The organism is Providencia sp. PROV116 (assembly GCF_028482485.1).
In the GTDB taxonomy this organism is placed as follows: domain Bacteria; phylum Pseudomonadota; class Gammaproteobacteria; order Enterobacterales; family Enterobacteriaceae; genus Providencia; species Providencia rettgeri.
On the sequence record NZ_JAMPQO010000036.1, the window covers coordinates 1 to 52,917 of the forward strand.

The 52,917-nt window shown below is 39.4% G+C and carries 40 protein-coding genes; 19 read left to right on the top strand and 21 right to left on the bottom strand.

Going from position 1 to position 52,917, the window contains the following annotated elements; genetic code table 11:
* Positions 1 to 930 precede the first annotated feature (930 nt).
* The 4 genes from metA to aceK all read left to right on the top strand — a co-directional run bounded on the left by metA (position 931) and on the right by aceK (position 7,049).
* Positions 931 to 1,860, top strand: coding sequence for a homoserine O-acetyltransferase MetA (gene metA / locus PSE72_RS19240; protein WP_115166460.1), 930 nt, complete (start codon positions 931 to 933; stop codon positions 1,858 to 1,860).
* A 365-nt stretch (positions 1,861 to 2,225) separates the two neighbouring features.
* Entirely contained in the window at positions 2,226 to 3,824 is a 1,599-nt protein-coding gene (gene aceB / locus PSE72_RS19245) for a malate synthase A (RefSeq protein WP_115166461.1), read from the top strand.
* Positions 3,825 to 3,880: 56 nt separating this feature from the next.
* Positions 3,881 to 5,188 carry an isocitrate lyase gene (aceA, locus tag PSE72_RS19250; protein WP_115166462.1) on the top strand — a complete coding sequence of 436 codons (1,308 nt, stop codon included), beginning with the start codon at positions 3,881 to 3,883 and terminating at the stop codon, positions 5,186 to 5,188.
* Positions 5,189 to 5,315: 127 nt separating this feature from the next.
* Positions 5,316 to 7,049, top strand: coding sequence for a bifunctional isocitrate dehydrogenase kinase/phosphatase (aceK, locus tag PSE72_RS19255; RefSeq protein WP_198641963.1), 1,734 nt, complete (start codon positions 5,316 to 5,318; stop codon positions 7,047 to 7,049).
* A gap of 67 nt (positions 7,050 to 7,116) precedes the next feature.
* On the opposite strand, the gene PSE72_RS19260 is transcribed toward aceK, so the two are convergent.
* The gene (locus tag PSE72_RS19260) at positions 7,117 to 7,758 is read right to left on the bottom strand and encodes a bifunctional 4-hydroxy-2-oxoglutarate aldolase/2-dehydro-3-deoxy-phosphogluconate aldolase (protein ID WP_115166463.1); all 642 of its coding nucleotides are present in this window, start codon (positions 7,756 to 7,758) and stop codon (positions 7,117 to 7,119) included.
* 27 nt (positions 7,759 to 7,785) lie between these two features.
* A complete protein-coding gene (gene edd / locus PSE72_RS19265; protein WP_232801065.1) occupies positions 7,786 to 9,636 on the bottom strand; it encodes a phosphogluconate dehydratase in 1,851 nt (616 codons plus the stop codon).
* Positions 9,637 to 9,949: 313 nt separating this feature from the next.
* On the opposite strand from edd, the gene PSE72_RS19270 reads away from it, so the two are divergent.
* The 3 genes from PSE72_RS19270 (at position 9,950) to PSE72_RS19280 (ending at position 12,880) form a co-directional block, all read left to right on the top strand.
* Positions 9,950 to 10,741 (top strand): N-acetylmuramoyl-L-alanine amidase-like domain-containing protein, encoded by a 792-nt coding sequence (locus tag PSE72_RS19270; protein WP_115166464.1) that lies wholly within the window; start codon positions 9,950 to 9,952, stop codon positions 10,739 to 10,741.
* 445 nt (positions 10,742 to 11,186) lie between these two features.
* On the top strand, positions 11,187 to 11,444 hold the full coding sequence (locus tag PSE72_RS19275) for a helix-turn-helix domain-containing protein (protein WP_238563030.1): 258 nt from the start codon (positions 11,187 to 11,189) through the stop codon (positions 11,442 to 11,444).
* 548 nt (positions 11,445 to 11,992) lie between these two features.
* Entirely contained in the window at positions 11,993 to 12,880 is an 888-nt protein-coding gene (locus PSE72_RS19280) for an N-acetylmuramoyl-L-alanine amidase (RefSeq protein WP_115166465.1), read from the top strand.
* A 76-nt stretch (positions 12,881 to 12,956) separates the two neighbouring features.
* On the opposite strand, the gene iclR is transcribed toward PSE72_RS19280, so the two are convergent.
* The gene (gene iclR / locus PSE72_RS19285) at positions 12,957 to 13,787 is read right to left on the bottom strand and encodes a glyoxylate bypass operon transcriptional repressor IclR (protein WP_004915246.1); all 831 of its coding nucleotides are present in this window, start codon (positions 13,785 to 13,787) and stop codon (positions 12,957 to 12,959) included.
* Between the two features lie 203 nt (positions 13,788 to 13,990).
* On the opposite strand from iclR, the gene metH reads away from it, so the two are divergent.
* The 3 genes from metH (at position 13,991) to PSE72_RS19300 (ending at position 19,973) form a co-directional block, all read left to right on the top strand.
* Positions 13,991 to 17,674 carry a methionine synthase gene (gene metH / locus PSE72_RS19290; RefSeq protein WP_115166466.1) on the top strand — a complete coding sequence of 1,228 codons (3,684 nt, stop codon included), beginning with the start codon at positions 13,991 to 13,993 and terminating at the stop codon, positions 17,672 to 17,674.
* A gap of 69 nt (positions 17,675 to 17,743) precedes the next feature.
* The gene (locus tag PSE72_RS19295; protein ID WP_181937095.1) at positions 17,744 to 18,334 is read left to right on the top strand and encodes a hypothetical protein; all 591 of its coding nucleotides are present in this window, start codon (positions 17,744 to 17,746) and stop codon (positions 18,332 to 18,334) included.
* A 163-nt stretch (positions 18,335 to 18,497) separates the two neighbouring features.
* Positions 18,498 to 19,973: a tetratricopeptide repeat protein gene (locus tag PSE72_RS19300; RefSeq protein ID WP_254178896.1), complete on the top strand. Its 1,476-nt coding sequence runs from the start codon at positions 18,498 to 18,500 to the stop codon at positions 19,971 to 19,973.
* 61 nt (positions 19,974 to 20,034) lie between these two features.
* On the opposite strand, the gene lysC is transcribed toward PSE72_RS19300, so the two are convergent.
* Complete coding sequence (lysC, locus tag PSE72_RS19305) at positions 20,035 to 21,411, bottom strand: lysine-sensitive aspartokinase 3 (RefSeq protein ID WP_115166467.1); 1,377 nt, start codon at positions 21,409 to 21,411, stop codon at positions 20,035 to 20,037.
* A 370-nt stretch (positions 21,412 to 21,781) separates the two neighbouring features.
* On the opposite strand from lysC, the gene pgi reads away from it, so the two are divergent.
* The 3 genes from pgi to ubiA all read left to right on the top strand — a co-directional run bounded on the left by pgi (position 21,782) and on the right by ubiA (position 25,273).
* Complete coding sequence (gene pgi, locus PSE72_RS19310; protein ID WP_115166468.1) at positions 21,782 to 23,428, top strand: glucose-6-phosphate isomerase; 1,647 nt, start codon at positions 21,782 to 21,784, stop codon at positions 23,426 to 23,428.
* Positions 23,429 to 23,763: 335 nt separating this feature from the next.
* A complete protein-coding gene (ubiC, locus tag PSE72_RS19315; RefSeq protein ID WP_115166469.1) occupies positions 23,764 to 24,267 on the top strand; it encodes a chorismate lyase in 504 nt (167 codons plus the stop codon).
* A 151-nt stretch (positions 24,268 to 24,418) separates the two neighbouring features.
* Positions 24,419 to 25,273, top strand: a complete 855-nt coding sequence (ubiA, locus tag PSE72_RS19320) for a 4-hydroxybenzoate octaprenyltransferase (RefSeq protein ID WP_115166470.1) — start codon at positions 24,419 to 24,421, stop codon at positions 25,271 to 25,273.
* Between the two features lie 97 nt (positions 25,274 to 25,370).
* Here the strand turns inward: ubiA and PSE72_RS19325 are convergent, their stop codons facing one another.
* The 4 genes from PSE72_RS19325 to plsB all read right to left on the bottom strand — a co-directional run bounded on the left by PSE72_RS19325 (position 25,371) and on the right by plsB (position 32,733).
* Positions 25,371 to 26,438 carry a hypothetical protein gene (locus tag PSE72_RS19325; RefSeq protein ID WP_115166471.1) on the bottom strand — a complete coding sequence of 356 codons (1,068 nt, stop codon included), beginning with the start codon at positions 26,436 to 26,438 and terminating at the stop codon, positions 25,371 to 25,373.
* A 92-nt stretch (positions 26,439 to 26,530) separates the two neighbouring features.
* Positions 26,531 to 27,301 carry a ZirU family protein gene (locus PSE72_RS19330; RefSeq protein WP_115166472.1) on the bottom strand — a complete coding sequence of 257 codons (771 nt, stop codon included), beginning with the start codon at positions 27,299 to 27,301 and terminating at the stop codon, positions 26,531 to 26,533.
* A 50-nt stretch (positions 27,302 to 27,351) separates the two neighbouring features.
* A complete protein-coding gene (locus PSE72_RS19335; RefSeq protein ID WP_198641970.1) occupies positions 27,352 to 29,319 on the bottom strand; it encodes an inverse autotransporter beta domain-containing protein in 1,968 nt (655 codons plus the stop codon).
* A gap of 930 nt (positions 29,320 to 30,249) precedes the next feature.
* Positions 30,250 to 32,733, bottom strand: coding sequence for a glycerol-3-phosphate 1-O-acyltransferase PlsB (gene plsB / locus PSE72_RS19340; protein WP_115166474.1), 2,484 nt, complete (start codon positions 32,731 to 32,733; stop codon positions 30,250 to 30,252).
* 126 nt (positions 32,734 to 32,859) lie between these two features.
* Here plsB and PSE72_RS19345 point away from each other — a divergent pair, with 126 nt between their 5' ends.
* Entirely contained in the window at positions 32,860 to 33,234 is a 375-nt protein-coding gene (locus PSE72_RS19345; RefSeq protein ID WP_004915220.1) for a diacylglycerol kinase, read from the top strand.
* A 136-nt stretch (positions 33,235 to 33,370) separates the two neighbouring features.
* Entirely contained in the window at positions 33,371 to 33,988 is a 618-nt protein-coding gene (gene lexA, locus PSE72_RS19350; RefSeq protein ID WP_004915217.1) for a transcriptional repressor LexA, read from the top strand.
* A 158-nt stretch (positions 33,989 to 34,146) separates the two neighbouring features.
* Here lexA and zur read toward each other — a convergent pair whose 3' ends face one another.
* From zur to PSE72_RS19385, 7 genes are all read right to left on the bottom strand, one after another.
* On the bottom strand, positions 34,147 to 34,662 hold the full coding sequence (gene zur, locus PSE72_RS19355) for a zinc uptake transcriptional repressor Zur (protein ID WP_004915213.1): 516 nt from the start codon (positions 34,660 to 34,662) through the stop codon (positions 34,147 to 34,149).
* 463 nt (positions 34,663 to 35,125) lie between these two features.
* Positions 35,126 to 37,120, bottom strand: a complete 1,995-nt coding sequence (locus PSE72_RS19360) for a TonB-dependent receptor plug domain-containing protein (RefSeq protein ID WP_004915208.1) — start codon at positions 37,118 to 37,120, stop codon at positions 35,126 to 35,128.
* A 132-nt stretch (positions 37,121 to 37,252) separates the two neighbouring features.
* Entirely contained in the window at positions 37,253 to 38,098 is an 846-nt protein-coding gene (modD, locus tag PSE72_RS19365) for a ModD protein (protein ID WP_115166475.1), read from the bottom strand.
* Complete coding sequence (locus PSE72_RS19370; protein WP_115166476.1) at positions 38,095 to 38,913, bottom strand: class I SAM-dependent methyltransferase; 819 nt, start codon at positions 38,911 to 38,913, stop codon at positions 38,095 to 38,097. The genes modD and PSE72_RS19370 overlap by 4 nt, the downstream gene beginning before the upstream one ends.
* An 11-nt stretch (positions 38,914 to 38,924) precedes the next feature.
* Positions 38,925 to 39,692 (bottom strand): ABC transporter ATP-binding protein, encoded by a 768-nt coding sequence (locus tag PSE72_RS19375; RefSeq protein WP_115166477.1) that lies wholly within the window; start codon positions 39,690 to 39,692, stop codon positions 38,925 to 38,927.
* Positions 39,689 to 40,705, bottom strand: coding sequence for a FecCD family ABC transporter permease (locus PSE72_RS19380; protein ID WP_115166478.1), 1,017 nt, complete (start codon positions 40,703 to 40,705; stop codon positions 39,689 to 39,691). The genes PSE72_RS19375 and PSE72_RS19380 overlap by 4 nt, the downstream gene beginning before the upstream one ends.
* Entirely contained in the window at positions 40,702 to 41,739 is a 1,038-nt protein-coding gene (locus PSE72_RS19385; protein ID WP_115166479.1) for an ABC transporter substrate-binding protein, read from the bottom strand. Before PSE72_RS19385 ends, PSE72_RS19380 begins: the two co-directional genes overlap by 4 nt.
* 200 nt (positions 41,740 to 41,939) lie before the next feature.
* On the opposite strand from PSE72_RS19385, the gene gntR reads away from it, so the two are divergent.
* The 3 genes from gntR to gntU all read left to right on the top strand — a co-directional run bounded on the left by gntR (position 41,940) and on the right by gntU (position 45,087).
* On the top strand, positions 41,940 to 42,935 hold the full coding sequence (gene gntR, locus PSE72_RS19390; protein WP_109913062.1) for a gluconate operon transcriptional repressor GntR: 996 nt from the start codon (positions 41,940 to 41,942) through the stop codon (positions 42,933 to 42,935).
* 257 nt (positions 42,936 to 43,192) lie between these two features.
* Positions 43,193 to 43,732 carry a gluconokinase gene (gene gntK, locus PSE72_RS19395; RefSeq protein WP_115166480.1) on the top strand — a complete coding sequence of 180 codons (540 nt, stop codon included), beginning with the start codon at positions 43,193 to 43,195 and terminating at the stop codon, positions 43,730 to 43,732.
* Positions 43,732 to 45,087 (top strand): gluconate transporter, encoded by a 1,356-nt coding sequence (gntU, locus tag PSE72_RS19400; RefSeq protein ID WP_004915184.1) that lies wholly within the window; start codon positions 43,732 to 43,734, stop codon positions 45,085 to 45,087. The genes gntK and gntU overlap by 1 nt, the downstream gene beginning before the upstream one ends.
* An 85-nt stretch (positions 45,088 to 45,172) precedes the next feature.
* Here the strand turns inward: gntU and PSE72_RS19405 are convergent, their stop codons facing one another.
* Genes PSE72_RS19405 through PSE72_RS19430 form a run of 6 tightly spaced genes read right to left on the bottom strand, consistent with a single transcriptional unit; the run spans position 45,173 to position 51,466 of the window.
* A complete protein-coding gene (locus PSE72_RS19405; RefSeq protein ID WP_115166481.1) occupies positions 45,173 to 47,158 on the bottom strand; it encodes an ATP-binding cassette domain-containing protein in 1,986 nt (661 codons plus the stop codon).
* Complete coding sequence (locus tag PSE72_RS19410; RefSeq protein ID WP_217007871.1) at positions 47,145 to 47,579, bottom strand: hypothetical protein; 435 nt, start codon at positions 47,577 to 47,579, stop codon at positions 47,145 to 47,147. Before PSE72_RS19410 ends, PSE72_RS19405 begins: the two co-directional genes overlap by 14 nt.
* Before the next feature lie 4 nt (positions 47,580 to 47,583).
* Positions 47,584 to 48,918: an HlyD family efflux transporter periplasmic adaptor subunit gene (locus tag PSE72_RS19415; RefSeq protein WP_238562827.1), complete on the bottom strand. Its 1,335-nt coding sequence runs from the start codon at positions 48,916 to 48,918 to the stop codon at positions 47,584 to 47,586.
* Positions 48,899 to 50,131: a TolC family protein gene (locus tag PSE72_RS19420; protein ID WP_272691109.1), complete on the bottom strand. Its 1,233-nt coding sequence runs from the start codon at positions 50,129 to 50,131 to the stop codon at positions 48,899 to 48,901. Before PSE72_RS19420 ends, PSE72_RS19415 begins: the two co-directional genes overlap by 20 nt.
* Positions 50,132 to 50,134: 3 nt before the next feature.
* Positions 50,135 to 51,004 carry a hypothetical protein gene (locus PSE72_RS19425; protein ID WP_217007872.1) on the bottom strand — a complete coding sequence of 290 codons (870 nt, stop codon included), beginning with the start codon at positions 51,002 to 51,004 and terminating at the stop codon, positions 50,135 to 50,137.
* A complete protein-coding gene (locus PSE72_RS19430) occupies positions 51,005 to 51,466 on the bottom strand; it encodes a hypothetical protein (RefSeq protein WP_115166483.1) in 462 nt (153 codons plus the stop codon).
* Between the two features lie 215 nt (positions 51,467 to 51,681).
* Here PSE72_RS19430 and PSE72_RS19435 point away from each other — a divergent pair.
* Positions 51,682 to 52,917, top strand: a 1,236-nt coding sequence (locus tag PSE72_RS19435; RefSeq protein WP_272691110.1) for an Ig-like domain-containing protein, incomplete at its 3' end; no start/stop codon positions are given.

A 52,917-nucleotide genomic window follows, 5' to 3' on the forward strand; every position in this document is an offset into this window, starting at 1 on the left:
AAGTTATTTGGTGGGTGGCCAACTTCTCAATCTCCTAATTCTTTTAGGCTCAATTCCCTTTCTTACTTCATGAACCGATGAGATTTCTTTTCGACTTTCTTAACTTGCTTCAGTTTCATCCCTATTTGCAGGGCCATTAATCATGAATATAACCACCGTCAATGGAAGCTCACGAGATAAAGTAGTGAGTAACAGCTCACAAATTGTTTGGTGTGGAGCGAAGCTTTAGTAAAACCCATGGATATCGTGGGTTAGTTATTTACCTATCCCCGCGATGAATGGAATTGCTTGAGCCAAAGTAGTAAGTAACAGCTCACCTCTATTTGGTTAGAAAAGGAGTATGGGGTGATAAAGAACCTAGATATAAAGCGATGGAGAAATAAGAAGTGTAGTTGTAGTTGGGAAAAATTAAATTGTATCTTCAATGTATTTAGAGGGTGAATGCTAATTAGAGATACAAAGTAGTGAGTAACAGCTCACATATTGTTGATGTGGCTGGAATTTTTAAATAAAATCAAATGGATATGATGATTTTGATGTTTTCCTATTGCCACGATGAATTGGATTGCTTGAGCAAAAGTAGTGAGTAACAACTCCGATTTCATATTTGTAATGGAAATTAAATCATCACCATAACTTGGTCGGTGGTATAGAAGCTAACCTGATAGGCTAATCAAATAACGGTATCTTAGATATAATTTATCGAAAAATTTAAATAGCTTATGGTAAATAAAAATAGTAGTCACTAATACAATATATTGAAAATAAAAAGATTAATGGTTGTATATAATCATTAGAAATAAGCTATAAGTTACAGTGCTTGAAATTATTTCATTTAACCTTGAAACGCTCGACAAGATGAAAAACATTGGTTAGATTATTTAGCATTCTAGAAGTCTAAACGTATAAACAGATAAAAGGGGATGAATGATGCCTATTCGTTTACCAGATGAATTACCGGCAGTTAATTTCTTGAGAGAAGAAAATGTTTTTGTTATGACAACAACAAGAGCAAGTCATCAGGAGATCCGTCCCTTGAAAGTATTAATACTCAATTTGATGCCAAAAAAAATAGAAACTGAAAATCAGTTTCTCCGTTTATTGTCAAACACACCATTACAGGTTGATATTCAACTATTACGAATTGATCAACGAGAATCAAAAAATACTCCAACAAAGCACTTGGATACTTTTTATTGTGATTTTGAAGAGATACAGGATCAAAATTTTGATGGGTTAATTGTAACGGGAGCTCCGTTAGGCCTAGTTGAGTTTAATGACGTATTATACTGGCAGCAAATAGAAAAGGTGATAGCTTGGGCGAAGCAACATGTGACATCAACCCTTTTTGTGTGTTGGGCTGTACAAGCGGCTTTAAAGGTATTGTATGACTTACCAAAATGGACAAGAGAAGAAAAATTATCAGGTATTTATCAGCATGATACGTTAGAGCCGTACGCTTTATTAACTAGAGGGTTTGATGGCTCATTTTATGCGCCTCACTCTCGATACGCTGATTTTCCTGAAGATCTTATCCGACAGCATACTGACTTGGAAATTTTAGCGAGCTCACAGGAGGCTGGTGCTTATTTGTTTGGGTCAAAAGACAAACGCTTAGCATTTGTGACAGGCCATCCTGAATATGATGGAGATACTCTTGCACAAGAATATTGGCGTGATCTAGATGCTGGTATTTCTCCTCAGATCCCATGCAATTATTTCAAAAATGATGATCCCAGCAACCCTCCGATTGTAAGTTGGCGTAGTCATGGGCACTTGTTGTTCTCAAATTGGCTGAATTATTATGTGTACCAGATCACACCTTTTGATCTTACGAATATGGAACCAACGTTAGATTAAAAAAAGAAATATAAATTTAAGAATTACAATAAAATAAGCTTTTTAACTGGTTATACCAGTTTAAATCAAGCTTATATAGTAAAAAGTTGAGCCACAGTTAGTCTGAAAGCAGCTATTTTTAGCTGCTTTTTTTTGTTTCCAAAGAAAAATTTTAAAAATACAGTTTTCTATAATTAGTTGATTTAATGACTATTTAACATTTTAATCTAGTTAAAGGAATGGGTAATCAATTTATAAGTTTATTAAAAATTCATATTTATCAATACACTAAAGTTCTATTTAAATAAAATGGAAATCGTTTTTGATTTATTACTATTTTGATCTTATGCTTAATTCATAGTCAACGATGAATGAGGGGTTGGTCGATGGAGCAGCAATTATCTATATCGGAATTAACATTCACAAAGAATATTAAACAGCTTGATGATCAAGTGTTACGTATTGATTCTATTGAATTTCTTTCTAGATTGGTTGAAAAGTTTCTTCCTCATAGAGAAAAACTATTAAAAGATAGAGTACTTAGACAGCAAAAGATAGATGCAGGTTCTTTACCTGATTTTATTTCGGAATTTGATTCCATAAAAAAATCAGATTGGAAAATACAAGGTATTCCTGAGGATTTACAAGATCGCCGTGTCGAAATTACGGGGCCGGTTGAACGTAAAATGGTTATTAATGCTTTGAATGCCAATGTAAAAGTATTTATGGCAGATTTTGAAGATTCCCTCTCACCTTCATGGGAAAAATTGATCGATGGACAAGTCAATTTAAGGGATGCAGTTCGCGGTGACATTTCTTATACCAATGAAAATGGAAAAGTCTACCAATTAAAATCAAACCCTGCTGTTTTGATTGCGCGTGTTCGTGGTCTTCATTTAGATGAAAAACACGTTTTATCAGGAGATAAACCGATTCCTGGTGGGCTATTTGATTTCGCTATTTACTTTTTTAATAACTACCAAGCGTTATTAGAAAAAGGAAGTGGCCCTTATTTTTACATCCCAAAACTTGAGTCTTGGCAAGAAGCTAAATGGTGGAGCGATGTCTTTAGTATGGCAGAGGATCTAGTGGGTATACCTCGGGGAACGATTAAAGCCACCGTGCTGATTGAAACATTACCCGCAGTGTTCCAAATGGATGAAATCTTGTATCACATGCGTCACCACATCGTGGGGCTGAATTGTGGGCGCTGGGACTACATATTCAGTTATATCAAAACACTGAAAGAGCATACAGACCGAGTATTGCCTGACCGCCAAGTTGTCACAATGACACAATCATTTTTAAGTGCTTATTCGCGCTTATTAATTAAAACGTGCCATCGCCGTGGCGCATTTGCGATGGGAGGAATGTCTGCTTTTATACCGAGCAAAGATCCTCAAGAAAATGAAACTATTTTAGCGAAAGTAAAAGCGGACAAAGAATTAGAAGCGAAAAATGGGCACGATGGCTCTTGGGTTGCACATCCGGGTTTAGCGGATACCGTTATGAATGTGTTTGATCAAGCACTTGGTCGGCACCAAAACCAGCTACATGTATCTCGTGATTTCGATGAAGAAATTACGGCTGACCAGCTATTAGAGCCTTGTGAGGGCGAACGAACCGAGGCGGGGATGCGGGCTAACATTCGTGTTGCAGTGCAATATATTGAATCATGGATTTCAGGGAATGGCTGTGTACCTATCTATGGTTTGATGGAAGATGCTGCGACAGCAGAAATTTCACGTACTTCAATTTGGCAATGGATCCGCCACGGTAAAACATTGTCTACCGGTGAAAAAGTCACTAAGGCATTATTTGAAGAAATGCTGGATGAAGAGTTACAGGTTATCCAAAAAGAACTTGGTGATAAGCGCTTTCAAAGCGGCCGCTTTCGTGAGGCTGCGGAATTAATGAGGCGCATTACAACGCAGGATGAGCTGATAGAATTCCTAACTATCCCCGGATACCAATTATTAGATTAAGCATAGTAAATAGAAAATTCGATAAACCCTACATATTCTTATAAAGGAAGTGGATCATGACTACATCGCGCTTAGAACAAATTGCCCAATTAGAAAGTGAATGGAAAAAACCACGTTGGAAAGGTATTACTCGCCCATATACTGCGGAAGAAGTAGTGAAATTACGTGGTTCTGTGAATATCGAACACTCTTTAGCACGCAAAGGTGCAGAACGCTTTTGGGAGCAATTACATGGTGGTTCAAAGAAAGGTTATGTAAATGCACTGGGAGCTTTAACCGGTGGGCAAGCATTACAACAAGCGAAAGCAGGTATTGAAGCTATTTATTTGTCAGGTTGGCAGGTAGCCGCGGATGCAAATACTTCATCAAGTATGTATCCAGACCAATCACTTTACCCTGTTGATTCAGTACCATCGGTCGTTAAGAAAATTAATAATACTTTCCGTCGTGCAGACCAAATTCAGTGGGCGAATGGTATTGGCCCTGACAACAAAGAGTATATTGATTATTTTTTACCTATTATCGCGGATGCGGAAGCTGGGTTTGGTGGCGTATTAAATGCCTTCGAGCTTATGAAAAATATGATAGAGGCAGGGGCTGCGGCTGTCCATTTCGAAGACCAATTAGCCGCGGTTAAGAAGTGTGGTCATATGGGCGGGAAAGTCCTTGTACCTACTCAAGAAGCGATTCAGAAACTGGTTGCTGCTCGTTTAGCGGCGGATGTTTCAGGTGTACCAACTATTTTGATTGCTAGGACTGATGCCGATGCAGCCGATCTTCTAACATCAGACTGCGATGCTTATGATGCGGCTTTTGTTACTGGAGAACGCACCTCTGAAGGTTTTTTCCGTACCAAAGCAGGAATTGAGCAAGCGATTAGCCGCGGGCTAGCTTATGCACCATATGCAGATCTTGTTTGGTGTGAAACGTCAAAACCTGACCTTGAAGCAGCAAGGCAGTTCGCTGAGGCTATTCATGCTAAATTTCCTGGTAAATTATTAGCTTATAACTGCTCTCCATCATTTAATTGGAAAAAGAATTTAGATGACAGCACGATCGCGCGTTTCCAAGATGAACTTTCAGCAATGGGCTATCGCTTCCAATTTATTACGCTAGCAGGTATTCACAGTATGTGGTTCAACATGTTTGATTTAGCCCACTCCTATGCACAAGGTGAAGGCATGAAGCATTATGTTGAAAAAGTTCAAGAATGTGAATTTGCCGCAATGAATAAGGGCTACACCTTCTCTTCGCATCAACAAGAGGTGGGAACAGGTTATTTTGATAAAGTAACAACCGTTATTCAAGGTGGTGCTTCATCAGTGACGGCTTTAACTGGGTCGACTGAAGAAGAGCAATTCTAGTTAGATTATTTTCCTTTTGATCGGTGTTTCTGGTGTCTTTGTTGGTTAGCTATATCTGTTAATTTTTCAGGCACGTTTAGTGCCTGTTTTTTATTCAAAATGAGTCTGTATTCTAATAGGAGTGGTTATGATATTGACGACAGAACAGATAATAGCGCAGACCATTTTACAAGGGTTTGATGCTCAATATGGTCGTTTTCTTGAAATAACCTCAGGTGCACAAGAACGGTTTGAACAAGCAGATTGGCATGCAATTCAGCATGCGATGAAAAGACGAATTCAACTGTATGACCACCATGTTGGCTTAGTTGTCGCTCAGCTACAGTTTATGGGGTTAGTTCAATCTTTAACACCAGATAAACTGGCACAGATAAAAAATATTTATAAAACCTTATTACCGGATTACCCAAGGTTTGAAATAGCGGAAAGCTTTTTTAATTCTGTTTACTGTCGGTTATTTCAGCATCGGGAGCTGACACAAGATAATTTATTTATTTTTACGTCTCAGCCTGCGAGACGCTTTTCTATTGCTCCTAGGCCTCTAGCTCGCGAATACTTTGTTAATAATAATTTAGATGAGTTATTGTTTACTATATTAAGTGGGTTACCGCTAAGGTTAAAATGGCGGAATTTAAATTTAGATATTCATTGTATTATCAATGTATTAAAAACAAAATTTTCCGATATTGAAAGCCAGAAAGTCAGCTTTCATATCGCAAATGAGCTATTTTATCGTAATAAGGCAGCTTGGCTGATTGGTAAAATTTATATTAATGATGAGGTCTATCCATTCTTACTTCCTATTCATCATGATGATTGTCAGCACATTTATATTGATACGTGTTTAACCGAGTTTGATGAAGCCAGTATTGTGTTTGGTTTCGCTCGTTCCTATTTTATGGTGTATGCTCCTTTTCCTGCAGCACTGGTTTTTTGGTTGAGGGAGATCTTACCCAGTAAGTCAATTGCTGAATTATATATGGCAATTGGTTGTCAAAAGCATGGAAAAACAGAGTACTACAGAGAGTATCTCGCCTATATTAATTTTTCACGAGAGCAATTTACGGTTGCACCAGGTGTGAAAGGAATGGTGATGCTGGTTTTTACATCGCCTTCTTTCGATCGGGTTTTTAAAATTATTAAGGACCGATTTGCACCACAAAAACAGGTAACACGAGAACGGGTCTTAGAATGCTATCGTTTGGTTAAAGAGCACGATAGAGTTGGCCGTATGGCGGATACCCAAGAATTTGAAAATTTTGTGATTAGCAAATCCTCCATCAGTGATGAATTAATGGCGGAGTTATTGAAAGAGGCTCCATCTCAAATTGAAGATTTAGGTGATAACATATTGATTCGTCATCTGTATATGGAAAGAAAGATGATCCCATTGAATATTTATATGGATAATGCCTCTGATACACAATTGCATAATGCATTAAATGAATATGGCTGGGCGATTAAGCAATTAGCGGCTGCAAATATTTTTCCTGGAGATATGTTATTTAAAAACTTTGGAGTAACGCGTCATGGCCGTGTTGTTTTCTATGATTATGATGAAATCTGTTATATGACTGAAGTGAATTTTCGTAAAATTCCTGAGCCATTATACCCTGAGCAAGAGTTATCTGGTGAGCCATGGTATAGCATAGGGGAGCAAGATGTTTTCCCTGAAGAGTTTGCTTCTTTTATTTGCCAAAATGAGAAAATTCGTCATTACTTGCAACAATATCACGCAGATTTATTTTCAGCAGATTATTGGCAAAAGTTACAAAATAGGATTTTAGCGGGGCATGTAGAAGATGTTTATGCTTACCGTGAAGAATTACGTTTTTGTCATAATCTCAATGAGGTTGCATAATTATAATAGTATTCATTAAAGGCAGTTAAAAACGACCCAGCAAGGGACTGAGTCGTTTTTCGTGTCGTTATTTTTTTGCGCCTTGTACAGCCTCTTGTGCAAGTTGGGTGATTTTTTCGTAATTACCTGAATTCAAAGCCTCTTCAGGAACTAACCAAGAGCCGCCAATGCACAGAACACTATCTAGCTCTAAATAACTAAGGTAATTAGCGAGTGATATTCCACCCGTTGGGCAAAATTTGATTTGTGAGAAAGGGCCGGCAATAGCTTTTAGCGCCTTAACGCCACCGTTGGCTTCCGCTGGGAAAAATTTAAACTCTTTTAAGCCATATTGCATACCAAGCATAAGCTCAGAAACAGTTGAAATACCAGGGATTAAAGGAATATTTCCTTTGGTAGCGGCATTGAGTAATTCATCCGTTAAGCCAGGGCTAATTGCAAATTGTGCTCCCGCTTCAGTGACTTCAGCGAGTTGTTTTGCATTGATAACAGTACCCGCGCCAATAATCGCCTCAGGTACTTCTTTGGCAATGAGGCGAATAGCATCAATAGCACATTCAGTACGTAAAGTGACTTCTAAAACTTTAATGCCACCTTTGACTAGTGCTTTTGCAAGAGGAACCGCTTGTTCTAATTTTTTTATAACAATAACAGGGACGACAGGGCCTTGTTTTAATACGCTTTCAGCGGTTATTTTCCAATTATTCATTTTCTATTCCTATTCAATGAAAATAGATTAAAAATCAATGCTACAAGCGCCTTCTTCGGCACCTGATAAGTGTCTTCTTAACGCACCGAAAAGTTCCCTTCCACAACCACTACGTTCTGCAGTTAAATCAGCTTCAAAGGGTTGGCGCTTATTGAGTTCTTCTTCATCAACCAGTAATTGTAATTCCCCAGTCAATGCATTTACCCTAATGATATCGCCATTTTTTACTTTTGCTAATAGTCCGCCATTATAAGCTTCAGGTGTGACATGAATTGCGGATGGTACTTTGCCGGATGCACCGGATAAGCGACCATCAGTGACTAGCGCGACCTTGTAGCCTTTATCCATAAGGACACCAAGAAGTGGCATTAGCTTATGAAGCTCAGGCATACCATTTGCAGATGGTCCTTGGAAGCGGACAACGATGATACAATCTTTATTGAGTTCGCCAGCTTCAAAGTGCGCTGCGATCTCATTTTGGTTGTTAAATACGACTGCTGGAGCTTCAATGATTTGATTTTCTTCAGGAACTGCTGATGTTTTCATCACAGCGCGTCCTAAATTCCCTGAGAGTAATTTTGTACCGCCATGAGGTGAGAAAGGACGGTCTATTTCAGCAATAACTTCAGGATTGAATGAGGTTTTAGGGCCTTCTCGCCATCCTAGTTGACCATTATTTAGCCATGGTTCCATAGTATAACGTGCCAGCCCAAATCCTGAGACGGTATGGACATCATTATGCAATAAACCTTTTTGCAATAGCTGGTGGATAAGCAAAGCGACGCCACCTGCGGCTTGGAATTGGTTTATATCCGCTTGGCCATTAGGATAGATACGGCAAATAAGTGGAACAATGGCAGAAATATCGGAGAAATCATCCCAATTGATAATGATCCCCGCTGCTCTAGCTATCGCCACAAGATGCATAGTTAAGTTAGTTGAGCCGCCCGTTGCAAGTAATGCGACGATACCGTTGACAATCACTTTTTCGTTAACCAGTTGACCGATAGGTAAGTACTGACCTGATTGTTCAGTTAAACGCGTAATTTGTCGTGCGGCAGCTTCTGTTAATGCATCTCGTAGTGGAGAATCAGGTGGTACAAATGATGCGCCGGGGAGATGTAATCCCATCACTTCCATCATCATTTGATTTGAGTTGGCAGTACCATAAAAAGTACAAGTGCCGATACCATGATAAGACGCAGCTTCCGCTTCTAATAAGGCGAGTCTATCAACTTTGCCTTCAGCATACAGCTGGCGAATGCGAACCTTTTCTTTATTTGGTAAGCCTGTTGCCATTGGGCCTGCTGGGACAAATATCGCAGGAAGGTGGCCAAATGAAAGTGCGCCAAGCATTAAACCTGGAACAATTTTGTCGCAAATACCTAAATAGAGCGCACCATCAAACATATTATGGGATAAGCCAATGGCAGTTGACATTGCAATGACATCTCGACTTAGCATCGATAGCTCCATCCCATCTTGACCTTGTGTTACACCATCGCACATTGCGGGAACACCTGCAGCGACTTGGCCAATTGAGCCTGCTTCTAATAATGCTTTTTTGAGTTGTTCTGGGTACTTGTCATAGGGGCGATGCGCTGAAAGCATATCATTGTAGGAGTTGATGATAGCAATATCAGAGCGAGTCATGCTTTTAAGAATTTGTTTTTCTTCACTTTGGCATGCTGCAAAGCCATGGGCAAGGTTACCACAAGCGAGTGATGCTCGATGGACGGTCATACTACGAGCCTGCTCTATTTTTTTGAGATAAGCAGCTCGAGTCTTCACTGAACGAGAGATGATACGTTGAGTGATGCGATCAAGTTCTTTATTGATCACCGAAGGATTTGTCTCTTTAGAGGTGGTCACGCTCATGATAATTGCTCCATAGTGCAGTAAAAAGATGAATCAAACTGCAAGTCAATTTGGGTTGTGCCTATCGTTATTTACTCTAGTACTATAGCATCAATGTTACCGGTAACATTGTTCAATGAAAGCGAAGGCGTTGCAATATAGAAAATGAATATTCGAAGCTATCTGTGATCTGAATCAAATTTGTAATATGGTATGGATAGGGTAGGAAATAGGCAAATAAGCATGCTATAGTGGCTTTTTTGGTTATTTTATCATCAAAATTCAATTAGATAATTGTCGAAGATTAGGCTGTATTAATGAGAAGAATGGCAGAATGTTAAGGCTAGCTATAGCTGCATTTATATTGTTGTTGGCAAATTTTGTTAAGGCTGAGGTTGTTTTAGCTTCCGGGTCATATAACATTTTAACTGAAGTTTTTAATAAGCAAACTGAAATGCAATTACACAATGCCTCACAGGCAGAAAAAATTGATGTATTGACTCAACACTTTTTAGCCACACCTTACAATAAACAAACATTGAATATGAGCCCACTCTTAGCCGAAGAATTAGTGATTAATTTGAAAGAGATGGACTGTATGACATTCATAGAGTACATCGAGGCTTTTAAGCGTTCGAAAAACTATGAACAGTTTGTGTTAAATTTAACCAATATTAGATATATCAATCAAAATATCACCTTTAAACATCGTCGGCATTTTTTTTCTGATTGGGCGCAAGAACCTGAAGCTATTGTGGTAGATATTACCAGTGAAATAAGTTCACATGCTGTTAAGGTAAATAAACAACTTAATTTAAAATATCATGATCAGATATATATATCGGGATTGCCTATCAAGAATAGGTCAATTAACTATATTCCAGCTAAGTATGTGGATGATGATTTATTATTAAGATTAAAAACGGGGGATTACATTGGTATTTATTCAGGAAATAATGGGTTAGATGTGAGCCATGTTGGGGTTGTAATACGTAAAGGGAAGAAAACAATATTTAGAAATGCGTCCTCATTGCGTAGAAATTTTCAGGTCATTGATATTGAACTGAATAATTATTTAAAAGGGAAGGTCGGGATTGTTATTTTTAGACCTAAATCAGATTATTAGTCTGATTTTTGTGAATAGATTAATAATAAAATAAATTATAAATCTATTTTTTTGATATAAAAAATGAGTAAATCCAGTTTTTATGTATGTATAAATTTAACATATAAAGTGGAAATAATTTAATAATAAAAAACATATAATTATTTTTATTAGTTACTAATTATTACTAGTAACATTTAAAATGTAAAAATATATTAAATTATCGATTTGATAAAAATAAACATATAGGAATATAATTTTATTAAAAAAATGGAAAAACTTTTATAAAGCAATAGATTACTTTATAAATATTACTTGGTTCTTTTTCTTTTGTATATAAAAATGATGTTTGCCTATCAATCCTGTGCTTTTCGATTGCTTATAACTATTTTAAATAGTTATGATTAATTTTATAATGAATAATACTAGCTAAATTATTTTTCTTACTTAAATTTAGGAGATGGTTATGCATATAGCTAAAAAGAAAAATGTTTATGCATTATTAGGTAATCATTTACGTAAGGCTAGAGTGAGTAAGGGATTGTCAGGAAATGAGTTAGGCTCAATTATTCATTTGAGTCAACAGCAGGTATCACGGTATGAATTAGGTGTTAATAAATTGAGCTTAGATAAACTAATTGAAATTGTCATTTTTTTAGATATTGATATTAATGAAGTTACTAAAATAATTGCTAAGCAGGTTGAGTATGAAAAAATGAGCTAGCAGTAACCTAAGTAAGATTATTTTTTATTTTTCTTTATAAAATTTTATGAATTACCTTATTCTTTTTAGAAAACTCCAGTATTAGAAAATAGTTTATAACTTATACGTTTACGTTACAGAGAACTAAACGATTAGTTTTGCATAGTCGATGGAAAATCATTTTTTATGATCAGTACTTAAAATTGAAAATAATTTAAAATCAGCTTCTAGAAATAAAAATAATAAATTCAATGTATCTTTATTTTAATGGTTGATGAATTGTTGGTACTCATAATGATAATTTTCCTAGTACTTACTTCTGTTTTTGTGATATCCCCTACTTTTTAATGCAAGAGGCACTTTCTACTGAATAATGAAACCTTTTTTGTTTCTAATAGAAGCTAAAAAGGTTTTAACACTATGTATTCGAACAGTTATTTCACCATTTTATCTATATTCTTATACATAATAAGCATCTTTTTGTCGTTGATGTATGAAAGTTGATAGTATTGCTGACCGCAGAATGCTTAAATAAAGTTTAATCAACAATAGAGTAAGGTTATGGTTAGATGTTCAAATATATAGGGATATTATTTGCCTTTTTACTATTAGGCTGTTCGGCCTCGAACAAGGGGTACTATCTCGATAACCGTTATCCATCAAAAAATAGTAGTCAACGTATTCAATATGTCATTATTCACTACACCGTTTCTGATGATGTGCGTTCTATAGCCACACTAACACAAGGTCAAGTGAGTTCTCACTATCTCATTCCAAGTGTACCTGAAACTAAAAATGGCCGGCCTGTTGTATTACAACTCGTTCCTGAGTCGTTAAAATCATGGCATGCAGGTGAAAGTTATTGGTTACACCATAATGGTTTGAATGATACTTCTATTGGGATTGAAATCGTCAATGCTGGATTACAAAAAGATGTAAAAGGAAAACGATATTGGGCTCCTTATAATGAAGCACAAATTGTTGCGTTGATCCCTCTCCTCCAAGATATTATGCAGCGTTATAACATTCCTCCAGAAAATATTATTGGTCACAGTGATATCGCACCACTGCGCAAGCAAGATCCAGGTAAGGCATTTCCATGGCAGCGTCTTGCTCAACATGGTATAGGGGCTTGGCCAGATCCTAAAACCGTGACTAAATTTCTGGCGGGACGTAATGCCAATGAGCCTGCAAACGTGTTACGCATTCAAAAAGCCCTTCATTTTTACGGCTATTCAACAATTCCTCTATCGGGTCAGTTAGATTCACAGACGAAAGAAACATTACGTGCTTTCCAACTGCATTTCCGGCCGAGAGATATTGAAGGACAAGCGGATGCTGAAACAGAGGCTATCGCGTTGGCACTTATTGAAAAGTACCGTGATATGCAAAAATTTAAGTTATTTGAAAAGACCTCGCAGTTGCCTAATGTATCAACAAACCAACAAGGTGATTAGAGGGCAGTAAAAAACTTTGTGAGGTTAAGCTAAAGTGAAATACAGGTTGCTTTGTATTTCACTCTTTACTATTGAGTTAGCGGTTTGCACCATATTCATGGCTTATTTCTTTTGCGGCCTTGATAACCATAGCGCCTAATTCAGTAATACGGTCATCAGTGATACGTGATAATGGGCCTGAAATAGAAATAGCTGCAAACGCTTCTTTGTGCTCATCATAAATACAAGCTCCAATACAACGTAACCCTAAAGCATGCTCTTCATCATCATAAGAAAAACCTTGCTTTTTAGCCTGTTGTAAATTCTCTTTTAAGGCGGATGGGTTAGTTAGTGTATAAGGCGTATAAGCATGTAAACCTTTACGGCTTAAAAGTGGAACCAGTTTGTCTTCTGTTAAATTAGCAATGAACGCTTTGCCTGCACCCGAAGCGTGTAATGGCAGTTTTCCACCGATTGGTGCTGACATTCTCATTAGCGCATTGCATTGTACTTGGTCAACAATGACGGCATCGTACTCTGTATGGTCTAGGATAGCTAAATTGACGGTTTCCCCAGATTCATCCATTAAGCGGCGCAGTATCGGGTGAACGAGGGCTAACAAATTACGACTCTCTAAGAAGCTACTACCAATGATAAAAGCATGGGAAGCAATAACCCATAGGCCTAAATCGCCAGTTTGCCGAACAAATCCATGCTGTTCCAACGTCATTAATAGGCGATGTGTTGTTGAGTTGGGTAAGCCAGCTTGCATCGCAAGGTCAGTGAGGGCGATTCCCCCTGTTGATTCGGAAATATATTCCAACAGTGTTAATCCACGACTTAATGATTGAACTTGTCCTGCTGCAGCTGCGCCACTCGCCGGCCCTTTTGCTTTTTTAAGTTTCTTAGTAATTGGTGCCGTTGCCATTAAGTCTCTCCTGACTGTCATTTAGCTTCTATTATGAACTATTTCACTTGAAAATACTCATCGGATCAGTGAAAAGTGTGCTCTTGTGCAACCTTGAAAAACTCTCATCATAACAGCGAATTTTCACGAGAGAAGTTGTGATAGGATGTTAAAAGTAAAAATTTGACTTATTTCTCAGTGTTCCATTTCAGGAGGGCAGTGCAGTGTCCGCAAAAGTTAATCAATTAGAACAAGAATTAAAAAAACGTATATTGGTATTAGATGGTGCAATGGGAACAATGATCCAACAACATAAGTTGTCGGAAGCCCAGTTTCGCGGAGAGCGATTTGCGGATTGGCCGAGTGATTTAAAGGGAAATAATGATCTATTAGTCTTAACTCAGCCAGATATCATTCGAGATATCCATTCTCAATACTTTGAAGCTGGCGCGGATATTGTTGAAACCAATACTTTTAACTCAACATCCATTGCGATGGCTGATTATAAAATGGAATCCCTTTCCGCTGAAATTAACGAAGTTGCCGCACGCCTAGCCCGTGAGTGTGCTGACGAATGGACACGTAAAACGCCAGAGCAACCGCGTTATGTTGCTGGAGTCTTAGGCCCGACAAACCGCACCGCTTCTATTTCTCCGGATGTTAATGATTCCGCTTATCGCAATATCACCTTTGATCAACTCGTTGAAGCTTATCGAGAATCTACCCGATCTTTAGTAAAAGGTGGGGTCGATCTGATCATGATCGAAACCATTTTTGATACATTAAATGCGAAGGCCGCGATCTTTGCGGTAGAAACCGAATTGGAAGCTTTGGGCGTTTCTTTACCGATTATGATCTCGGGGACGATCACGGATGCCTCAGGTCGAACATTATCAGGGCAAACAACAGAAGCATTTTATAACTCATTGCGTCATGCTCAGCCGATATCATTTGGCTTGAATTGTGCATTAGGTCCTGATGAGTTACGCCAGTATGTTGCTGAATTATCAAGAATTGCTGAATGTTATGTCAGTGCGCACCCCAATGCAGGGCTACCCAATGCGTTTGGTGAGTATGACCTTGATGCGCAAAATATGGCCGAACAAATTCATGAATGGGCAACCGCAGGGTTCTTAAATATTGTTGGTGGATGTTGTGGAACGACGCCATTACATATCAAAAAAATGGCAGATGCAGTAAAAGGCATCACCCCACGCCAATTACCGTCACTGCCTGTTGAATGCCGTTTATCTGGTTTAGAACCACTAAATATTGGCAAAAAATCATTGTTTGTGAACGTTGGGGAAAGAACCAACGTGACAGGTTCAGCAAAATTTAAGCGGTTGATTAAAGAAGAAAATTACCAAGAAGCCTTAGATGTGGCTCGTCAGCAAGTTGAAAATGGCGCACAAATCATCGACATCAATATGGATGAAGGGATGTTGGACTCCCATGCGGCGATGGTACGTTTCTTGAATCTCATTGCTGGCGAACCAGATATTGCGCGCGTGCCGATTATGATTGACTCCTCAAAGTGGGAGGTCATCGAGGCGGGGCTTAAGTGCATACAAGGTAAGGGGATCGTCAATTCAATCTCAATGAAAGAGGGGGTTGAGGCATTTATTGAGCACGCTAAACTATTGCGCAAATATGGTGCTGCCGTGGTCGTCATGGCATTTGATGAAGTTGGCCAAGCAGATACACGTGAGCGAAAAATTGAAATTTGTCGCCGTGCTTATCAGATCCTGACCGAAGAGGTGGGCTTCCCTCCTGAAGATATTATTTTTGACCCAAATATTTTTGCCGTAGCCACAGGAATTGAAGAGCATAATAACTATGCAGTTGATTTTATTGAGGTCTGTAAGGATATCAAGGCTCAATTACCTCATGCGATGATTTCTGGCGGAGTTTCCAACGTCTCTTTTTCATTTAGAGGGAACGACCCTGTACGCGAAGCGATTCATGCTGTTTTCTTGTACTACGCCATTCGTAATGGAATGGATATGGGGATCGTTAATGCGGGGCAGCTCGCTATCTATGATGACTTACCTTCTGAATTAAAAGACGCTGTTGAAGATGTGATTTTAAATCGTCGTGATGACAGTACGGAACGCTTACTTGAACTGGCAGAAAAATACCGTGGAGCCGGGGCAGGAGAGCAGCAAGTTCAACAAGCGGAATGGCGTAGTTGGGAAGTTGAAAAGCGCCTTGAATATGCACTAGTGAAAGGTATTACCGAATTTATTATTGAAGATACTGAAGAAACTCGTCAACGTGCTTCTAGCCCAATCGAAGTGATTGAAGGCCCCTTGATGAACGGTATGAATGTGGTTGGAGACCTGTTTGGGGAAGGCAAAATGTTCTTACCTCAAGTGGTGAAATCCGCCCGTGTAATGAAACAAGCAGTCGCCTATTTAGAGCCTTATATTCAAGAGCTTAAACAATCAGGTAGCAGTGCAGGAAAAATCTTACTCGCTACGGTAAAAGGCGATGTCCATGATATTGGTAAAAATATTGTTGGTGTTGTTTTACAGTGTAATAACTATGAAATCATTGATTTAGGTGTGATGGTCCCATGTGAAACTATTCTAAAAACCGCGCGTGAAGAAAACGTCGATATTATTGGGTTATCTGGTTTGATTACGCCATCTCTTGATGAAATGGTGCATGTCGCTAAAGAGATGGAAAGACAAGGGTTTACCTTACCATTAATGATTGGTGGGGCGACGACATCAAAAGCACATACCGCTGTGAAAATTGAGCCAAATTACAGTGGGCCAACAACTTACGTGCAAAATGCTTCCCGAACAGTGGGGGTTGTCTCGGCGTTATTGTCAGCAACACAAAAAGCAGATTTTGTTGCGCGTACGCGCCGAGAATATGACACTGTACGCTTACAGCATGGTCGAAGAAGGCCAAAAACACCACCGGTGGCACTGGATGTGGCACGTGCGAATGCGGTAAATATTGACTGGCAAAACTATCAACCACCTGTACCAAAATTCCAGGGTATTCAAGAAGTCACAGCATCTATTTCAACGCTGAGAGACTATATTGATTGGACGCCATTTTTTATGACTTGGTCGCTGGCGGGGAAATACCCGCGGATCTTAGAAGATGAAGTGGTTGGTTCTGAAGCACGTAAGCTATTGAAAGATGCCAATAATATGTTAGATAAGCTTGATAAAGAAAGTTTACTAACGCCAAAAGGTATTTTTGGCTTATTCCCTGCAAACCGAGTTGGCGATGATGTAGAAATTTATACCGATGAGTCAAGAAGCCATGTACAAGTGATGGGGCTGAATTTACGCCAGCAAACCTTAAAAACTGAGTTTCCAAACTATTGTTTATCTGACTTTGTCGCGCCAAAAAACAGCGGTAAAGCCGATTATATTGGGGCTTTCGCAGTGACAGGGGGCTTAGAAGAAGACTCGCTTGCTGATGAATATGAACAACAGCATGATGATTATAATAAAATTATGGTTAAAGCGCTGGCGGATAGGCTAGCGGAGGCATTTGCTGAATATCTACACCAACAAGTCCGCAGGCAATATTGGGGTTATGCAGCTGATGAAAACTTGAGTAATGAAGAGCTAATTCGTGAAAATTACCAAGGTATCCGCCCTGCACCGGGGTATCCGGCTTGTCCTGAGCATACAGAAAAGGCCAAAATTTGGCAGTTACTGGATGTAGAAACGCAAATTGGCATGAAACTCACCAGTTCCTATGCGATGTGGCCAGGCGCTTCGGTATCAGGCTGGTATTTTAGCCACCCGGAAAGTAAATATTTTGCGGTAGCTCAGCTACAAAAAGACCAAATTGAGGACTACGCAAAACGTAAAGGGATGTCGGTAACGGAGTTGGAGCGTTGGTTAGCACCAAACTTAGCTTATGACCCTGAAGATTAAAACCAGATCAATACATTGATTTTTCATGTATTCGGCACCATCTTATAGGTAATACATTAGAGGGGTCCAATGATGAGCTATGAATTTATTATTGAAGAAGAGCTGCCACGCTCGGCGGTTTTTCCTTATCAGATCCAAAACAGTGCTGCGCCTGAAACGTTTATGATGAGTGAAGACGCGGTGAGCGCCATGATGAGTGTTTTACAGATCATGGATAAGCTTGATACCGATGATTCACTGAATGAGCACTGTTTTAATCAAATCTGGTTAAAAAGCGAGCTGACACCGGCAAGAGCAGAAGAAATTTACCTGTTTTTAGAAGAGAATTTAGCGGTAGAACCCGTCCCTTCAGAGGAAGAAATCGCTGCTTTTCATCAAGCCCAAGTTGATGAAAATAAACTGTTATCCCAAGAAAGCCCTAAAGACGGCATGGTACCCGTACATAAATTTTCGACCAATGACGGTTGGCTGGTGACCACGAAAGAGTGTGAGTGGATTGCGGAAGTGTTTTCACCAGAACTGGTGAGCGAAAATCACTTTGTTGTTTCTCAGATCTCTGAACTGTGTAAGATCAGCCACCGCACATTGGAAGCTCTGTTAATTGAGTGGGGTAAATTTAATTTATTTGCCAGTAAACATGGTGGTTACCGCGTTAATTAAGCTCTGGGGTTTATTTCGGAGACAAAAGTTTCAGCAAGAGCCGGCGTCTCCTCCATTTTCTGAATAATTTCCCTATTATTCTACTTTTTCAGCTAACATCCCTTATGAATTATTTATTGGAATGATATGTTAATGAGATAACGCCAATAAATAGGTCATGGTGATGAAATTACGTTCTTTTCTGTTAGTTCTCTATGTTAGCGGTATTTCCCTTGCGCAAGCTGGCAATACCGTTGAAGCACCTTCTGCGAAAGATAAGCCAAATACGCTACAGGCGCAGCATAAAAGTACGCCAATTCCTGATGAATTCAAAGCAAAATTGCAACTAGCAAATGCCGGAGATGAAGAAGCAATGGTGGATATTGGGCTTGCTTATATGGATGGGACTGAGTTTTTAGCTGCCAATGAGCAAGAAGCTTATCGCTGGTTTAAAAAGGTAGCTGACCGAGATAATACAGATGGCGATTACTACCTTGGAATGTTGTTGCACAATCAGGAAAAGTACCAACAAGCGGAACAATGGTATCGCCGAGGTGCCGAAAAAGGTGATGCTTATTGCCAATATGCGATGGGTTACTTATATGAACATGGTATTGGGGTAGAGCGAAATTTAAAACAAGCGAAAGCATGGTATACAGAGGCCGCAGAGCAAGAACACGCTAACGCACAGTTTGCGATGGGACTGTTTTATCATGATGGGCTAGGTGGTGATACCGATTACCAAAAGGCGAGAGAATGGTATGAAAGAAGTGCGGGAAATAATATTGCTGCCGCTGTGAATAATTTAGCGGTGATGTATGAAAATGGCGAAGGTGTAGAGCCGGACGACGAAATGGCGATTTACTTATATCGCCAAGCCGCCAATATGGGCTCTGCGACAGCACAAGTGAATATGGGTGACTTTTATCAAGAAGGCCATAGTGCAATAGAAAAGAATAGCTACCAAGCGATGTACTGGTATAAACGCGCTGCGCAACAAAATAGTATTGCAGCCCAACTGGCGATTGCGAAAGCCTATGAACAAGGTGATGGCGTTGGAAAAGACCTCGCTGAAGCCTTTATCTGGTATGAACGTGCGGCACAAAACAAATCCCAAGATGCAGGAATGAAAGTGGCTGAATTCTATGAAAAAGGGTTAGGTGGCGTTAAAAAAGACCCTGAAAAGGCCATTGAATGGTATATGTCACTTGCTAACAGTGGTGGTAATGCAGCTCAAATTAAGTTAGCGAAGATGTATGTGTCTGGTGAGTTGAAAAATGTGGATGTCAATAAAATTGTGAGTTGGCTGCAACTGGCACAAGAAGATAGCATCGAAGCTCAAAACCAGTTAGCTATCTTTTATTTAACGGGAACGGGTGTAGCGAAAAACTCACAGAAAGCACGGCAATTGCTGGAAAAAGCGGCATTTAAAAAGAACAGCGATGCACAAAATAACCTTGCGGTGATGTATGCACGAGGCGAGGGGGGCGAAAAAAATATTTTCCGTTCGGTAATGTGGTTTGAACGAGCAGTAGAACTCGGTAATGAAACAGCAAAAGGAAATTTAGTGCTTTTAACACAGAATAAAGGCGTGACGGGCAAAATGTTGCAATATACCAGCAGTGTTGCGCAACCCAGTAAAAATACTGGAAGGGATTAATTTTATAATAGAGAAGGCGATCGTGATGATCGCCTTTTGGTATTTTGATCAAACTTCTGCACTATTCAAATAAGTTGCTGTGCAAGGTACGAACGATCTCTTCAGCATCATTCCCAGGAACCAATAAACAAATATTGTGGCTACTTGCGCCATAGCTGATCATGCGAATATTGAATGACTCAAGTGCGCCAAAAATTTGCCTTCCTAGGCCATTCACTTGCGACAGCTCATTACCAATAATTGCGACGAGCGCTAAATTCTCTTCTACTTCGACACGACATAATGCGGATAACTCTGTCATCAGCGCATTGGTGAGTAAGCTGCCGTTAGTTCCCGTTGAACCCGTTGTATCTAAGGTTAGTGCAACACTGACTTCTGACGTCGTAATTAAATCCACTGAAATATTGTGGCGCAGTAAAATGATGAAAATTTCCGCTAAGAAGCCTCGCGCATGCAGCATTTTTAGGCTGTGTAAGGTGAGTAGCGTTTGTTTGCGGCGCAGTGCTAATGCCCTAAATTGTGGTGGATTAGTGGTTTTATCACACACAATGGTACCGCCAGCTTCGGGAGCTTTACTTGAACCAACAAAAACAGGGATCCCAGCACGTACTGCAGGAAGGAGTGTCGCTGGATGCAAAATTTTTGCACCAAAAGTCGCCATTTCAGCTGCTTCATCGAAAGCAATTTCATCAATCCGTTGGGCACTCGGTACGACGCGAGGGTCAGTAGTGTAAATTCCAGGAACATCAGTCCAGATATCTACACGTGATAAATTGAGTACTTCAGCTAACAGAGCGGCGGTGTAGTCACTTCCACCACGGCCAAGCGTTGTTGTGCGGCCTTTTTCATCACGGCCAATAAACCCTTGGGTGATTACAACCGATTCGGCAAGGCGCGGCATGAGTTGTTGTTCTGACAATGTTTTTAGCTGAGCTAGCTCTGGTTCAGCACGACCAAAGCTGTCATTCGTTCTCATCACTTTGCGCACATCAAACCATAGGGAATTAGCATTACGTTGGCGTAGTACTTCAACAAATAGTAAGGTTGACATTAATTCGCCATGGCTGACCATTTCATCCGTTAATGCATCGGAAGTGGCTAAAGCAGCCGAATCAGCTAAATGTGCAATATTATCAAGTAACCGATTGATTTCTTCACGAATAACATCAGCTGTTTGTAGATTATCAATAATTGCGTATTGAATATCTTTCACTTTTTTCAGCAGTTCATTGCGTTTATCCGCATCGCAGCCTTCAGCTAGTTCGATTAATAAATTGGTAATGCCAGCAGAAGCTGAAAGTACCACAACTCGCACATTTGGGTTGGAAAGAACGATATTGGCGCTGTTGTTCATCGCTTCAAAGTTAGCGACGCTGGTGCCGCCAAATTTGGCGATAACATACTGATGGTTGTCTGTTGAAGGCGCTGCGGTATTCATGGTGTCAATCCCTTTGGTTAAACCTAATCTTTATATAGATTTATCGGGTAAATGGGATTGCGTCAATCAAGAATCGAAGTAAATCAGTAATTCTAATGATAGGTAATTTATTATCGGTTTTCTCAATATACTCGTCATACTTCAAGCTACGTGGGTGTTGACTGCGTTCATTGAATTATTGAGGGCATATACCCGCAATTTTTTTAAGTGGTATGCATTGAAAGTGCGTATTTCAATAAAAGGGGTAATTAAGTCTGGAAAAGTGCGGCAGAATTGGGGAATATCAATATAACGCAGAAAACCGATAAGTCTCGTTTTCGTGACGAGGTACAATCTATTTCTATTTAATATTATTTGGAGAGTGTTATCCATGAGATGTATTAATCCAAGCCAAACGGCTGCATGGCGGGCGCTAGAGCAACATTTTGCGCAAATGAAAAATGTCCATATGCGCGATTTGTTTGCACAGGATAAAGACCGCTTTACTCATTTTTCGGCGACGTTCGATGGTCAAATCTTAGTGGATTTCTCCAAAAATAGAATTACACAAGAAACATTGAAACATTTATTAGCCTTAGCAAAAGAAACAGAGCTAGAAAGCGCCATCAACAGCATGTTCCAAGGTGAGAAAATTAACCGTACTGAAGACCGTGCGGTATTACATACTGCTTTGCGCAACCGCGATAACACCCCTGTTTATGTCGATGGCAAAGATGTCATGCCTGAAGTGAATGCGGTATTGGATAAAATGCAGCAATTTAGTCAGCGCATTATCAGCGGTGATTGGAAAGGGTACACCGGTAAAGCGATTACTGATGTGGTGAACATCGGTATTGGTGGTTCTGACCTTGGTCCATTTATGGTGACAGAAGCACTACGACCATACAAAAACCACCTAAATATGCACTTTGTATCGAATGTGGATGGTACACAAATTGCGGAAACGCTGAAAAAACTGAACCCAGAAACGACACTGTTTTTAATTGCGTCTAAAACATTCACTACGCAAGAGACAATGACTAATGCGCATTCAGCTCGTGATTGGTTCTTGGCTGCAGCAAAAGATGAAAGCCAAGTTGCTAAGCATTTTGTGGCGCTTTCAACGAATAGCGAAGAAGTTGCGAAATTTGGTATTGATACCAACAATATGTTTGAATTCTGGGATTGGGTTGGTGGCCGCTATTCATTATGGTCAGCAATTGGTTTATCGATTATTTTATCGGTTGGCTTTGATAATTTCGTTCAATTATTGAGCGGCGCCCATGCGATGGATAAACATTTTACCCAAACTCCATTAGAAAAAAACATCCCAGTGTTGTTGGGTTTAATTGGCATTTGGTACAACAATTTTTTTGAAGCAGAAACTGAAGCGATTCTGCCATACGACCAATACATGCATCGCTTTGCCGCATACTTCCAACAAGGCAATATGGAGTCGAACGGTAAATATATTGGTCGTGATGGAAAACCTGTTACTTATCAAACTGGTCCAATTATTTGGGGGGAGCCAGGAACCAATGGCCAACATGCGTTTTATCAGTTGATCCACCAAGGAACGAAGATGATCCCATGTGATTTTATCGCACCTGCGGTAACTCATAACCCGTTAGGGGATCACCATGAAAAATTGTTATCGAATTTCTTTGCGCAAACCGAAGCACTAGCATTTGGTAAAACGCGTGAAGTGGTCGATGCTGAATTTGCTGCACAAGGCAAATCAGTGGCCGATATGGAATATGTGGCACCGTATAAAGTATTTGAAGGTAACCGCCCAACGAACTCGATTTTACTCAAAGAAGTTACGCCATATTCATTAGGTGCGTTAATCGCGATGTATGAGCATAAAATCTTTACTCAAGGGGCGATTTTAAACATCTTTACTTTCGACCAATGGGGGGTTGAATTAGGTAAACAGCTCGCAAGCCGTATCCTGCCTGAATTAGAAAATAGTGATACCGTGAGTAGCCATGATAGTTCAACCAATGGTTTGATTAATAGCTATAAAGCTTGGCGATAAATTACTAACGTATTATTTAAATACTTCAATATAAGGTAGGAGCTTCCTGCCTTATATTGTTTAGTCGACATTTTGTTTAATTGAACGATTGTTTAATCGACTATTTTTCAAGCAAATAAATCTAGTTTGTTACGATATTAATGAATTTTATTATTATCGATAACTCGTTAGTATTTAAAAAATTTTTCACTATATTTTTACATTTTGTGTTGAAAATGTGACTTTTTATATAAATTGTTAGCTAACTTTAACCTTGTCGTAAAACAACGTGATATCCTATTGTGTAAGAAATACAGTAAATCATAACCATGTTATTCATGGTGGAATTTTAAGTAATGGATGAAACGCTTTTTACTTCTCAGCCGATTCACTGGCTGGCGGAGAACGATAAAATAGTGCCTGCCAATGTATTAGATTGGCTATTAGAGCTCGGCTCCATGACAAAACGTTTTGAGCAGCATAGCCAGCAAGTTACCGTGATACCTTATTTAGAGCGCTATATAACACAAGATAAGCTGAGTGCAGATGAAATGCTGTCTTTACCTGAAAGCCAACGTTATTGGGTCAGAGAAGTTGTCATGTATGGAGATGGTATCCCTTGGTTACTGGGCCGAACGATAATCCCTGAAGAAACACTGACTGATGATGACCAGCAACTGGTAGATATTGGGAGAATGCCGTTAGGGCGTTATTTATTTAGCCGTGACAGCTTAACTCGAGATTATATTCATATTGGTTCTTGCGCAAACCGTTGGGTACGTTGTTCTCGGTTAAGATTATCGGATAAACCCTTACTATTAACAGAAATATTTTTACCTGAATCACCTGCATATCGTTAACTATTCTAAATATTTTGAATTTTCAGGTCTCTGCAATGACACTATGCCAACAAATATAAATCAGTAAGTTGCAGATGTTGGTGGTATTAAAATATACCCAATTTGAAGTATTATGGAATTCGAAAAGGAGCACGACAAAGTGGAGGGAAGTATGACGCTCAGTAAATGGCATGCATACAGCCGTTTAATGCGTATTGATAGACCCATTGGTTCACTGTTGCTATTGTGGCCGACATATTGGGCATTATGGATTGCGGCTCAAGGTACGCCAAGTTTACATCTTTTAATTGTATTTACTGCCGGTGTATTTTTTATGCGTGCAGCTGGTTGTGTTATTAATGACTTTGCTGACCGCCATTTTGATGGTCATGTGGAACGCACCAAACATCGCCCATTACCTAGTGGGGATGTGACGGAAAAAGAAGCTAAAATTTTGTTTGCAAGTTTAGTGGGTGTGTCCTTCTTGCTGGTTTTAACTTTAAATTTAATGACAATTTGGTTGTCGATTGCGGCGCTTGCTTTGGCATGGATTTACCCTTTTGTTAAAAGAGTCAGTCATTTACCTCAGGTTGTACTGGGCGCAGCATTTGGCTGGTCGATTCCAATGGCTTTCTCTGCGGTGGGTGAAACACTCCCGTTAGTATGCTGGGTATTGTTTTTCATAAATATTATTTGGTCAGTGATTTACGACACGCAATATGCCATGGTTGACCGTGACGATGATTTAAAAATCGGCGTGAAATCAACAGCCATTTTATTTGGCCAGTATGACAAATTAATTATTGGGTTACTGCAATTACTGATGGTCGGCTTGCTGGTGGCTGTGGGATCATTGGCTGCTCTGGGGAGCATTTACTATTTTTCTCTGGCGCTGGTTGTGGGGTTATTTGTTTATCAGCAAAAACTGATGGTCAATAGAGAGCGTGCTCCCTGTTTTAAAGCTTTTATGAATAATAACTATGTTGGTTTTATCTTATTTGTCGGAATTTTTTTGAGTTATTGGTAAACAGGTTGTTGACGATTAACAGGAGCATGCTTTTCAGCTTTTCCTCTCAATGTCTGGAAAAACCCTAACCAAATGGCTAGGGTTTTAAGTGAGCAAATTACCGACGCTGCAGTACTATTTTAGGCGATGTCGCGTGGGCAAATTTGCCGTTTGGAAAATCAACGCGGACCACAAGATAAATAGTTTCCCCGATACTGGATCTTGCATTATCTCCAAACTTTATAGTGTTTCCGTCGTCAGTAACAATTGAACCACTGTAAGTCTTCTTACCAACCTGATACTTTTCTGTCACATTGATATTTCCGTTCTTGTATTCACTGATGATTATTGATATCGGTTTGCCATAACCGAGGTGCGAATAATTTATCACCATATTGTACCCATATCCGGAGCGATTCCCTATTTGGTTGCCGTTATATATTTCTACTAGATGTGATGGTATTGCTTTAGCTACAGTGACCTTCTTCGATTGAGCTTGCGCACCTGTACTCGGTGTTCCGCTTGATGAGCGAGGGATGACATTGAAATAAATTTCACACCCTATATCTGCATCTTGTATGTGATAAGTTCTGCTTGTTGATATCGCCTGATGATTCTTGTTACGCAAACAGAACCACTCGAAACTGGTTCCACTCTCAGGATCGCTCGGGCTGTCCCCATCATGGTAGCGATAATTTCCGGTCAGTAATCCACCAGGCTCTGGCTGACCATCAATTTTCACATCATGAGCTTCTGGTGCCAGCCCTCTAGTAGTGAGAGTTGATGAAGTGAATATAGCGCCAGTTGCTGGTTCTGTGATTTTAGGGTCGGTTTGTGGCGTGACCTCGACCGACAGTTGTTTTCCATTGCCATCGCCGGGGACGAGTTTATAGCTATTTCGCGTGGCTCCTGAAATATTTTTACCATCGAGTTTCCATTGAAAAAGTGATGTTTCTAATGCATCCTTATCTGCATCCGTTATCTTTGGATCAGCGGTGACCGTGTCATTAACGGCGGGTGTCTTATTATTAAATTGAACATCAGTCACGACAGGTGCATGACCGATAACGGGAAGCGTTTGGGTATTGACTTCGATCACAGAAGCGGATACGCCTCCTACGATGACCAATCCTGCTGCCAACGTTATCAGACGAATAAGGGGGATAATTTTTGTCCTCTCTGCCATTTTATGAATATCCTCTTCTGTTATCGCAGTGTGTTATGGGTGCTTATTATCAAAAATACCGCAGCGAAATGTTTCGCTGCGGGGGATAGTGATTATTTGTTCGAAACGATAACCTGAATTTTACGTTTCTGCTCTGTGCCCTTAACCGTGTATGTTGCTGTGGTTGCACCTGAAATATCTGTGTATTTGCTCGAATTCACAGAGTCTTGAATCTGCCACTTGTAAGTCAGGTTATTATCACAGGTCCCGTGACAGGTGACATTTGCTTTCAGCGAATCACCAACCAGCGGTCGTGACCCAGCTCCAGTGAGACCCGAAATAGTTACTGATTTCACGATATTGCCATTCACTGTTGGGATATTAGTGCCGCCCAATATTGTCTTACCACTGATATCGATGAAGGTTGCTGCTGCTACGGCTACACTCTCTGACGGCTCCGTCTTAGCTGGATCCGTTTTTGCGACGGCCTTAACGGTAATGTTTTTACCTAACAACGCCGATGTCAGTTTCAGCATGTCTCTCGTTTGCCCTGCAATAACATTTTTGCCGTCATGCCATTCATAGACGATAGACACTAGTGTATCGTTGTCTTTATCACTGAAGTCAAAACCTGACGCTTTCAACTCATCATTCTCACCTAATACACCGTCATTGTTCTTATCTGTGGCCGTGATGGTACCCGCTTTTAGCTCTGGTGCATGACCAATAACCGCAGTTGTTGCTGGGGAGGTTATCGAGATCGGAGCCTGAGTCGTGGCAGCGAGTGCCGATGTACCAAAAGTCATGCCTAACATGGCTCCCGCAATCAGGACAGATAGGTTGTTTTTGCGGATCATTGGGGTTTGTTGATTTTTGTTGCTCATCTAATTATTACCTTATATTTTAAATTTATTAAGTTGCCCTATAGGCGTATTTATTGTGCGGTCGCTCGCAACCTGCGTTTTTGCGTGTCTGCGGTGACTGTATATGTCATGGCTGTAGCGCCATTAATCGCTTGATACTGTCCTGATCCTTGTATTGTCTCCACTTCCCATTGCCAAGCTGTCGGCAAAATGCAGTTGACTTGGCACTCTGGTGTTGCTGTTAGGACATCCCCAACGACGGGGCGCTTTTTTATAACACTGCCGTTATGAAATATTTGTAATCCTACGGGGGCTGCCATCACTTCTATTTTTGTTGACGCTAGATTGATCCCCTCTACCTTCGGACTAAAAATGAGGGTGCCCGGCAATTTTCCAGTGGTGATGGTGGTGGTATAAACACCCGGTGCCGTTTCTTTCAACGCCTCCAACTTAACGCCACTTTGCGAAGGCGATAGTGATGACCCGCCTTTTTGTGTCGTGAAGGCGAACGGCAACTGAATCGATGAAGCCAATTTAGTCATCGGTGCATTCTGCTCATCCCGCATCGTCAGCGTTAATACCTCCGACTGATCGACATTCAGTACACCTGATCCAACAGTCAAACTCGAGTAGCGGTTAGAAAACCCTGCGTCGACAATCACTTTTATATAGGCCGGTTTTGATGCATTTCCCTTTCCATCCCATGCAATAGCACTTAGGGTATAAGTATTGCTTTTACCCGCCTGCCAAGCAGGTAGGCGAATTTGCCAAGCTGTTAAACTTTTGCCAACAGACTGTACTTTCCCACCGTTGGATGAAAACTCTGTCAGCATTCCCCATTTCACACGTTCAGCACCATATTTCGCTTTTAAGATAGCGCTCAGTGACTGTAGGCTGGCACCTCGACCACGGATTTCCTGCGGCAGTATTAAACTGATCAAATCCTGTTTACGGTATTCGAGTACAATGTTGTTATTGCGCTCAACCAGTGCCATTAGGCTGCCTGAGAGCGAACGCAGGCGAGCAACTGAACTCGATGATATTTGGTCTTTCCAAGGCACACCGAATGAATAGGTCAGTTGTGCCTGAAGTTGCAGATCATCAGTTCCTTGTCCTGTACGCCAGTCAGCCCCAAGGGTAATTAATGGAATAGGTGTGTAATTCAACCCTACAGTCATTGTTTTTGGCGACTTACTACGAGAGTCCTTACCTTTCATTGCCACTTCATCACCGAAATATTGTTCATATTTCAGTTTGCCACCAAGTTGTGGATAAGATGGCAACCAAGCACTGGCGGTCATATCAAATCCGTTGGCGGGGCGTTCATCGTAGTCGTCAAAATCCCGTGACTGATGCCAGTTGTTGAGTCGCAGATAACCATTGGTTGAAAAGCGTAGATTATCGGACCACAATTCTCCGCCAATACCGAGTCGGCTGTTCCCACCTGTAATATCAGCGTCATAAAAGGTGTTGACGCCATACATCCATTGCTCATTGAACCGACGAGCGCCCACTCCTAAGTTTAGGGTGGTGCGATCATTAAGGTTCCGACCTCCTAACTGGGTGAACACCAGCCAATCTGGGTTTTGATATACAGGTAACAGCATGTCGGCAGACAGCGTACTTTGTGACAGTTTATCTCCCGGCTGTACACTAATTTGTGCGGTACCATATTGATTTAACCAACTCTCCATGGTTGATGACGCTGTGCTCACCGCCATATCCTTGGCCTGTTTAGTCAGGTACTCCTCTGCACTTTGTGTGTTCATCGCTTGGAAAAAGTTAGGGGCAGTTTGGGCCAACCAGTTCTCAATTTCACTATCTGAGTCGTTTACTTGTACACCTTTCTTCGTCGTTTTATCTGTCGTATTGGCGATGTAAGTGCTTGGTACATCGATTTGATCTCCAGCTGAAAGTTGTTCAAAAGCGCGGGCGAAATTGCGTTTTTGATTTAATGTTTTTAATTCCTCCACTGTCAGATTGTATTGATGAGCCACACTGTGAACGGTCTCTCCTGTCTGCAGGTGGTAAGGCTTCACTTTGATTCCATCTACAAACCCAGTAGCAAAGACTGAACCAGTTGGTATGATGGATACGGACAGTAAAACGGGAATCAATAAGGGCATCTGAGATGATTTGATACTGTAACGGTTAATACCAAAAATCATTTATTTATTCCTTTTATTCCTTCCTTTAAGTCGTTGTTTCCATAATTAGGATATTTCCATTGTGAATAAATGAACTATCAAAGGTGCTAAACACCAATAATAGAGTGAGATAAGCAGATATTGAGTTGCTGTTATAAATTTCAGTTATGTAATCTAATGCCTCATTTTGGTGGCGGATGTTAATACTCGACTCAATGATTGCATTTCGTCTTGCGGTGAAATTTATATATTTAGATTGATAATGTGAACGTACTTGTTTGGACTAAATAAGAAGTCATAGAGAGTGGGATTAATTAAGAAATAATAATTTATTATGAATTGAAATTATTTTTTGATATTTACCATATTTCAAACTGTGTGTTTTTTTTAATTTATTTGTTATTTATCAATTTGTTATTTATCAATTTGTTATTTTGGGTTTTGGCGGCTTTTCTTTTATTAAAATAATATTGAATACACATAAAAATCGCCTATCCTTCTAGCTATCAATATTAGGTATTGGCTGTTTTGGTTAGTGTGGCGGAATTCGATACTTTTTCAGTGAGTCCTATATCTAGGAACCAAAAGTAAGCGCCATTGGTTTAGATTTCTTTAACGAAGCGATGCTCAGAGATAATACTAGATAAATAATTCAGCAACATCACCTTGATTAATCGAACTCAGTGGTTTCAAAAAACAATTCATCATTGGTGCGGCACTTCGAATTATTTAGGACATAGATTATTGTTAGCACTAGCTCTATTAAATAAAATGGGTAATGTGAATAACATTACCCCTTTTACTTATTTAGCTCCAAGATTTCTAGTCTGCATTTGTTTCAGCTTCTGTATTCTTCTCTATCGCAGTGGAAAACTCATCGTCTTGGCTAACACTTTCAATAGTTAAACGGATCTCAGGTGACATCAAGCGAGCCAGAACGGCATACAGTTTCTGTGCATTGGTAACAAAGATATCATTTTCATTATTATCAATGTAGCCTTCCTCCCTTAGGGTATCGACCAATGTCGAGAATACCGCTTTATCAAAGAATTCAGGAGCGTTAATACCGTGTAAAACAGAAAGGCGTTGCGCAAGGATACGACTTTGTTTTTCCAGTGTATTACGGCTGATTTCTGGACTCGCATTGAGTAATGATAATGTGATTGCATAACGTTGCAAAGTCTCACGAACGCCTGCTGCTAAGAGCTGTAATGGGCGAATACGGCGAGGATTTAGCATCACCACATCATCTTCTTTTAAGCAAATTAGCTTTTGGTTATTCAGTTCATCAATTAGTGTATCTACCGTCTCATGTAGCTCATCACTGTTATAACGCATAAACAGTTCTGTTTTTAAGAATGGGTAAATTTGGCCTACTTGATAGTGAATGTCTTGGCGGCTAATGCGTTCATGGTGTAACACAATGCTAGTTATTAGCGATGGTAATACTAATAAATGATGGATATTGTTACGGTAATAGGTCATCAAGACGGCATTTTCGCGAGGAAGAATGATAATATCCCCCATGCTGTCTTTTTCGACTTCAAATTTATCCATTTGCAAAGCATGTTCTAACAATTGCTCGGCCGTTTTATTTGGCGTTGTAGCATCTGCGGTGTATGGCACATTGCGTAATAATTGCAGGTAACAGTCGACTTGTTCAACTAGTTGCTCACGAGTCAGTGAGCGTTGACGAGAAGCCAGTAACGCAGTCGCACACAGGTTAATCGCATTGGCTGCGGCTGCATTATTAATATTGACCATAATGTTATCAGCTAACGAACTGACCGTTGGGTTTAGCCAAGTTGGTCTTTGTGGTTCGATAGGGTCGATAGAGTCGCGCCAATCAGGTACACGCTGGCTGAGATAGTGTGGAAGCGAAATTGGCTGACCAAAGTTAACATAGCCTTGGCCTAGGTTGCGCAATTTACGTAAGCCGCGAACCATAGAGAAAAAGCCTTCTTTCTCTTTTTCTGCACCGCGCAGTTCTTTGGCGTAAGTACCCACTTCCATCACATGCTCATACCCGATGTAGATAGGAACAATGGTGATAGGGCGTGAGTCACCGCGCAACATCGCTTGTAACGTCATGGAGAGAGTACCCGTCTTAGGCTGTAACAAACGACCGGTACGTGAGCGCCCACCTTCCACAAAGTACTCGATGGAGTAACCTCGTGCAAATAGCTCACTTAAATATTCGCGGAAAACGGTCGAATACAGTTTATTGCCTTTGAACGTTCGGCGAATAAAAAAAGCCCCTAAACGACGGAAAATAGGCCCAGCAGGCCAGAAATTGAGGTTGATCCCCGCGGCAATATGGGGTGGAACTAGCCCTTGATGGTATAGCACATATGAGAGCAGTAAGTAGTCCATATGGCTACGGTGGGATGGCACATAAACAATTTCATGGCCGTCTTGTGCTAGCTGGCGGACTCGTTCAGCGTGCTGAACATTAATGCCTTGATAAAGGCGATTCCAAGTCCAACTAAGAACCCTATCCGTTAAACGTACTGCTTCATAAGAGAAATTGGCTGCGATTTCTTCCATCATCCCAACGGCATTTTGCTGAGCTTTTTTGAGTGGAATTTTTTTACTGCGCGCTTCGTCTTCAACGGCTTTTTCAATTGCTTTTGACGTCAATAACTTATTAAACAGCTCATAACGTGCAGGGAGTTTAGGCCCAACTGCTGCGAGACGTTGGCGCGAATAGTGAATACGTGCGACACGAGCAAGTTTGTTGGCAATAATGGTGTCTGTACCGTGGTCTTGTGCCATTTTCCCAATTGAGACAATCGGAGATAAACGTACGAAGCTGTCACGTCCTAACCATAAAACGGCGAAGAATTTTTGGATGCCATTTAACAGTTTCAGTGGTGGTGCTGGGGTATGGCCTTCACGGCCAGGTGAACGCCCAAACATCACGGATGCCGGTAGCATTTGAATATCTAGATTTGGGTTGTTTTTATGCAAATCTAAATAAGCATGGAATGTTTTTACTGAATCCTTACGTGGATTCGGTGAATAATAGCGAAAAACACGTGGGCCATCATCGATAAAAACGTAGGCCGGAAGCTTCGTTCCATTGATATCATTGTCGACTAGCGGGTCTGGCAGACCAATAGCTAAGCATTGGTGCCGTAGCGTGAGGAGGTCAGACTTCGAATGATAAGGTAATACGTATAGGGTTGGCCTGTTGACATCAAGCTGCAACTCAGTGATGGGATCCGAAGGAATTAGTTTACTTTTTACCAATAATTTAAGTGGTAAATTCAACGTGTTGTAATATATTTTACGCCATAGTGACATAAATGATTATAGCCTCTTGTTAACAATGCTGCGCAATCATACCAGAAATACATGGTTAGATCTGTTACTGACAATTCACTTTGACCGTAAAAATCGATTATTGTTTGTATTTTTTAAGGAATAAATATGGCGAGTCAAGTTAAGGGCTTCACGCGAGTGATTAAAGCTGCGGGGTATTCCCTTAAAGGTTTGAAGGCAGCTTGGGTTAATGAAGCCGCATTTAGGCAAGAATCTGTTGCTGCAATTATCGCGATTTTTATCGCATTTTATTTAGATATCAGCTATATAGATAGGATTTTGTTAGTGAGTTCTGTTGTTCTGGTGGCAATAGTCGAATTACTGAATAGCGCGATAGAAGCCGTAGTTGACCGTATCGGAAGTGAATATCATGAACTTTCAGGGAGAGCTAAAGATATTGGTTCTGCCGCGGTATTTGTGAGTATCGGTTTAGCGTTGTTTATTTGGGTACTCGTATTATGGCAGCGCTATTTCCCTGGTTAAGGTGTTTGGTTACTTAATCAGGTAAAAAGAAAATAAATCGATAACAAATGCTTAAATTGAGCGATTTAACTGTTCCAAATCTTCATTTACCTGTATATACTCACAGCTTGACTGTATAAACAAACAGGGGAACGGAATGAAAGCACTGACGGCTCGACAACAGCAGGTTTACGATCTAGTGCGTGACCACATTTCGCAGACGGGTATGCCTCCTACACGCGCTGAGATAGCAGCAAGCCTTGGTTTTCGTTCGCCTAATGCGGCAGAAGAACATTTAAAGGCCTTAGCGCGTAAAGGGGTTATTGAAATCGTCTCAGGTGCATCTCGAGGTATTCGTCTGCTTCTTGAAGAAGAAACCGAAGATCAGGGGTTGCCTTTGATTGGGCGTGTTGCCGCTGGCGAACCATTATTAGCACAGGAACATATTGAGAGCCACTATCAAGTTGACCCTGAGCTGTTTAAACCACATGCAGATTTCTTATTGCGTGTGAATGGGATGTCCATGAAAGATATTGGTATTATGGATGGCGATTTATTAGCTGTGCATAAAACACAAAATGTACATAACGGGCAAGTAGTGGTTGCACGTATCGAAGATGAAGTCACTGTTAAACGTTTTAAGCAACAGGGTAACCGTGTTGAGTTAATAGCAGAAAACCCAGAATTCGAACCTATTGTTGTTGACTTGCGTCAGCAAAATTTCACTATTGAAGGTTTAGCGGTTGGGGTTATTCGTAACAGTGATTGGTATTAATTTTCGTTAGCAACCAGCTGTGTTACAGACGGTGAAGACGATTGCAGGCAGATTTCATGGTTTTATTCTGAAGTCTGCCTGTTTTGTTTCCTTTCTTATATTTTTCTCTTCTCTATTTTCTCTTTGCATTTCATCAAACGATCTAGCAGTCCGGCTATTTACTTTTTCTTAGGGGTTACAGGTTGTTCGTGGTTATGATGACAATGTTCATGATCTTGGCAGCTATTCACTTCGTCGCAATTTTTACATAAACCATGGTTTTCCACTACGGTATGCCTTAAGCGGAATTGGTGTTCATCTGCCAAATTAATAATTGCGGCTTCTATCGTTGTGCAATCACTTTCCGTTACGCTTCCGCACTGGTCGCAAATTAACATAACAGAGATATGGCTTGGGTTATCAAAATGGTGACAAACAACATAGCTGTTGGTTGATTCGATTTTATGGATAAAACCTTGCTCCATTAAGAACTCAAGGCCACGATAAACGGTAGGTGGCTTAGCCTGAGGTTCAATTTCACGTAGTAAGTCGAGTAAATCATAAGCACTGATCGCACCATGCTGTTGTGCTATTAGGCTCAATACCGTTTCTCTCTGTGGTGTCAACCTGACGCCTCTTGATTGGCAAATATGTTCTGCCATCGCAAGAACTTTTTTTTCACTCATCTTTTCCATTTTACTGACCCCACCCGTTGAAAAATGCAAATGTTTACTGCACACAAGTTTATCACAGTTTCTTGAACTATTGAGAATCAAGAGATGAATGCGGTGCTATCAAAAAATTTTAGCTTTGCTGAGTATTTTTTAACTAATAAAGAAAATATAGGGAATAATAAATGAAATATAAAAAATGATATTTAATTTTATTTAAAAATAAACAGATAAAATGAAACATATATTAAACAAATGTATTGTAAATGCATAACTCATGATGAACAATTAATTGAAAGATTTAGTTTTAATTTGATGTGATTTCAATTAAGACTTATCTTACCTTTAATTTACAACCTTCTTTTCTCACCCTCTAAAGCTTACTTTATGGGGTTAATGTTTATTATTTTTGCAGGAGCACAGATTAATCTTATTTTATTTATATATTATTAGGCAATGATTAAAGTCATTGCCTAATATATTTAGATTAGTATTTATATTCAATACCTAACCAATAATTACGACCTTCTTCGATATACCCATTAGTATATTCATATGACTTATCGAATAAGTTATTAACTGATGTATTAACAGATATTCCTTGTCCAAAGTCATAATCTAAACGTAGGTCAGTTTTAGCATATCCACGCACTTTGCTATCTGCATCGACATAATTAAAGGCCCAGCTTCTTGCTTCTTCGGTTACAGTGATGCTAAATGGCTCATAAGGGGTAAATTTCACCCAAGCGAAGGCTTTGTGGGTAGGTAATTCAGCAACATGTTTAACGCTGTAGTGTTTTGGATCAGCATGAATGTAGCCGTAACTTAAACCCGCTTCCAACCAATCGGTAATTTGCCCGTTAGTCCCTAAATCAATGCCAAAGTAGTCAACTTTGCCGCTGTTACGATTTTCGAGTATATAACCTCCATCCTGATTAGTACCGACACGATGCGCCATAATGGCATCAGTTACATGGTTATAATAGAGACTTGAAGTATATGACCAAGTGGGTGAGATATGTCCCTTGTAAGTCAAATCATAGGTAAGAGCACGCTCAGTATCGATATGTGGGTTAATGACGAATGTGTCGTCACTTTTCATTTTTTCTTTGGTATAACGCTCTTTTTGCGTTGGGAAACGGCTTCTTTCTGATATAGAAAATTGAACGGTATCTTTATTTTCTAAATGATAGCGAGCCATGACTTCCCAGTTGAACGCATGTTGGCTATTGCCATCGTATTTTTCAAAATCACCAGATTTGTAATCATAGCGCTTACCGTCAGCACTTTTGCGCCAGTCATAGCCAATACCACCAATAATATCTAAGTTATCCATGGCAACCCATTGATATTCGGTAGCAATAGAATAGGTATTATCTTTATAGCGGTCGAATGGGACATCTCTTTTGGCGCGTGCACGGTGGACATCTTCTTTCCAGTGTGCAGCAAATGACAGCATATCTAATTCACGCACGGTGAAGTCAACACGCATGTCAGCACCGTTACTGTAATCATCGTAACGGCTGTAGTTATAAAGGCCTTTTTCGTAATCTTTGACAGATTTATACTGATGAAGCGTATTTTTGAACGTATCGTGGTATAGGCGACTCTGTAAGGCGATATCGTCGGTGACTTGGGTTGTACCGTTGAAATAAATGCTTTCTTTATCATAAGCAGGCCACTGCCAAATTTGTTGTTTTTTATTCGTTACGCTAGGTGGACTATTTTTATCACCCTCTTGTTTTAAATAAGTCACGACGTATTCATCTGCTTCTCGTGGTGTCCAGCCTACTTTCACCATCATACGTTTGTCATCAGTTGCTGAATTCGGGCGACGGCCATTATTACCCGCTAATGGGTTATTATTTTCTGAGCCCGGTATTCCCATAAAGCGCTGCTTATATTGACTGCCACTGACTTGAATAAAGCCGAGATCGTTACGCCCCCCTAAACGTGCGCTGATATTGTGGGCGTTATCTGCACCGCGAGCAAAACCTTGGTTTAAGCTAATATTGGCTTCAAAGGGTTTTTGAGGCGTGGCGGTGGTTAAGTTGATAGCCCCGCCCATCAGGTTCGGGCCTTGTAATAGAGAGGTATAGCCGGTAGATAGCTCTACGCTGGCTAGCTCGCTAGTCATAAAGCGGCCAAGGTCTAGCGTACCGTCATAAGGCACGTAAGTTGGAATACCATCAAAGAAAATAGGTACTTGGCGGCTATCAAAACCACGTACATTGACTTGAGTTTCATTGCGGTTTCCTGATTTTTGAATAGAAACTCCTGGCATGGTACTCAGCGCCTGTGCGACGTTTGTTTTATTCAACTGCTTCATTTGGTTTTCTGTGATGATGTTAGCATCAGCGGCAAGCGGGGTGCTCCAAACGGACATCACATCGGTATTTTTTTCAGTGTTAGGTGAGGCTGCGTAGCCCTGTGTCGTGAATAAAGCCATCCCAATCCAATAGGTAATTTGTTTTATTTTCATTATGTCTTTCCAGTTTTGTAAATAACGATATATTATTTTTTATACAACGATATGCGTCATTAATCATAGGTGGATGCAGCCTACGGGGTAGGCTGTTTTTACGAACGGTTTTTCTGACGCTAACTTCTTAGCTTACTGCTTAAAGATCTTCACTTTTATATCTCGGGGTGCGGCGTAGTAAGGCGCTGATGTAACTAAGAGTGGCACACCAGTTTGCGCGAATGCTTCTATTGTTTTTAAATTAATTCCACCAGCAATGGATAACCGACAAGGTCGGTTTTGCTGCTTGGTGTGTTCTTGTAGTTGCTGAATTTGTTCAATGGGTAGTTTATCGAGTTGTACAATATCGGCTTGTGCATTGATGGCAAGAATGGCCTGCTCGTAATCATCTGCCTCAACAATAATCATTTTTTCTGGGGCCGCTTGGCGCAGTGTTTTTATATGGCTTGCCCAATCATCTGGATTTTCAAGGCATTGACGATGGTTGGTGAACAGTAAAATGCTTTCTGCGCTACCCGCTCGATGAATAATAGCGCCCCCTGCCAAAATCGCAGTTAAGGCAAGAGGCTTGGTATGAGGAATAGTTTTTCGAGTACACGCAAGCTGCCCATCCGGTTGATATTGGCGCAAAATACTGACCATTTGCTGGGTGTAGTGGCTGACACCACTACACCATTCAAGCACGTTTTGCACCGCTTTCCAGCCTTGATGCAAGGCTTCAATCGGCCCAGTGGCAGAAATTAAAACACTTTGCGGCTCAACAAGTTGGCCATCTTGAAAGTGGCAATCACAAGAGATCCCCAGCTTCTCTAGCATGCGTTTGGCGATATTCAGCCCACTGATACAACCTCCGAATTTGGATGTAAAGGTTATTACACCCATTTGAGAGTGCAAGCCGAGTGCCCGTGTGGTGAGGTCACCGTATTGAATGTCATCTAGCAGTAGTTGGTCGATTAATGTATCGGGTAGGTAAATCATAATGTCAGTTCCGATTCATCAACCACATCCCAAGATACCATCGCCCAATCTCTGGATGGATAAGGAATTGTTTTACCTAAAGCCGTTTGTTCATCATAGTACTTACGTAAGATAGCGGTTTCTTCTGGTGTGATATTTTTAAGAGACCAATTGACGCTGTCAGCGAAAGTGTCAAAGCTATCAAACCCACCTTTCTTAGGACTTTTGATAAAATCAACGCGCGCATTAATGCCCATTTGATGCAAAATATTCACGGCGTAAATGTAGGTTGGCAAACGAATAACTTCGCGGCCTATCTTGCGAATAATGTGTTCATCAATAAATGTTGGGTTGATGGTATGAGTGGTGTAAACCCGTAATTTTGTTTGGCGATTGAGCTTGAGTAAAGCGGCTTTTAAATCATCAACGAGTGTTGAACGCGATGCCACTGAAATATCCACTTTTGGCAATGAACTCCAATCATCTTCCCATGCGAGTACTTCAAAGCGTGCATGGTGAATAGCGAGTTCTTTTGCGCGCAGTTCAGCCATCTCAAGCATGCCACGACTATAATCAATACCAATAACATCTTTGAATTCATTCGCAAGACACAGACTGATGGAGCCAGGGCCGCAGCCCACATCAAGCAGTGTTTCAGCACCTGTTAAATCCATTAATTTGCGAAACTGGACTAAATATGGGTCATTGGGGTTAGCGCAAGTTTGCGCCATTTGTTGTGCTTTTTTATCCCAATGTTCCGGTTCTTTACGGCTTCGTTGAGCTTGTTGCATATGTTGCTGGTACATTTTTGCAAAATCGATTTGATTGATTAACATGGCTTCTGACCTTAACTAGAAAACGCTGATGGAAACTGAAAGTGAGATTGAATGCTATGTTTATCCACATTATAGAGGGCTGCTAAGTTAGTAAGTGTTAACATACATTTAGATAACCCTTGCCTTGCTTTGTGGTGCTTATCGAGCAAAATAACATTATCAGCGATAGCAGCGGCATGCTGTGGATGGTGAGTTGACATCAAAATTGTCATACCGCGAGATTTTAATTTTTCTATTTGCTCAAGTAGGCGAATTTGATTACCAAAATCAAGGCTAGCGGCAGGTTCATCCATAATTAGAAGTAATGGTTTTTGTATTAAAGCCCTTGCTATCAATACTAATTGCTTTTCTCCTCCACTAAGCGTGCTGTATAGGCGTGATGCTAAATGTGAGATATTCAGATGCTTGAGTTGTTGATAGGCTAAATTTTTTTCTGTTTCTTTAGGAACCGAAAATAATGAAATATGCGGTGTTAAGCCCATCATAACCATATCAAGTACCGTGAAGGTAAAGGGGGTATCATGAGCTTGGGGAACATAGGCGACAGTTTTGGCGATTTCGCGTGGTTTAAGGTTCTTAATCTCTTGCCCATTGAGCCATACCTTACCTTTAATTGCCGGTAATAGTCCCAGTAAAGTTTTCATTAAAGTGGTTTTACCGCAGCCATTGGCGCCTAATAAGCAGCTAATCTCACCTTTAGGTAACGAAAGATTAATACCGTCAATGATTGATATGCCATGATAACCAATAGCGACCTCTTGCAAAGACAAAATACTCATTTCACCCGCCTTGTCTGTAACAAAATAGCCAAAAAGAAGGGGGCGCCAATTGCGGAGGTTAAAATGCCTATGGGTAATTCAATTGCCGCAATAGTCCGTGCTAAGGTATCTGTAATGAGTAATAAAATAGCACCAATTGCCAGTGATGCAGGGAGCTGATAGCGAAAGTTAGCGCCCACTATCATTCGAGTGATATGTGGCACAATCAAGCCTATCCAGCCAATAATTCCCGCAATAGAAACCGCACTTGCCGTGAGTAAGGTGGCACAAACAATGAAGATAGCACGGGTTAAACTGACGTTGATCCCAAGGCTTTTGGCTTCTTCATCCGATAAACTGAGTAAATTCATTCGCCAGCGTAATAATAATAACGGAATAATACCGATAACCATCATCGGTAACACGGAGACTAAGTCAGCTTGGGTAATCGATGACAATCCACCTAACAACCAAAATGTGATGGAAGGCAGTTGAGTGTAGGGATCGGCAAGAATTTTCATTAAGGAGATGGCAGAACCACATAGTGCACTGATGGCAACACCGACCAGCACCAAGGATAAAATAGGATCATGCTGCCGCGCTAATCGAGCAATAAAACAGACTAAGGAGACGGTGATTAGCCCACCAATAAATGCGCTCAGTTGAATGTAAAATAAGGATTGGCCAAAGAAAATACCGATAACAGCACCCACGCCAGCACCGGCAGAAACACCTAAAATATCAGGAGAAACTAATGGGTTACGGAACATACCTTGGTAAGCTGCTCCTGCAATAGCCAGACCTCCACCAATGACAATAGCGGCTAACGTGCGAGGAAATCGTATTTGCCAGAAAATGGTTTTATGGCGCGGGTTGCTCAACTCGTTATGAGAAGATAACTGGCTGACAAATAGATGATAAAGCTCATTGAATGTAAGTGAGTACTTACCACTTATTAAGGCGATAATAAAACTTATTAATAAAATGATGATTAATAAAAAGGATCTTCTCCCTTGTCTCAGTACATCATTCATGATTTTTCCATGAGCAACTCAACTTGCTGTGCCGTTAATGATGAATGGTAGAAATGAGTAAAAAACTCAGCGATATCATGCTTAATATTCGCAGCAATATTTTTATCAAAATGGCTTTGTAGGCGTCTCATTCCCAATAGGCGGTTAACCCCTGGAGGCCCATCTAACCAACCAAATGGCATGCCACTAAATAGTAATAATTGGTTGTTGGCAATGGCATCAAGGCCTCTCCATAATGCGGAATTTGTCATTAATTCAATGGATTCGTCATATTGAGTTATAATGATGTCAGGGTTCCATTGATATAATTGCTCCATAGAAACCGTAGTCAGACCATGGAAATTAGGAATATCAACCACATTACGTAACCCGAGCATTTCAATCGCTTCAGTATGAATTGAGCCTTTAGCGCCAGTTTCTAAACCTTTTGCTCCTCTTGCAAGGTAAAAACTCAGCGATTTTTGTTGGTTTTGATTGGCAAATAAAGTGGCATCATTAATATAGCGTTGAGCGAGTTGGCTCAATGTTTGAGCCTGCGGGATAACGCCTAATATTTCACCTAGTTGTGTAAGTTGTTGAGGTGAATCTTTTAACCCGCCGGCGATTAATAAATAAGGTACATGAGTTTGTTTGGCGACCTTTTCCGCTTGTGAGCGATAAGTTTCGTCAATGTTTCCAGTATCAATGATCAAATCTGGGCTATAAGACAGCAGTTGCTCAAGAGAAAGGGTGCTCCCACGGCCTGCTAAGCGGCCATAAACAGGCAGCTCAAGCCATTGTGGTGCAAAAAGGCCGGTTTGCCCTTTTTTCAGCGAAATAGAGGCGAAACCCACCATCTTTTCAGGAGCTAATGCGAACATCAGTAAGTCGGAAGGAGGACCTGAACTGATGACTCGGTGAATATTTTCTGGTGCTGGGAGTTTTCCAAATATGGCCGCTTCGACGGCTAGGCGAGTTTGTGCAAAGCTCGGCAAGCTGTAAAAAATAGCCAGTGCTGCACTGGATTTAAGGAACTGCCTACGATTGATTGCCATAATCTAATTTTATTGCTTCGTTATGATATTAATTATATAACGCGAAAATTAGCGGAGTCATGATAGAGAGTCAACTATAAAAGTTGCCGTGCTCAGAAAATTCGATGTTTATGTGATGTAAATCAGTAACAAAGATTGCTATCCATTAATAGATAGCAGAACATAGTTATCGTTAACGAATTGGATATCGCTTTGAACTTATGAAGAAAAAAAGACCTTCTCTGCAGGATGTTGCCGACCAAGTTGGCGTCACAAAAATGACGGTGAGCCGTTTTTTACGAAACCCAGAGCAGGTTTCAGAAGCTTTGCGTGATAAAATTGCTCAAGCGGTGGAGGCTTCCGGGTATATTCCGAATAAGGCGCCCGATATTTTATCGAATTCAACCAGTCATGCTATTGGGGTATTGCTCCCATCTTTAACTAACCAAGTTTTTGCCGAAGTGATCCGTGGAATTGAAGCGGTGACGGACCGTCATGGTTACCAAACCATGCTCGCTCACTATGGTTATTTAGCAGAAAAAGAAGAAGAGCGGCTGACCTCGCTACTTTCTTATAATATTGATGGTGTGATTTTAGCCGAACGAACACATACTGAACGCACGTTACGTATGCTGAAAACTGCGGGGATCCCCGTTGTTGAGATTATGGATAGCGTTTCACCTTGCCTAGATATCGCAGTGGGTATCGATAACTTTGAAGCTTCCCGCCAAATGACCCAAGCGATGATTGAGCGTGGCTGCCGTAAAGTTGTGTATTTAGGGGCAAGGCATGATGAGCGTACTTTTATTCGTTTAAAGGGTTATGAGCAGGCCATGCTCGATGCAAATCTTGAGCCTCGTAATGTGATGACACAAGCGAGCTCATCGTATTCGCTAGGCGCCCAACTACTGCACGATTGCCGCGCTAAATACCCAGATACCGACGGTTTATTTTGTACCAATGATGACTTGGCGATAGGGGCGATTTTTGAGTGTCAACGTCTAGGGATTCAAATTCCACAAGACCTTGCTATTTCAGGTTTTCATGGCCATGACGTAGGGCAAGTGATGACGCCAAAACTGGCAAGTATTTTGACGCCAAGGGACCAAATGGGGCGCAAGGCGGCGGAAGTTTTGTTGGCGAGAATGTCTGGTAAGAAGCTTGTCGAGACGCATTTTGATGTGGGGTTTAGTCTCCTCACTGGCGAAAGTATCTAATTTTATCCGTCATACTTCGCGCCGTAGTGTGAATTATTTACGATAGCTTTATTTGTTGAACTTCAAATTATTAAAAACTCATATCTTGGCACCCTCTATATTATTGCGATAACTATCACAGATCTGCTTTTTTCTTCGCCAATTTAATTGCTAAATAATTCCCTACTGATGATAATGTTACCCGTAACTTGTTACCGGTAACAAATGCCGGTTTTTAACTAAAGCCAGGACAATAGTGAATATCTGAGGAGTTTCCTATGAATGATACCCAAAAACAAAACTATACATTTGTACTAATGGGGGTATCGGGTAGTGGTAAGTCTGCTGTTGCTACAGGTGTCGCACAGCAACTGCAAGCTGCCTTCCTTGATGGTGACTTTCTTCACCCTAAATCAAATATTTTAAAAATGGCATCGGGTCATGCATTAAATGATGATGACCGTAAACCTTGGTTAGTTGCATTGAACAATGCCATTTTTGCAATGCAAAGAACAAATAGGGTATCTCTGGTGGTGAGTTCCGCATTGAAAAAAAGCTATCGAGATATCTTAAGAGAGGGGAACCACAACCTCTATTTTATTTACCTAAAAGGTGATGCGGTTGTTATTGAAGAAAGATTGAAAGCACGTAAAGGTCATTTCTTTAAGCCTGAAATGCTGAAATCGCAATTTGATGCCTTGCAAGAACCTGGCGCGGATGAACTTGATGTGCAGGTTGTTGATATTCGCCCATCCTTAGAAAACGTGATTGAAAATACGTGTTCTACTATTCGTAAGATTGTCGCTGGAGATAACTAATGAATACCCCAGAAACATTAAGCACGTTAACGCTCGTGCTGACGGCGGTTGGCTCGGTTGTTTTACTGCTCTTTTTAGTGATGTATGCTCGTTTACACGCATTTGTCGCGCTCATGATCGTTTCTATTGGTGCGGGTTTGTTTTCAGGTATGCCAGTACAACAGATCACTGAAACCATGCAAAAAGGCATGGCGGGAACCTTAGGATTCCTTGCTATCGTAGTCGCTCTCGGAGCAATGTTCGGTAAAATTCTGCATGAAACAGGTGCTTTAGATCAGATTGCGAATAAGCTACTGAATCTGTTTGGTGAAAAAAATGCGCATTATGCAGTGGGTGTCGCAGGGTTGATTTGTGCTCTACCACTTTTCTTTGATGTGGCGATTGTTTTGTTAATCGGTGTGGTGTTTGCGGTAGCGAACCGCACTGGCCATAACGTTGTTCGCCTTGCTATCCCATTATTTGCAGGGGTTGCCGCTGCGGCTGCGTTCTTATTACCGGGGCCAACACCAATGTTGGTTGCATCACAAATGGGTGCAGATTATGGCTGGATGATTTTAATTGGGCTATGTGCTGCTATCCCTGGCATGATTTTAGCGGGACCTTTATTTGGTAAATTTATCAGTAACTTTGTTCATATTGATATTCCAGCGGATTATCAAGCGCCAAATACAGAACATGGCAGAATGCCAAGCTTTGGATTTAGCTTGTGTTTAGTGCTTTTCCCATTGGTATTAGTGGGTTTAAAAACCATCGGAACACATTTAGTTGAAAAAGGAACCACGCTTGAGCATTGGTTAGAGTTTATCGGTCACCCTTTCACCGCATTACTGTTAGCGTGTTTACTGGCGATTTATGGCCTAGGTTTCCGTTATGGTATGGATAAAGAAAAAGTCATGGCGATTTGTTCTGCAGCGATTCAACCCGCTGGGATCATTTTACTGGTAACGGGTGCTGGTGGCGTATTTAAACAAATTTTAGTGGATTCAGGTGTTGGCCCTGCGCTAGGTGATTCTTTAATTGGTGCTGGTTTACCGATTGCGGTTGCTTGCTTTGTATTAGCAGGAGCAGTACGTGTTATTCAAGGCTCTGCAACGGTTGCATGTTTAACCGCAGTAGGCTTAGTACTCCCAGTTATCAGTGAGCTAGGTTACTCAGGAGCACAGCTGGCGGCTTTAGCGATTTGTATCTCTGGCGGTTCATTGATCTTAAGCCATGTGAATGACTCCGGTTTTTGGCTATATGGCAAGTTTACTGGTGCGACAGAAGCACAAACGTTAAAAACATGGACGGTAATGGAAACTATTCTTGGCACGACAGGGGCAATTGTTGGTATGGTGTTCTTTATGTTCTTGTAATACGGTTTATAAAAACACACCAAAGTTAAATTCATTGAATTAAACGTCATCAAAGCGCCCACAATCAAGTGGGCGTTTTTCTTTATTAGCTTAAATTAATTTTAGGAATAACAATTTCATTGTGATGCTGTGGGGAGCTAATGCGTTTAGCGTGACCCGGTGATAATTCAATATGTGTAGTAAAAAATGAGGCTAACCCTAAGTCATGAGTAGACAAGAAAATAATTGATTTATCTAATTCAAACTCTTGTTTCATTAATTGTAAGAATGAGAGTGCATCAGAGGTTGCCATAAATGATGTTGATTCATCTAAAAATAGCATGTCAGGTTGTTTTAATAGAGCAAGGACGAGCTGTAACTTTTGTTTTTCCCCGGTAGAGGCGGCGATGTCAGTGACGAGTGTATCGTCTAATGTTTCTTTACTTATCAGTAAATTCGGGCAACATAATTTGGTTAGTCGAACAATGATACTGTTATCGAATACACCGTAGAAATTAAAATTGTCACGAATGCTGCCATGAATGAATGCTGAAATACCATTATGGTAGGCAATTTTTTCGGTTAAAAAGGATTGGGAAATTTCATCGATACCAATACCATTGATTGTAATATCCCCTGATGAGTATTCTGAAGTTCCACATAAGGCTTTCATTAATGATGTCTTTCCTACTCCTGAAATACCCGTAATACCGATGACATCACCGGGTTTGGCTTCAATATTGAGCGGGTTAATAATCGTTTTACCATGAATACTAACGCTAAGATTTTTTGCACTAAAATGTGTTATTGAATCTGTTGTTATGCCATCTACTTTGAAATGAATAAGCTGATTGTTTTTTAACTGAGCAATACTGGATTTGATATGAAATAGATGTGTTTTTACTATAAATAAGCGATTAATCGCACTTGTAATTGCACCAGAAAGTCGACCATTAATGATCATTACGGCGATAATAGAAGCTAAGCTTAAGCTTCCGTCACCGATAGCCAAATAGCTAGCTATGTACATTACTATCATGGATAAAAACGTATTTACTTTGATAATTTCCATCCAATGGTGATTGGCCTCGTTTAGTTTTAATTTTATTTTTTCATCTTCATTGGTTTTTATGCTGATGTACTGCTTAAAATAGTCATCTCTGGCAAAACAAAGCTCATGTTTTTTTTGTTCTAACGAGTAGTACATGGCTGATTTTTCATAGTTTAAGGTGTTAGCTCTTAGCATATTTTTGTAGGATAGAAAGCGGATGTGCAGACATAAAAAGATAAACCCAGCGTAATAGCTCAATAGCAATAATGAATAAAGACCTAACATGCCAACAATACAAAATGAAAATAAAATAGCTAACCCAATATCATAAATAATTTGTGGCTTAATTTCCCATACCTGTAAGATTGATGCTTCTGCTGTTCTTACCTTAATTGAGGCACTTTTACAGCTAGATTGTTTTAATAAGTTAACAAAATAACGATTAAAAATACTGATATTAAGCTTTATTTTTTTTATATTTTGTTCATTAATAATATGTTTGATGAAAAACTCTAAGCCAATGACGACAATAAAAATAAAACTGATATACAATAAAGAGCTTACAGATTCGCTATAAACTAACCGAGAATTAAAGAGATTTGAATATAATGGAAGTAGTAGCGCAAATACAATTAAAGGTAACGAAAATAAACTAGACTTTGGTGTTAGTTTGATTAGTGATTGGTATATACTATCTTCATTAAGTGTTTTTTCATTAGATGAAAATGAAAATAAATTTTTACTTTCAATGAGTTGTGGTGTTATGGTTAGATCGGTTGTTAAGTTGGTCAGCTGACCACTTTGATTTTTGATAATAATATATTTTCCATCTGTTATCTCCATAATAAAGAGTAACGGTAGTTTTTTTTCACTGAAATCAATGATGGGAATATATTGATAAGTGAAAAAATCATTATCAATAAATTCATTGATGTTATTTAGAATATATTTATTATCATACGAGATCGCCGGAGTCGTAAAAGGCTCTCCTAATATTTTAAAGTATTGATTAATAATATCATGAAAATTACTTGCTTTCATATTCCTCACCTTTTAGGAAGCAGGCATTAACTCCCACATTATCTTCGACAGGCTTTAGTGCTTTAATCGAAGCATTAGGCGTGTTTCGTTTAATTAATATCGTATTATAGACGGTATATGTCATTGCGGAATCAAAGGAAATATTATTACCGTAGGTGCAGTAAATATCTACAGATTTGACTTTTTTATTATCAATAACTTGTAAAACTTCACGGCTAAAGGTTAATGACTTGGCCATGATATTTTTATTATTGAATTCCTCAGTTTCATCCGTATTTTTTTCTTTAATTCCCGTTAAAAGAGCTTTGTCTTTATTTTTTTCTACTTCCATTGCACTTGCTAATACATTCGCAAGTAATACAGCCATCAACAATGTCATGGTTGCGACGGCTGCCGATAATGCTGAAATAAAACCCAACATATAATCACCAAACGTTAAATGTAATATTATCGCTAATTAGAGCGGTTAAATAATTAAGAACAGATATTTTTTTACTTGATATATAGATCATAACCGGCAAGCCATCATGGTCAGCGGAAATAATAGTATCTTGTTCTGGAGTCACTTGTACCGAATAAAAGCGCTCTTGGCCCATCCTTTCACGATCAGTAAAAGAATCGGCACTAATTTTGGTGACCTTACCGCGAATAATTTTTTTAAACCCGGGAGAGTTCACAACTATTTTTACAGGTAGCTGAGGAGAGATAAAAGGACGATATTTTGCCAATATTTTACCTTCAACAACTCGGCTATTTTGCTGTTTTTTAATTACCATCACTAAGTTTGAGGCTTCAACGTAAGAACCTTTTTCTAAGTCTTTCTCTATACTTAGAACAACTCCATCTATGGGCGATAATACGCTATTAGCCCTGATTTTATTTCTTAGTAACTCCATTTGTCCGCTATTTTCTAGTTTCTCCTTTTTTAAGCGATTAAGTTGATCTTCATTTTCTTGTATTTCACCAATAAGGCGTGCGGTATATTTTTTTTCAGATAATGCAATTTCTCTAAGTATCCTCTGACCATTCAATTCACCTGTTGTAATCAGTGACATAGTTCTACTGATTTCAGAATTATTATTCAATTTTTCAATTTCAGGAGCTCGTGCGGTGGATAATAAACTTCCTTTTTTCTTCAAAATGTTAATTTGGTTTTCTAATTCAGCAGACTCTTTAATTTGTGCAATATATTGAGCTCGTAAGCTAGTAACTTCCATACCTAACAAAATGTAGCCATATAGTTCTCGGTATGCACTTAGTGTTTTACTTTTCAAATTTTTTGCAATCGAAAAATATTCAGATTCATTACTAATACTTCCATCAAGGATCTTATTTAATAAAATTTTATTATCTTCTAGCTCTTCAATACGTTCACTGGCAAACTCAACAAGATTTGTTAGTGTTCTTTCTTGATGCAATACATCTATATTCGTATATGAAAACAAAATTTGGTCTTTTTCTACTTTGTCTCCGGTTTTGATACTAAATTGATTAATGAAGCCAGATGCTGGACTCACGATTTCTAATCGATTAGATACCCCAGAGATAATACCTTCTCCGGGGGAAGAGACTTCAATTTCAGCTAACAAGATATAACCAATAAATAGCGACGTGATACCAAAAAGAATTTTTACTTTTTTAGGTATTCTGTATAGCTCTTTAGTAATTAACGCTAATTTATTCGGTTTTTGATATAATATTTTAAATGAATAAATAAACTTATTATATATCTGATTTAATTTATGAAGATGACGTTTCAATTTTGGCTAGCTTCCCAATTAATTGGACATATTCCATTTTGTTTTTCATATCTGCTATCATGATTTCTGCAATGCGCTTTTCAATAGTTAACATGTCAAATAAAGTATTAACCATTTCATAGAAAGAGGACTGCGATATTTCATATTCACGTTGCTGACTTTTAATAATAGAATGCATGATATTTCGTTGCTCTTGTAAGCCAGCTAATTCAGTCGCATTTGAATTAGCAATGAGCTTTAGATTTTTAATTTTTGCAGTTGATTCTTTATATTTATAATCAGCTTTTTCTTTTGCTGCTTCATATGATTTAAATTGTGATAACTCAGTGAGTTTTTTATCCATATCAAAAATATTTAATTTCATCTCCATACCGATATAGGATTCATTACGGTTTCTCGTTTGATCAAGATATCGTTCTTCTGCGATTAGATTAATGTTAATGAAAGAATTTTGTTGATACGCACTTTCTTTCATCGAATCCGCTTGCATTTTCAATATATTATATTCGATATTTTGTTGAATATTCTCGCTATCAATAATCGTCGATTTTAAATTTTTGAGGAGAGCTGGTGGAACTAGCACGCCATCTTTCGGAAATGATATCCCAGAGGCAAGCTCAATATTGGATTTATATTGTTCAATTTCTTTTTCTATATTTGTTCTTTCTGTTTCAATACGTTGCATTAATAATGAAGCTTGCTCTACATCACTAGATTTAGCAACTCCGCTTTTATAGCGACGATTAATTGAACTAAAAATATCTTTTGCATTGTTATTTAAAATTTCCGTCGTTTTTGTTAGTTCACTAAGGTAATGGATACCAATAAGATTGTTGGTGATAGTGCTATAAAGATCGTCTTTTTCTTTGTTCAGAGAAAGTTTTGATACCTGTAGTTTTAGGTTTTTTTCATTAAATCGATGACGTAATGTGCTGTCATATACCATTGAAGTTGCAGTGATATTACTATTAATACTGTTATCACTATTTTTAATTTTACTTGATGCTGATACTTTAGGAAGATAAAAATAATCAGTTTGTTTAGCTCGATAACCTTCTGCTTCTAATTCTAATACTTTCACTTTGATAGGATTAGAATTTTCTAATACACGATTAATAAAGGATTGAAAGCTTTCAACTTTTTCAGTTGCAAAACTATAATTAGGTAATAATAAAGGTGCAAATAAACATAACGCTAGGGGGATAGTTCTCATTTTTTACTCCATCGATAATAAGGTTAATAGTTTTTTTCGACTTTCAATTGTTTTTTCTTTTAGCCATTTAGTGGTTTGATTAATCTTTGATATTTCTGCTGATATTTTCTCATTGTCAGCTTTTCTATTGACTTTTTCTTTTAATAAATAAGCGTTTAATTTTATTTTCCAGTCATCATCTGCATTTTTGATTGATCGTAAAACAGTTAAATTTTCTTGTGCTGTCGTAGATAAGGTTAAGAGATGCGTAGTGATTTGGTTTGTTAATTCATTATTTTCAGGAATAGACACGATTTTCTGTGCGATATTGATATTGACATCCTGTAAGTTTGAAAGTGTTTCTTGAATTTTATTTAATTCTTCGGTGTGTATTGTTGATGTTTTTGCCTTAGATTTCTTATTTTCTTTTTGATAGAAAAAATTAAAGAAATTCAAACTTACTAAGAGTAAAACAGAAACAGAAACCCCAAGGATAGAGGTTAAGAATGCAAAGGACATTGAGTTAAGTGCCATAGATATAGATGAAATCATGGCATTCATTTTTTCAGAAACATCTCCGTCACCAGATAATGATGCAGAAATAGCGGTGATCATTCCTGTCAATCCGATAAAGGTACCGATTAGTCCTAAGGAAACAGATACGGATGCGGATAGTTTGGTCTGATTCGATAGAAATACATAATGACTTAACTGATTTTTTTTGAATACTTTATGGCACAAAAAGATAATTAATGGATAAATATAAATACCAATCATGGTATAACTTATCTCTGGTGCTAATGAAAGGCATTGCTGAACCATTTCTTGTACTGCTTGTATGAAGAAACAAGCAAGAAATGTCATTGCATAAAAAAGTAATCCGATATAATACATTTATTTATAATCCCAATAGATACATGAATTCCAACCTGGGCAATGTTCACTTGCTCCTTGTTGTAGAACAATTTCTTTATTGATTCCAAGACTTTTAATTAACGATGTTATATAAAGTAAGTTATATGTATTTTTCTCCTTACTACCACTTATTTTTTTATCAATATAACCACTCAGTATGATTTTATTCCCAGGGCTATCTTTAAATTCTTTACTTAATAGCTTAGTTTCATCATTCGAAAGATGAATACCACCCTTAAAACTGAGAAGTTTATTTTTTAAGTCTAATTGTACTTTTTCAAAACGTAATTCACCGTAGTTAATATATTGCTCGACAGATTTCATGCCACTAAAAATGAAAACCATAGAAACAAGTATTATTATACAGAGTGTTCCACTTAATCCATCTACCATAGGTGCTAGCTCATCGTCTGAACCATCATAATCTTCTTCTTCTGACATAAAAATTTCATTTAGTTATTAAATATATTATGAGGGTGTATTATAAATAGGTTTGATTTGAGTTCATCAGAGTTTAAGACCAAAAATAACGAATGTGAGGTCACTCTATATTCGAGCTCATGTTATTTTTAGTAAAATCGATATAATGCGGTTTATTAATCGATGCTAATTACTATTAGCGTAGGAACTCACTTTTTAAATAATAGTTTAATAATATGACGAATATAATAAAATCAGTTGAATCAAATAACATAACGATCAAAAAATTTAAGGTTCAGGGGCTTGATTTAATTGTTACAACCCCGAATGGAACAGTCGAAAAAATAGAAAATGGGCTTTCTGAAATTATTTTAGGGGATATAGTTTTATTAACTGAGCAAGGTTACGTATTATCGCAAGATGAAATTTTATCATCGATAACGATGAATATTGGTGCTGATGCAATCTACCTCAAAGAACAATTTATCAGTGAAACGGTCGAACTCGCTGAAGATATAGATACTAAAAAAGATGAAGATGATGAAGAAAAACAGTTTGCAGAAAAGCTAGCAGAGTTAAATCAAGAAAATCAAAAATTAGCAAAAGAGGTTCAAGCCTTAGAGTCCCAGACTGAGAAACAAGAAGAGCAATTAAGCTCTTCATTGACAAAATTATCCGAAGCAAAAGCCCAATTAAAAGAACAAATTAAATCAGAGAAAAGTAAAAAAGAGAGTGTGAGCGATCCCGCATTACCTCCATCACCACCACCTATGCCAGCGAAATCTTCAACTTCATCTGAATCTAGTACTCCTGCGAATAAAACACCCGAAAACCCCATAGTCATTAAGCCAAAAACTCAAGTTTTTATTCAAGGGAAACTAAGTGAAGAATCAGACTCTGGGAAAAAAGATGACGGTATTACAAATAATAATAAACCAACGTTTATTGGTACCGTTTCCCTTGATTCTCAGGCATATCTTATTTTGGATGGTATAAAATACCCAATTACAGCGGATAAAGAAGGACATTGGTCATTAAAAATAACTAAACCGTTAAAAGACGGCGTGTATGAATATGAACTCGCTGCCTCAGCTGATGGTAGTAACCCTTTAATTTTAAAAAATAAAATAATTATTGATACTCAATTAGAGAGCCTGTCGGTGAACTTAGAGGAACACAGCGACAGCAGTATTCTGGGTGACAAGCTGACCAAGCACAACACCCCGACATTCGCCGGTCAAACCGAGGCGAACAGCACCGTGACCCTCCAGATTGCGGGACAAGAATTGGTGACAACGGCGGATGCACAAGGCCGTTGGCGCGTCACGGTTGAAAAACCGCTGGCCGATGAACAACATAATTACACAGTGACGGCGGTGGATGTGGCCGGCAACACAAAAGCTGTCGCGGAGACAGTGACCATCAAAACGACGTTGCCGGCGGCCACGGCGCAATTAAAAGATATTCAAGGA

Excerpts from the sequence above, each read along its gene's own strand:
- metA (WP_115166460.1), top strand. The coding sequence starts at position 931 with ATGCCTATTCGTTTACCAGATGAATTACCGGCAGTTAATTTCTTGAGA.
- aceB (WP_115166461.1), top strand. The coding sequence starts at position 2,226 with ATGGAGCAGCAATTATCTATATCGGAATTAACATTCACAAAGAATATT.
- aceA (WP_115166462.1), top strand. The coding sequence starts at position 3,881 with ATGACTACATCGCGCTTAGAACAAATTGCCCAATTAGAAAGTGAATGG.
- aceK (WP_198641963.1), top strand. The coding sequence starts at position 5,316 with ATGATATTGACGACAGAACAGATAATAGCGCAGACCATTTTACAAGGG.
- PSE72_RS19260 (WP_115166463.1), bottom strand. The coding sequence starts at position 7,758 with ATGAATAATTGGAAAATAACCGCTGAAAGCGTATTAAAACAAGGCCCT.
- edd (WP_232801065.1), bottom strand. The coding sequence starts at position 9,636 with ATGAGCGTGACCACCTCTAAAGAGACAAATCCTTCGGTGATCAATAAA.
- PSE72_RS19270 (WP_115166464.1), top strand. The coding sequence starts at position 9,950 with ATGTTAAGGCTAGCTATAGCTGCATTTATATTGTTGTTGGCAAATTTT.
- PSE72_RS19275 (WP_238563030.1), top strand. The coding sequence starts at position 11,187 with ATGCATATAGCTAAAAAGAAAAATGTTTATGCATTATTAGGTAATCAT.
- PSE72_RS19280 (WP_115166465.1), top strand. The coding sequence starts at position 11,993 with ATGTTCAAATATATAGGGATATTATTTGCCTTTTTACTATTAGGCTGT.
- iclR (WP_004915246.1), bottom strand. The coding sequence starts at position 13,787 with ATGGCAACGGCACCAATTACTAAGAAACTTAAAAAAGCAAAAGGGCCG.
- PSE72_RS19295 (WP_181937095.1), top strand. The coding sequence starts at position 17,744 with ATGATGAGCTATGAATTTATTATTGAAGAAGAGCTGCCACGCTCGGCG.
- PSE72_RS19300 (WP_254178896.1), top strand. The coding sequence starts at position 18,498 with ATGAAATTACGTTCTTTTCTGTTAGTTCTCTATGTTAGCGGTATTTCC.
- lysC (WP_115166467.1), bottom strand. The coding sequence starts at position 21,411 with ATGAATACCGCAGCGCCTTCAACAGACAACCATCAGTATGTTATCGCC.
- pgi (WP_115166468.1), top strand. The coding sequence starts at position 21,782 with ATGAGATGTATTAATCCAAGCCAAACGGCTGCATGGCGGGCGCTAGAG.
- ubiC (WP_115166469.1), top strand. The coding sequence starts at position 23,764 with ATGGATGAAACGCTTTTTACTTCTCAGCCGATTCACTGGCTGGCGGAG.
- ubiA (WP_115166470.1), top strand. The coding sequence starts at position 24,419 with ATGACGCTCAGTAAATGGCATGCATACAGCCGTTTAATGCGTATTGAT.
- PSE72_RS19325 (WP_115166471.1), bottom strand. The coding sequence starts at position 26,438 with ATGGCAGAGAGGACAAAAATTATCCCCCTTATTCGTCTGATAACGTTG.
- PSE72_RS19330 (WP_115166472.1), bottom strand. The coding sequence starts at position 27,301 with ATGAGCAACAAAAATCAACAAACCCCAATGATCCGCAAAAACAACCTA.
- plsB (WP_115166474.1), bottom strand. The coding sequence starts at position 32,733 with ATGTCACTATGGCGTAAAATATATTACAACACGTTGAATTTACCACTT.
- PSE72_RS19345 (WP_004915220.1), top strand. The coding sequence starts at position 32,860 with ATGGCGAGTCAAGTTAAGGGCTTCACGCGAGTGATTAAAGCTGCGGGG.
- lexA (WP_004915217.1), top strand. The coding sequence starts at position 33,371 with ATGAAAGCACTGACGGCTCGACAACAGCAGGTTTACGATCTAGTGCGT.
- zur (WP_004915213.1), bottom strand. The coding sequence starts at position 34,662 with ATGGAAAAGATGAGTGAAAAAAAAGTTCTTGCGATGGCAGAACATATT.
- PSE72_RS19360 (WP_004915208.1), bottom strand. The coding sequence starts at position 37,120 with ATGAAAATAAAACAAATTACCTATTGGATTGGGATGGCTTTATTCACG.
- modD (WP_115166475.1), bottom strand. The coding sequence starts at position 38,098 with ATGATTTACCTACCCGATACATTAATCGACCAACTACTGCTAGATGAC.
- PSE72_RS19370 (WP_115166476.1), bottom strand. The coding sequence starts at position 38,913 with ATGTTAATCAATCAAATCGATTTTGCAAAAATGTACCAGCAACATATG.
- PSE72_RS19375 (WP_115166477.1), bottom strand. The coding sequence starts at position 39,692 with ATGAGTATTTTGTCTTTGCAAGAGGTCGCTATTGGTTATCATGGCATA.
- PSE72_RS19380 (WP_115166478.1), bottom strand. The coding sequence starts at position 40,705 with ATGAATGATGTACTGAGACAAGGGAGAAGATCCTTTTTATTAATCATC.
- PSE72_RS19385 (WP_115166479.1), bottom strand. The coding sequence starts at position 41,739 with ATGGCAATCAATCGTAGGCAGTTCCTTAAATCCAGTGCAGCACTGGCT.
- gntR (WP_109913062.1), top strand. The coding sequence starts at position 41,940 with ATGAAGAAAAAAAGACCTTCTCTGCAGGATGTTGCCGACCAAGTTGGC.
- gntK (WP_115166480.1), top strand. The coding sequence starts at position 43,193 with ATGAATGATACCCAAAAACAAAACTATACATTTGTACTAATGGGGGTA.
- gntU (WP_004915184.1), top strand. The coding sequence starts at position 43,732 with ATGAATACCCCAGAAACATTAAGCACGTTAACGCTCGTGCTGACGGCG.
- PSE72_RS19405 (WP_115166481.1), bottom strand. The coding sequence starts at position 47,158 with ATGAAAGCAAGTAATTTTCATGATATTATTAATCAATACTTTAAAATA.
- PSE72_RS19410 (WP_217007871.1), bottom strand. The coding sequence starts at position 47,579 with ATGTTGGGTTTTATTTCAGCATTATCGGCAGCCGTCGCAACCATGACA.
- PSE72_RS19420 (WP_272691109.1), bottom strand. The coding sequence starts at position 50,131 with ATGAGAACTATCCCCCTAGCGTTATGTTTATTTGCACCTTTATTATTA.
- PSE72_RS19425 (WP_217007872.1), bottom strand. The coding sequence starts at position 51,004 with ATGTATTATATCGGATTACTTTTTTATGCAATGACATTTCTTGCTTGT.
- PSE72_RS19430 (WP_115166483.1), bottom strand. The coding sequence starts at position 51,466 with ATGTCAGAAGAAGAAGATTATGATGGTTCAGACGATGAGCTAGCACCT.